This window comes from Azospirillum sp. UENF 211521, assembly GCF_058780535.1.
Window position 1 is genome coordinate 1574745 of the sequence record NZ_JBSNCF010000001.1, and the last position, 55560, is coordinate 1630304.

General features: G+C 69.9%; 51 protein-coding genes, 1 tRNA gene and 1 riboswitch (2 of these 53 running past the window's edge). Of the genes, 22 read left to right on the forward strand and 30 right to left on the reverse strand.

Annotated elements, in window-relative coordinates; genetic code table 11:
* Positions 1-410, reverse strand: the 5' portion of a protein-coding gene (locus ACWPN5_RS07390; RefSeq protein ID WP_145687442.1) for a TetR/AcrR family transcriptional regulator. The gene continues 307 nt to the left of window position 1, outside the view; the window shows 410 of its 717 coding nt (coding positions 1-410); the start codon lies at positions 408-410; its stop codon lies off the left edge, out of view.
* Positions 411-567: 157 nt separating this feature from the next.
* Here ACWPN5_RS07390 and ACWPN5_RS07395 point away from each other — a divergent pair, with 157 nt between their 5' ends.
* The 4 genes from ACWPN5_RS07395 to ACWPN5_RS07410 all read left to right on the forward strand — a co-directional run bounded on the left by ACWPN5_RS07395 (position 568) and on the right by ACWPN5_RS07410 (position 5201).
* A complete protein-coding gene (locus tag ACWPN5_RS07395) occupies positions 568-1011 on the forward strand; it encodes a hypothetical protein (protein ID WP_247888389.1) in 444 nt (147 codons plus the stop codon).
* Between the two features lie 71 nt (positions 1012-1082).
* Positions 1083-2594 carry a multicopper oxidase family protein gene (locus ACWPN5_RS07400; protein WP_492295058.1) on the forward strand — a complete coding sequence of 504 codons (1512 nt, stop codon included), beginning with the start codon at positions 1083-1085 and terminating at the stop codon, positions 2592-2594.
* A 224-nt stretch (positions 2595-2818) separates the two neighbouring features.
* Positions 2819-3850: a polysaccharide pyruvyl transferase family protein gene (locus ACWPN5_RS07405; protein WP_492295059.1), complete on the forward strand. Its 1032-nt coding sequence runs from the start codon at positions 2819-2821 to the stop codon at positions 3848-3850.
* A 73-nt stretch (positions 3851-3923) separates the two neighbouring features.
* Entirely contained in the window at positions 3924-5201 is a 1278-nt protein-coding gene (locus ACWPN5_RS07410; protein WP_492295060.1) for a hypothetical protein, read from the forward strand.
* On the opposite strand, the gene ACWPN5_RS07415 is transcribed toward ACWPN5_RS07410, so the two are convergent.
* The 11 genes from ACWPN5_RS07415 to ACWPN5_RS07465 form a co-directional block, all read right to left on the reverse strand.
* Positions 5164-5970 carry an ABC transporter permease gene (locus ACWPN5_RS07415; protein WP_492295061.1) on the reverse strand — a complete coding sequence of 269 codons (807 nt, stop codon included), beginning with the start codon at positions 5968-5970 and terminating at the stop codon, positions 5164-5166. The two genes, ACWPN5_RS07410 and ACWPN5_RS07415, sit on opposite strands and share 38 nt — an antisense overlap.
* A gap of 3 nt (positions 5971-5973) precedes the next feature.
* Entirely contained in the window at positions 5974-6741 is a 768-nt protein-coding gene (gene modA / locus ACWPN5_RS07420; RefSeq protein WP_492295062.1) for a molybdate ABC transporter substrate-binding protein, read from the reverse strand.
* 317 nt (positions 6742-7058) lie between these two features.
* The gene (locus ACWPN5_RS07425; RefSeq protein WP_492295063.1) at positions 7059-8564 is read right to left on the reverse strand and encodes a tagaturonate reductase; all 1506 of its coding nucleotides are present in this window, start codon (positions 8562-8564) and stop codon (positions 7059-7061) included.
* Positions 8565-8606: 42 nt separating this feature from the next.
* On the reverse strand, positions 8607-9680 hold the full coding sequence (locus ACWPN5_RS07430; RefSeq protein WP_145687427.1) for an aldose epimerase family protein: 1074 nt from the start codon (positions 9678-9680) through the stop codon (positions 8607-8609).
* Positions 9681-9906: 226 nt separating this feature from the next.
* A complete protein-coding gene (locus tag ACWPN5_RS07435; RefSeq protein ID WP_145687424.1) occupies positions 9907-10707 on the reverse strand; it encodes a MetQ/NlpA family ABC transporter substrate-binding protein in 801 nt (266 codons plus the stop codon).
* Positions 10708-10717: 10 nt separating this feature from the next.
* Positions 10718-11386, reverse strand: a complete 669-nt coding sequence (locus ACWPN5_RS07440; protein WP_109072323.1) for a methionine ABC transporter permease — start codon at positions 11384-11386, stop codon at positions 10718-10720.
* Positions 11352-12416 carry a methionine ABC transporter ATP-binding protein gene (locus tag ACWPN5_RS07445; RefSeq protein WP_492295064.1) on the reverse strand — a complete coding sequence of 355 codons (1065 nt, stop codon included), beginning with the start codon at positions 12414-12416 and terminating at the stop codon, positions 11352-11354. Before ACWPN5_RS07445 ends, ACWPN5_RS07440 begins: the two co-directional genes overlap by 35 nt.
* A complete protein-coding gene (locus ACWPN5_RS07450) occupies positions 12413-14083 on the reverse strand; it encodes an acyl-CoA synthetase (RefSeq protein WP_492295065.1) in 1671 nt (556 codons plus the stop codon). Before ACWPN5_RS07450 ends, ACWPN5_RS07445 begins: the two co-directional genes overlap by 4 nt.
* A gap of 171 nt (positions 14084-14254) precedes the next feature.
* Positions 14255-15034 (reverse strand): MetQ/NlpA family ABC transporter substrate-binding protein, encoded by a 780-nt coding sequence (locus ACWPN5_RS07455; protein ID WP_492295066.1) that lies wholly within the window; start codon positions 15032-15034, stop codon positions 14255-14257.
* Between the two features lie 73 nt (positions 15035-15107).
* Positions 15108-15308: a hypothetical protein gene (locus ACWPN5_RS07460; RefSeq protein WP_014198188.1), complete on the reverse strand. Its 201-nt coding sequence runs from the start codon at positions 15306-15308 to the stop codon at positions 15108-15110.
* Positions 15309-15720: 412 nt separating this feature from the next.
* A complete protein-coding gene (locus ACWPN5_RS07465; RefSeq protein WP_492295067.1) occupies positions 15721-16860 on the reverse strand; it encodes a c-type cytochrome in 1140 nt (379 codons plus the stop codon).
* Between the two features lie 219 nt (positions 16861-17079).
* Here ACWPN5_RS07465 and coxB point away from each other — a divergent pair, with 219 nt between their 5' ends.
* Genes coxB through ACWPN5_RS07480 form a run of 3 tightly spaced genes read left to right on the forward strand, consistent with a single transcriptional unit; the run spans position 17080 to position 20932 of the window.
* Positions 17080-18036 (forward strand): cytochrome c oxidase subunit II, encoded by a 957-nt coding sequence (gene coxB / locus ACWPN5_RS07470; RefSeq protein WP_492295068.1) that lies wholly within the window; start codon positions 17080-17082, stop codon positions 18034-18036.
* Positions 18033-20564: a cytochrome c oxidase subunit I gene (gene ctaD, locus ACWPN5_RS07475; protein ID WP_492295069.1), complete on the forward strand. Its 2532-nt coding sequence runs from the start codon at positions 18033-18035 to the stop codon at positions 20562-20564. Before coxB ends, ctaD begins: the two co-directional genes overlap by 4 nt.
* 8 nt (positions 20565-20572) lie before the next feature.
* Entirely contained in the window at positions 20573-20932 is a 360-nt protein-coding gene (locus ACWPN5_RS07480) for a hypothetical protein (RefSeq protein ID WP_145687410.1), read from the forward strand.
* 10 nt (positions 20933-20942) lie between these two features.
* Here ACWPN5_RS07480 and ACWPN5_RS07485 read toward each other — a convergent pair whose 3' ends face one another.
* Positions 20943-21806, reverse strand: a complete 864-nt coding sequence (locus tag ACWPN5_RS07485) for a DUF2189 domain-containing protein (protein ID WP_200479820.1) — start codon at positions 21804-21806, stop codon at positions 20943-20945.
* Between the two features lie 246 nt (positions 21807-22052).
* Between ACWPN5_RS07485 and ACWPN5_RS07490 the strand changes: the two genes are divergently transcribed.
* Both ACWPN5_RS07490 and ACWPN5_RS07495 read left to right on the forward strand, forming a co-directional pair.
* Positions 22053-22346, forward strand: coding sequence for an acylphosphatase (locus tag ACWPN5_RS07490; RefSeq protein WP_200479821.1), 294 nt, complete (start codon positions 22053-22055; stop codon positions 22344-22346).
* Positions 22347-22535: 189 nt separating this feature from the next.
* The gene (locus ACWPN5_RS07495; protein ID WP_492295070.1) at positions 22536-23051 is read left to right on the forward strand and encodes a hypothetical protein; all 516 of its coding nucleotides are present in this window, start codon (positions 22536-22538) and stop codon (positions 23049-23051) included.
* 3 nt (positions 23052-23054) lie between these two features.
* Here ACWPN5_RS07495 and lipB read toward each other — a convergent pair whose 3' ends face one another.
* Positions 23055-23783: a lipoyl(octanoyl) transferase LipB gene (gene lipB, locus ACWPN5_RS07500; RefSeq protein WP_492295071.1), complete on the reverse strand. Its 729-nt coding sequence runs from the start codon at positions 23781-23783 to the stop codon at positions 23055-23057.
* Between the two features lie 125 nt (positions 23784-23908).
* Between lipB and ACWPN5_RS07505 the strand changes: the two genes are divergently transcribed.
* Positions 23909-23995, forward strand: a tRNA-Leu gene (locus ACWPN5_RS07505).
* Positions 23996-24101: 106 nt separating this feature from the next.
* Here ACWPN5_RS07505 and ACWPN5_RS07510 read toward each other — a convergent pair.
* On the reverse strand, positions 24102-24404 hold the full coding sequence (locus ACWPN5_RS07510; protein ID WP_145678031.1) for an STAS domain-containing protein: 303 nt from the start codon (positions 24402-24404) through the stop codon (positions 24102-24104).
* A 297-nt stretch (positions 24405-24701) separates the two neighbouring features.
* On the opposite strand from ACWPN5_RS07510, the gene mgtE reads away from it, so the two are divergent.
* The 7 genes from mgtE to ACWPN5_RS07545 all read left to right on the forward strand — a co-directional run bounded on the left by mgtE (position 24702) and on the right by ACWPN5_RS07545 (position 30451).
* Complete coding sequence (mgtE, locus tag ACWPN5_RS07515; RefSeq protein WP_492295072.1) at positions 24702-26141, forward strand: magnesium transporter; 1440 nt, start codon at positions 24702-24704, stop codon at positions 26139-26141.
* Positions 26142-26187: 46 nt separating this feature from the next.
* Positions 26188-26291, forward strand: a riboswitch (TPP riboswitch).
* Entirely contained in the window at positions 26283-27461 is a 1179-nt protein-coding gene (thiO, locus tag ACWPN5_RS07520; RefSeq protein ID WP_492295073.1) for a glycine oxidase ThiO, read from the forward strand. It overlaps the preceding riboswitch by 9 nt.
* Complete coding sequence (gene thiS / locus ACWPN5_RS07525) at positions 27458-27667, forward strand: sulfur carrier protein ThiS (RefSeq protein ID WP_145687394.1); 210 nt, start codon at positions 27458-27460, stop codon at positions 27665-27667. Before thiO ends, thiS begins: the two co-directional genes overlap by 4 nt.
* A 219-nt stretch (positions 27668-27886) precedes the next feature.
* Entirely contained in the window at positions 27887-28657 is a 771-nt protein-coding gene (locus ACWPN5_RS07530; protein WP_145687392.1) for a thiazole synthase, read from the forward strand.
* Positions 28658-28721: 64 nt separating this feature from the next.
* Positions 28722-29165: a PaaI family thioesterase gene (locus ACWPN5_RS07535; protein ID WP_145687390.1), complete on the forward strand. Its 444-nt coding sequence runs from the start codon at positions 28722-28724 to the stop codon at positions 29163-29165.
* Between the two features lie 67 nt (positions 29166-29232).
* On the forward strand, positions 29233-29706 hold the full coding sequence (locus ACWPN5_RS07540) for a hypothetical protein (RefSeq protein ID WP_145687388.1): 474 nt from the start codon (positions 29233-29235) through the stop codon (positions 29704-29706).
* A 46-nt stretch (positions 29707-29752) separates the two neighbouring features.
* Complete coding sequence (locus tag ACWPN5_RS07545; RefSeq protein WP_492295074.1) at positions 29753-30451, forward strand: NnrU family protein; 699 nt, start codon at positions 29753-29755, stop codon at positions 30449-30451.
* A gap of 16 nt (positions 30452-30467) precedes the next feature.
* Here ACWPN5_RS07545 and ACWPN5_RS07550 read toward each other — a convergent pair whose 3' ends face one another.
* Positions 30468-31928 carry a hypothetical protein gene (locus ACWPN5_RS07550; protein ID WP_492295075.1) on the reverse strand — a complete coding sequence of 487 codons (1461 nt, stop codon included), beginning with the start codon at positions 31926-31928 and terminating at the stop codon, positions 30468-30470.
* Between the two features lie 907 nt (positions 31929-32835).
* Here ACWPN5_RS07550 and ACWPN5_RS07555 point away from each other — a divergent pair.
* Positions 32836-33249, forward strand: a complete 414-nt coding sequence (locus ACWPN5_RS07555) for a Rid family hydrolase (RefSeq protein WP_145687382.1) — start codon at positions 32836-32838, stop codon at positions 33247-33249.
* Positions 33250-33277: 28 nt separating this feature from the next.
* Here the strand turns inward: ACWPN5_RS07555 and ACWPN5_RS07560 are convergent, their stop codons facing one another.
* Positions 33278-33463: a hypothetical protein gene (locus tag ACWPN5_RS07560; protein ID WP_492295076.1), complete on the reverse strand. Its 186-nt coding sequence runs from the start codon at positions 33461-33463 to the stop codon at positions 33278-33280.
* Between the two features lie 230 nt (positions 33464-33693).
* Here ACWPN5_RS07560 and ACWPN5_RS07565 point away from each other — a divergent pair, with 230 nt between their 5' ends.
* From ACWPN5_RS07565 to ACWPN5_RS07575, 3 genes are all read left to right on the forward strand, one after another.
* A complete protein-coding gene (locus ACWPN5_RS07565) occupies positions 33694-34407 on the forward strand; it encodes a response regulator (protein WP_094304167.1) in 714 nt (237 codons plus the stop codon).
* 130 nt (positions 34408-34537) lie between these two features.
* Positions 34538-35140: a 2-hydroxychromene-2-carboxylate isomerase gene (locus ACWPN5_RS07570; RefSeq protein WP_492295077.1), complete on the forward strand. Its 603-nt coding sequence runs from the start codon at positions 34538-34540 to the stop codon at positions 35138-35140.
* Positions 35141-35245: 105 nt separating this feature from the next.
* Positions 35246-36238, forward strand: a complete 993-nt coding sequence (locus tag ACWPN5_RS07575; protein ID WP_492295078.1) for a potassium channel family protein — start codon at positions 35246-35248, stop codon at positions 36236-36238.
* 6 nt (positions 36239-36244) lie between these two features.
* Here the strand turns inward: ACWPN5_RS07575 and ccoG (ACWPN5_RS07580) are convergent, their stop codons facing one another.
* The 5 genes from ccoG (ACWPN5_RS07580) to ACWPN5_RS07600 form a co-directional block, all read right to left on the reverse strand.
* Positions 36245-37759 carry a cytochrome c oxidase accessory protein CcoG gene (ccoG, locus tag ACWPN5_RS07580; RefSeq protein WP_492295079.1) on the reverse strand — a complete coding sequence of 505 codons (1515 nt, stop codon included), beginning with the start codon at positions 37757-37759 and terminating at the stop codon, positions 36245-36247.
* 189 nt (positions 37760-37948) lie between these two features.
* On the reverse strand, positions 37949-39409 hold the full coding sequence (locus ACWPN5_RS07585) for an aminotransferase-like domain-containing protein (RefSeq protein ID WP_492295080.1): 1461 nt from the start codon (positions 39407-39409) through the stop codon (positions 37949-37951).
* A gap of 134 nt (positions 39410-39543) precedes the next feature.
* Entirely contained in the window at positions 39544-39798 is a 255-nt protein-coding gene (locus ACWPN5_RS07590; RefSeq protein WP_186466140.1) for a hypothetical protein, read from the reverse strand.
* Between the two features lie 308 nt (positions 39799-40106).
* Positions 40107-42926 (reverse strand): phosphoenolpyruvate carboxylase, encoded by a 2820-nt coding sequence (ppc, locus tag ACWPN5_RS07595; protein WP_492295081.1) that lies wholly within the window; start codon positions 42924-42926, stop codon positions 40107-40109.
* 309 nt (positions 42927-43235) lie between these two features.
* Positions 43236-44120 carry an SMP-30/gluconolactonase/LRE family protein gene (locus ACWPN5_RS07600; RefSeq protein WP_145687371.1) on the reverse strand — a complete coding sequence of 295 codons (885 nt, stop codon included), beginning with the start codon at positions 44118-44120 and terminating at the stop codon, positions 43236-43238.
* A gap of 228 nt (positions 44121-44348) precedes the next feature.
* Here ACWPN5_RS07600 and fbaA point away from each other — a divergent pair, with 228 nt between their 5' ends.
* Entirely contained in the window at positions 44349-45428 is a 1080-nt protein-coding gene (fbaA, locus tag ACWPN5_RS07605) for a class II fructose-bisphosphate aldolase (protein WP_145687369.1), read from the forward strand.
* A 44-nt stretch (positions 45429-45472) separates the two neighbouring features.
* Here fbaA and ACWPN5_RS07610 read toward each other — a convergent pair whose 3' ends face one another.
* From ACWPN5_RS07610 to ACWPN5_RS07645, 8 genes are all read right to left on the reverse strand, one after another.
* A complete protein-coding gene (locus tag ACWPN5_RS07610; protein ID WP_492295082.1) occupies positions 45473-46315 on the reverse strand; it encodes a GH12 family glycosyl hydrolase domain-containing protein in 843 nt (280 codons plus the stop codon).
* 77 nt (positions 46316-46392) lie between these two features.
* Positions 46393-47247, reverse strand: coding sequence for a glycosyltransferase (locus ACWPN5_RS07615; RefSeq protein WP_492295083.1), 855 nt, complete (start codon positions 47245-47247; stop codon positions 46393-46395).
* A 282-nt stretch (positions 47248-47529) separates the two neighbouring features.
* On the reverse strand, positions 47530-49008 hold the full coding sequence (gene ccoG, locus ACWPN5_RS07620) for a cytochrome c oxidase accessory protein CcoG (protein WP_492296365.1): 1479 nt from the start codon (positions 49006-49008) through the stop codon (positions 47530-47532).
* 175 nt (positions 49009-49183) lie between these two features.
* Complete coding sequence (locus ACWPN5_RS07625) at positions 49184-51724, reverse strand: sensor histidine kinase (RefSeq protein ID WP_492295084.1); 2541 nt, start codon at positions 51722-51724, stop codon at positions 49184-49186.
* The gene (locus ACWPN5_RS07630) at positions 51711-52385 is read right to left on the reverse strand and encodes a response regulator transcription factor (RefSeq protein ID WP_014200002.1); all 675 of its coding nucleotides are present in this window, start codon (positions 52383-52385) and stop codon (positions 51711-51713) included. Before ACWPN5_RS07630 ends, ACWPN5_RS07625 begins: the two co-directional genes overlap by 14 nt.
* Positions 52386-52444: 59 nt before the next feature.
* Entirely contained in the window at positions 52445-53323 is an 879-nt protein-coding gene (locus tag ACWPN5_RS07635; protein ID WP_492295085.1) for a universal stress protein, read from the reverse strand.
* Between the two features lie 13 nt (positions 53324-53336).
* A complete protein-coding gene (locus ACWPN5_RS07640) occupies positions 53337-54008 on the reverse strand; it encodes a TerC family protein (RefSeq protein ID WP_145687351.1) in 672 nt (223 codons plus the stop codon).
* A gap of 27 nt (positions 54009-54035) precedes the next feature.
* Positions 54036-55560 carry the 3' portion of a tripartite tricarboxylate transporter permease gene (locus ACWPN5_RS07645; protein WP_492295086.1) on the reverse strand. Its footprint extends 8 nt past the window's final position, so only the last 1525 of its 1533 coding nucleotides appear in the window; its start codon lies beyond the right edge, outside the window; its stop codon occupies positions 54036-54038.

The window sequence follows — 55560 nt, forward strand, 5'->3', positions numbered from 1 at the left end:
GGCGGCGCGATGTGCTCCGACATCCAGCGGCGCACCATGTGGGCGAACTCACCATCCTCCAGCAGGCTCATGAAATAGAGCCGGTAGCGGGGGAGCATGGTGTCGCGGTCGCTGGGCAGCTCGCTGACATAGCAGCTCACCATCGCCTGGACGTAGGCGGCGAGCGTCTCGGTGCTGGGCGGCATCGCCAGCAGCTTCGCGAGATCCTCGTCGCCGTCCACGCAGGAGCGGAAGATCGCCTCGTAGAGAGCGGCCTTGCTGGGGAAATGCTTGAAGATCAGAGCCTCCGACACACCGGCGGCCTGCGCGATCTCCTTGGTCGTGGTGGCGGCGAATCCCTTGCGCGCAAACAGCGGAAGGGCCGCGTCGATGATCGCCGCGCGCCGGGCCGAGTTGTCCAGCCGTCCCATGATTAACCTTATAGCATAAGTGAGCACTAACTCACTTTGTTCGGACTGGGGATACCACGGCGCGTCCGGGCTGTCCAGACCGGTCGTTGGAGCGGCGTGCGGGCGCGAATTAGCGCTTGACCTTCCCGCCGCTGGAAGGTGGAGACTGTGCGGTGTGATGCCGATGCAGCAACGGGAAACGGCGATGGCGCGGGGTGGATGCCCCCTTGGCGGGATGGCGCCGATCGGGCGGCTGGTGGCGGGGCTGCTCCTGCTCGCCGCGCTGGCGCTGTTCGCGCCGTCCGCCGCGCAGGCGCACGTTCATGCCGGCGCCCATGCTGGCCCCCATGCTCAAGGCCATGCCGCATCCTCGGCGCCGACGCCGGCCGTTGGGGTCTGGGTGGCCGATGCCGACCATGCGCCCCCGGCGGACGAGGCCTGCGCCGGCCGGAAAGGGCTGTCTTGTGGCGGGACTTGCCCGATGATGCTGTCGGGCATCGCCACCACAGCGGTTTTTCCGGCGCCGCCGCTCCGCGCGTCCGCGCGCTTCCGGCCGACCGGCCTGTTGCCGGAGGGAATCGGCCCGCCGCCCGCCCTCAGACCACCGCGCATGGCCGTTTGAGCGGACTTCATGCCCGAGCCGCGCCTTCGCGCGCCCTGGGCCGGCATTCCCCGAAAACGGATCATCGCATCATGACGAGTCTTCAGACCCGCCGCCGTTTCCTGGCGTCCGCGGCTTCGGCCGCCGCGCTGGGCGGCCTCTCCACCCTGATTCCCGCCGTCGCGCGGCAGGCACGGGCCGCGGCGCCCCTCCGCCTCGCCGTCGAGCGGCGCGTTCTTGAGGTGATGGGCAAACCCGCCTCCGTCTTCGGCATCCGCCAGCCGGACGGCACCTCCGGCCTGTTCCTCGATCCGGGGCAGCGTTTCCTGGTCGATCTGGCGAACCGGGCCGGGGAGGACACGGTCATCCACTGGCACGGCATGACCCCGCCCTACGCCCAGGACGGCGTGGCCGACGCGAACCGCCCGCTGATCCGCGACGGCGCCAGCCAGGGCTACGATTTCGAGCCGCGGCCGGGCACGCACTGGATGCATTCGCACCACGGCCTTCAGGAGCAGCTTTTGATGGCGGCCCCGTTGATCGTCCGCACCGCCGACGACCAGCGCGCGGACGCGCAGGAGGTCACCGTGCTGCTGCACGATTTCACCTTCAAGGACCCCGCCGAGGTGCTCGCCGGGCTGACTGGTGGCATGAATCACGGCGGCGGGCATGGAAGCGGCCACGGCGGCCATGGCAGCGGGCATGGCGGGGCCATGCCGATGATGGACCACTCGAACATGAAGGGGATGGGAGACATGAAGGGCATGGGCGGCATGACCATGGCCGCCATGGACCTCAACGACGTGGAGTACGACGCCTACCTCGCCAACGACCGCACGCTCGACGACCCGGAGGTGGTGAGTGTGGAGCGCGGCGGGCGGGTCCGGCTGCGGCTGATCAACGGGGCGACCTCGACGGCCTTCCACATCGACCTCGGCGCCCTCGACGGAACGGTGGTCGCGGCGGACGGCAACCCGGTGCAGCCGGTGAGCGGGCGGCGCTTCGGCATGGTCATGGGCCAGCGGCTGGACATCCTCGTCCAGCTTCCCGCCGAAGGCGGCGCCTTCCCCATCCTGGCGCAGCGGGAAGGGGAGCGCCAGCGCACCGGCATCGTCCTCGCCACCCCCGGCGCCGCGGTGGGCAGGACCGCCGGCCTTGCGGACGCCGCGGCCGGGCCGGTGGACCTGTCGCTGGAGCGGCGGCTGACGGCGCTCGACCCGCTGTCGGAGCGTCCGGTGGGGGCGGCCTTCACCATCCGGCTGACCGGCGGCATGGCCCCCTATGTCTGGACCATCGACGACCGCCCCTTCGGCGAGCACCGGCCGCTGACCGTCCGCAAGGGGCAGCGGGTCAGCATCACCATGGTCAACGAAAGCCCGATGGCCCACCCGATGCACCTGCACGGCCAGCATTTCCAGGTGACCGCGCTCAACGGGACGGCGCTGGCCGGGGCGGTGCGCGACACGGTGCTGGTGCCGATGAACGGGTCCGCCACCATCGCCTTCGACGCCGACAATCCCGGACGCTGGCCGCTGCACTGTCACAACCTTCTGCACATGGCGACGGGCATGATGACCGAATTGGTGTGCGAACAAACCATATGAACACGAAGTTTCCGGCGCGGCCCGACCGCGCCGGAACGGGTACCGCAAAAGCTCTGCGTCGATTCGGATGGATGAAACCGGCAAATTCAGGCGCATTCCTTTGGGAGCGAACTTTCACGCATCACTCCCATTCACATTGGACCGGGGCGTGTCACTTCTCTTCCATCTGCGGGGCCGGCAACCAATGTTCCGGGACCAATCTTCTGCGGGGGCGGCCATTGGCCATGGATACGTGGTGTTATGACGGCGGTGCCGGGGGGCGCGCGGCCGCCGGGTCTGGTGGTGGAGGAGCTGCCGCCGGTGCGGCGGACCTCTGGCTGGACCCGGACCTTGGGGCCCTGGAGGCGCTGTCGCTGCGGGTGCGGGATCTGGTGCTTCCGCATCTGGGCAGCGGGCCGGCCGTCTATGCGGACATCCCGGTCCATCTGAACGTCGGGGATCTGCTGATCAACCAGGGGGCGGAGACGCTGTTCGCCGACGGCGGCGTGGAGATCCGCGAGCGGGTGACGCTGGGCAACGCCCGGCGCCTGCTGCGCCGCCAGCGCGACGGGCAGGCGGCGATCCTGCTGCACGGCGGCGGCAATTTCGGCGACCTCTACCCCCATCACGAGACGTTCCGGCAGAAGGTGCTGGAGAGCTTCCCGTCCAGCCGCGTCGTGCTGCTGCCGCAGACCGTCTACTACCGCGACCGCGACCGGCTGCGCCACGACATGAAGCGCTGGGCGGCCCACCGCAATCTGGTCTTCATGGCGCGCGACGCGCCGTCGCTCGATCTGGTGCGGCCCTTTCTCGGGGAGCGGGCGATCCAGGTGCCGGACCTTGCCCATTACCTGACGCGCTACCCGACGCGGCTGACGCCGGTGCGCCCGGCCCACGACACCACCCTGCTCGTCATGGCCCGGCGCGACCAGGAATGCGCGGGGCGCCACTGGCTGCGCCAGGACTCGCCGGTCTTCGACTGGGAGGACCTGTGCGGTCCGGAGGACTTCGCCGGCTTTGCCCTGGCCGCCCGGCTGATCCGGTTGGACGACGCGGTGCCGCTGCCCGCCGACCCGCTGCGCGGCTGGTACCCCATCCGCGACCGGCTGGTCCGCAAGGCCGTGGCCCATTTCGGCGCGGCCAACGCCGTGGTCACCAACCGCCTGCACGGGATGCTGCTCGCCCTGATGATGGGGTTGCCGGTGCAGGTGCGCGACAACTCCTACGGCAAGCTGACCAACTACATCGACAGCTGGCTCGCCGATTGGAAACGCTGAGACCTCCGGGAACGTTTGCGCCCCGTATCCGTCTGTCATCCCGGAACACGGGCTGAAGAGGGCGTCGGCGGGCATGGCGGGCAACGGGGGGCTGCACATCGGGGTCGAGGAAACGGCGAGCGGCGGGCTGGTCCGCCGCACCGTCCTGCTGTCCGAGGACGGCACCCGCCGCCGGCACCGCGTCGTCTACGAATTCGAGGAGCCGGCCGGGACCGCGGCGGACCGGCCGATGGACGGGACGGTGATGGCCGTCCTGTTTCACGCCATGGAGCGGGGCCTTCCTGTCCATGTGCACGGGCCGCTGACCCGAACGGCGCTGCACAACATCGACGCGCTCCAGGGGGTGTGGCGACGCTGGCGTCCCGACCGCTACCGGACCGTCGAGATCATCCCGGAGAGGGTCGTCGACCGCAACGCGCCCAAGCCGGGGCGCCGGGCCATCGCCGCCTATTCCAGCGGGCTCGACAGCACCTTCACCATCCTGCGCCACCGGCTGCTCCTGCCGCCGGAGCGCCGCCACACCGTTGGCGCCCTGCTGATGGTGCATGGTTTCGACGTGGAACTGGACCGGGCCGAGGATTTCGAGCGGCTGGTCGAGCGCACCCGGCCCTTCCGCGATCTGGTCGGGCTGGAGCTGCGCGTGGTGCGCACCAACAGCAAGGAGCTGCATCTCCAGAACTGGCAGGACTCCCACGCGGCGGAGCTGGCGGCCTGCCTGCACCTCCACGAAGCGGAGTTCGAGTTCGGGCTGATCGGGAGCACCAAGCCGTACGACGCGCTGGTCATCCCCTACGGCACCACGCCGATCGCCGACCATCTGCTGTCCGGTGACGGCTTTTCCATCGTCCATGACGGCGCCGCCTATTCCCGGACGGAGAAGGCGGCGGCGGTCGCCGCTTACCCGGAGGCGGTGGGTTCCCTGCGCGTCTGCTGGGAGGGGGCGCAGCAGTTCCGGAACTGCGGCGTCTGCGAGAAGTGCGTGCGCACCCGAATGAACTTCGCCGCCGCCGGTGTGCTCGCCCCGGACTGCTTCGACGGGCCGCTGGACCCGAGCCGCATCGCCGGCATTCCCGTGCGCAACGAGCCGCAGGCGGCGGAACTCCGCTCCATCCTCGACTACGCCCGCCAGCACGAGGTCGAGGGGGAATGGCTGGAGCGGCTGAAGGAGCGGGTGCACGCCATCCAACCGGACTTCGGGCAACCCGATCCCGGTCGTCCCGAGCCCTCTCCCGTCCGGGCAATGAAGGGCGCCGCCGCGTCGCTGCGGCAGGCGGCGGTGGGACTGCTCGACGCCATGGAGCTGAAGCAGCCGCTCAAGCGGGTCCGCAACCGGCTGCGGACCCGCGGCTGACCCTGTCGTTCCGCTGCGCACCGAGCAGCCGCATCGCCACCAGCATCAGCAGAGCCGTCGCCAGAAGCAGGATGGCGCAAGCCACGGCGATGCCGGTCTCCCCGGTCGCGATGTTGAGGAAGACGGCCATGGGCAGCGTCTCGGTCTTCAGGCGCGTGGCCCCGGCGACCATCAGCGTGGCGCCGAACTCGCCCAGCGCCCGCGCCCAGGCCAGCACGGCGCCCGCCGCGACCCCCCGGGCGGCCAGCGGCAGCTCCACCCGCCAGAACACGGTCCACGGGGTGGCGCCCAGCGACTGCGCCGCGACGGCGTAGCCGGGGGCGACGGACCGGAAGGCCGCCGTTGCGGTGCGCACCACCACGGCGGTGGACACGAAGGCCAGGGCCAGCACCACGCCCGCGGGGGAGAACAGCAACTCCATCCCCAGCGCGGGAACCGGCCCGTTGCGCCCGAGCAGGAACAGCAGCCCCAGCCCGGCGACCAGCGGCGGCATGACCAGCGGCACGTCGAGCAGCGTGTCGAGCAGCACCTTCCCCGGAAAGCGCCGCCGCGCCATCAGGTAAGCCGCCGGCAGGCCGAGGGCCAGCGCGATCCCCAGCGCCGCGACCGAGGTCAGCGCCGACAGCCGCAGCGCGAACAGGGTCTCCGCCGCGGTCAGGGCGGTCCATAGATCGTCCAGGGGCAGGCGGGCGAGCAGGGCGCCCAACACGCCCGCGATCGTCAGCGCGACGATGGCGAGCGGCAGGGCCAGCAGGACGGTGAAGCCCATCCGTCACATCTTCGGGGCGGGCGGGAAGCCGAAGCGCTGGAAGGTGGCGAGGCCGGCGTCCGAGGCCAGGAAGTCGGCGAAGCGCTTGGCGGCGTCCGGCGCGGCGCTGGTCTTCAGCACGGCGACGGGGGCGTATTCGGCCTCGTACCAGTCCGGCGGGATGGCGAGGACGGACAGCTTGCCGGGATTCTGCGCGGCCTCCGACGCGCCGATGATGGCGGCGTCGACGTTGCCGTCCAGCACATAGAGAGCGAGCTGCTTCACGGTCGCGGCGCGGACGGTGACGTTGCGGCGGATCGCCTCGCCCTGGCCGGACTTGTCCAGGATGTCCTCCGCCGTGCGGCCCAGCGCCATCGCCTGCGGGTCGCCGAGCCCGACGCGGACGCCCGGCTTGGCGAGGTCGGCGAAACCGCGGATCGCCTCGGCCTTGCCCGGCGCCACGGCCAGCACGGGGCCGTGCACCACCAGCACCGTCAGGTCGGCGACGGCGTCCAGCTCCTTCAGCTTGTCGGTGTAGAAGGTCGTGCCGGGGATGAACAGGTCGCCGGCCTTCGTCTCGGTGAAGCGGGCGAGAAGCTGGCCCGACCCGCCATACTCGGCCGTCACGGTGATCCCGGTCTCCTTGCGGAAGTCCTCGATCAGCGCCTCGACCGGCGGGCGGAGGCCGGCGCCGACATAGGCATGGAGGTCCTGGGCGGCGACCGCAGCGGTCTGGGTGGCGGTCTGGAGGGCCAGCAGCCCGAAGGCAAGGGCGAGGGCTTTCAAACGCATGGGCACGGTTCCTTCGGTTCGTTGCGGAATGGTGACTCGCCCGACGCTGTATCGATTCGGATACTGCGCTGGCGGGACGCTGTCAACAGGCCGTTGTACGCGAAGGTATATAGCGGTTGTGGATATGGGACGTTCCCCTCTCCCCCTGGGGAGAGGGTTAAGGGTGAGGGGGTTGCGCTCATGCCGGACGTACCGCCACGCGCATCCCCCTCACCGGCCCTCCGGGCCACCCTCTCCCCGCCTTCGGCGGACCGAAGGTCCGCCTGTCGCGTCAGCGCAAACTTCGTTTGCGCGTGAGCGGAGGGGAGAGGGTTAAATCAGCTCACCAACGCTTCCAAAGCGCCGCGCATGCCGCGCTCCTCGATCACCGCCAGATGAACGGCGGTGCGGTGGGCCAGACCGGGGATGCGGGTCAGGTCCTCGCCCCACAGCGCGGCGTTGGACAGCACGGCGTCCACCAGCGCCGCCGGGTCGCCGCCATGGGCGGCCCAGGCGCCGGACAGCGCCGCCAGCACCGCCGCGTCGTCGCGGATCGGGTAGGGGCCGGCGTCGCGGTTGCCGGTGCAGGCGCCGTCCGCCGTCCGCGTGCCCTTGTAGAAGCGCAGCAGGGCGGCCAGCGAGAAGGACAGGCCGTCCGGCGCCTCGCCATGGGCGGCGGCGTAGTCCTTCAGGCTGGGCAGCACGCGCACCTGCCACTTCGACACCGAGTTCAGCGAAATCGCGATCAGCTCGTGCCGGATGTAGGGGTTGCCGAAGCGCTCCATGATGGTGCGGGCGTAATCCTGGCGCTCGGGGTCCGGCAGGGGCACGAAGGGGACGATTTCCCCGAACATCACCGTGTTCAGGTAGGCGGACAGGGTGGCGTCGTCCATCATGCCCTTCACCGTGTCCACCCCCGCTACGAAGGCGGCGAGCGCGCCGGCGGTGTGGGCGCCGTTCAGGATGCGCACCTTGCGCGTGCGGTAGGGCTGCAGGTCGTCGGTCCAGACCACGTTCAACCCGGCCCTGTGCAGCGGGAACTCCTCGGCCAGGGCCGCCGGGCCTTCGATGACCCAGACGTGGAAGGGCTCGCCGGCCACGGCCAGCGGGTCCTCATAGCCCCATGCGGCGGCGAGCGCCGCGGCCTCGTCGCGCGGGTAGCCGGGGACGATGCGGTCGACCAGCGTGTTCAGGAAGTGGTTGTGCGCCTCGACCCAGGTGGTGAAGCCGGATTCCAGGCCCCAGCGTTTGGCGTGGGCCAGGACGATCCGCTTCAGCTTGGCGCCGTTGGCCTCGATCAGCTCGCAGGGCAGCAGGACGAGGCCGCTCTCCGGCGTGCCGCCCAGCGCGGTGAAGCGGGCGTGCAGCAGCGCCGCGACCTTGGCCGGGAAGCTCTGCTGGCTGGCGCCGGGGGTGTAGGGTTCCGCCACGTCGGCGATGCCGGCCTCCGTCGTGTTGGACACCAGGAAGCGCAGCGCCGGGGACGTGGCGAGGGCCAGCATGCGGTCCCACTCCGCATAGGGGTTCAGCGCCTCGGACACACAGCTCACCACCCGGCGGGATTCGACCGCCGCGCCCCGCTCGATGCCGCGCAGCAGGACGGTGTAGAGCCCCTCCTGCGCGGTCAGCGGGCCGGCGACGCCCTGGTCCAGCGGCTGGGCGACGGCGACCCCGGCGCTCATCAGCCCGGCGCCGTTGGCGACGTCCACCATCCAATCGACGAAGCCGCGCAGGAAGTTGCCGTCGCCGATCTGAAGGACGGTGACGGGCAGCCGCGGGGCGCCCGCCGTGTGCGCCACATCGAAGGCGCCGGCGGCGAGCGGGTCACGGGAGAGAAGAGGCATGACGGAGGGTCCTTTGAAAATCGGAAGGCGCTGGCGGGGCGTTCAGGCGATGCCGAAGCGGTAGACGATGCGGCCCGCGTACCATTGGCCGGGGGCCAGCGCGGTGGAGGGGAAGGACGGGATGTTGACGGCGTTGGGGAAGTGCGACGGCTCCAGGCAGAAGGCGCTGTGCCGGGTGTAGAGCGTCCCGCCCTTGCCCAGGTCGCGCGGCGTCTGGCCATCGAGGAAATTGCCGGTGTAGACCTGCAGGCCGGGTTCGGTGGAGAGGACCTCCAGCACCCGTCCGCTGCCCGGATGGAGGACGCGGGCGTGCAGCCCCAGCGCGCCCTCCGGCTTGTCCACCGCGTAATGCAGGTCGTAGCCCTTGCCGAGCGCCAGCATCGGATGGTCGGCGCCGATCCGCGCGCCGAAGGCGGCGGGGCTGCGGAAGTCGAGTGGGGTGCCGGTCACGTCCACCAGCTCCCCGGTGGGGACGGCGGTGGCATCAAGCGCCAGATAGCGGCCGCCGTTGACCGTCGCCACATGGTCGAGGATGGAGGACCCGGCGTCGCCCGACAGGTTGAAGAAGCTGTGGTCGGTGAAGTTCGCCACGGTCGCCTTGTCCGCCGCCACGGCGGTCCAGGCGATGGTCAGGGCGTTGTCCTCGTCCAGCGCATAGACCAGCCGGACGGGCAGGGTGCCGGGAAAGCCCTCCTCCCCGTCCTGGAAGACGTGGGTCAGCTCCAGGCTCGTCTCGTCCAGTTGCCGGGCGGCGAAGGTGCGGAAGCGCGAGCCGCGCTGGCCGCCGTGCAGCGTGTTGGGCGGCGCGTTGACGGCGGTGCGGTGCTCCACCCCGCCCAGCGTGAAGCGTCCGCCGCCGATGCGCCCGCAATAGCGCCCGATGAAGGAGCCCATGGAGGGCTGGCCGGCCATCGTCTGCTCCAGCGTCTCGTAGCCCTGCACCACGTCGCCGAGGGCGCCGTCGCGGTCGGGCGCCAGGATCTGGACGATCTTGCAGCCGTAATTGGTGATGCGCACGGCCATGCCCCGGCGGTTGCGCAGGGTGAACAGGTCGGTCGGCGTGCCGTCGATGGTGGCGCGGAAATCCTCGCGCCGGAGGTCGGCATAAGGCGTCATGGCGTGGGTGCCCCTTGGACCGGAGGATGCCGGAAGGATATTGGATATATTAATATATCAGTTATGAGGGCGAAAGGGGGAACCGGAGCCCATGACCAAAGCGGGCGTTTTTGCCGCAGGCGGAGCGCTTGAGCGCGATGAGGAGCACGCCAAAACGGAAAAGCCCCGGTCCGTTGACCGGACCAGGGCTTCTCCAGGACGTTGGAAGGGCTGTCCTACCCGGCGGTTACCAGGCCGGGACCACCGCGCCCTTGAAGCGGTCGAGGATGAACTGCTTCACCTCGTCGCTCTGGTACACCTTGACCAGCGTGGCGACCCACGGCTTGTCCTGGTCGGCCTTGCGGACGGCGATGACGTTGGCGTAGGGGCTCTCGCTGGCCTCGCGGGCGATGGCGTCCTTGTTAGGGTCCAGGCCGGATTCCATGGCGAAGTTGGTGTTGATGACCGCCACGGTCACGTCGTCCAGCGAGCGCGGAAGCTGGGCGGCGTCCAGCTCCAGGATCTGCAGCTTCTTCGGGTTGTCGGAAATGTCGAGCGGCGACGCCTTCAGGCCGGCGCTCTCCTTCACCTTCAGCAGCCCCTTGGCCTGGAGCAGCAGCAGGGCGCGGCCACCGTTGGTCGGGTCGTTGGGGATGGAGACCTTGGCGCCGTCGGGCAGCTCGTCCAGGCTCTTCACCTTCTTCGAGTAGACGCCCATCGGGAAGATCACCGTCTTGGCGACGCTGACCAGCTCATAGCCGCGGTCCTTCACCTGGTTGTCCAGGTAGGGCTGGTGCTGGAAGGAGTTGGCGTTCAGGTCGCCCTGGGCCAGCGCCTGGTTCGGGATGACGTAGTCGGAGAACTCCAGAACCGTCAGGTCGAGGCCCTCCTTGGCGGCCAGCGGCTTGACCTTCTCGAAGATCTGGCCGTGCGGGCCGGGGGTGACGCCGATCTTCAGGGCTTCGGCCGACGCGCCGACGGCGGTCGCCAGGGTCGCGATGCCGGCCACCAGACCAAAGGCCGCGCCGAGCACACGGGTACGGACCATCTCCAACTCCTCAGGACTTCAGGTTGCGTTTGTTGACGCGGCGGGCGATCCAGTCGCCCGTCGATTGAACGATCTGCACCAGCACGATCAGCACGACGACCACGGCCAGCATCACCTCCGGCAGGAAGCGCTGGTAGCCGTAGCGGATGCCGAGGTCGCCCAGGCCGCCGCCGCCCACGGCACCCACCATGGCCGAATAGCCGATCAGGCTGACCACCGACAGGGTCAGGCCCAGCGCGATGGCGGGCATCGCCTCCGGCAGCAGGACCTTGCGGATGATCTGGAAGGGCGTGGCGCCCATGGATTGCGCCGCCTCGATCAGGCCGCGGTCGACCTCGCGCACGGCGCCCTCGACGATGCGGGCGATGAAGGGCACGGCGGCGACCGTCAGCGGCACAATGGCCGCGGCGGTGCCGATGGAGGTGCCGGCGATCAGGCGGGTGAAGGGGATGATCGCCACCACCAGGATGATGAAGGGGGTGGAGCGCGTCATGTTCACCAGCACGCCGGCGATCCGGTTGAAGGCAAGATTCTGCAGCAGCTCCCCCCGGCCGGTGACGGCCAGGAGCACGCCCAGCGGAAGGCCCAGCGCCGTGCCCAGGAGGCCCGACACCGCCACCATGTAGAGCGTGTCGAGAAGCGCCTTAAACAGCAGCGCGTAGATTTCCGGGGACAGCATGACCGAGCACCTCGACACCGAGCTTGTTGACGTTCAGGAGGCTGATGGCCGCCTCGATGGACTGCGGGTTGCCGATGGCCTCCACCACCAGCGTTCCGAAGGGCGCGCCCTGGATCTCGTCGATCTGGCCGTGCCAGATGTTCAGGTCCAGGTTCAGCTTGCGGCTGATCGCGCTGATCACCGGGGAGGTCGCGCGTTCGCCGGTGAAGGTGATGCGCAGCACCATGTTCGACCCCGGCACCGGCGTCGGCGACAGGCGGGCGCGCAGACTGTCCGGGATGCCGCGGTTGATGACCGGATCGACGAAGGTCTTCGTCGTCTCGTGCTTGGGGTGCGCGAAGATGTCGAAGACCGGCCCCTGCTCGATGATCCGCCCGTTCTCCATCACCGCCACCTTGTGGCAGATCTCCTTGATGACGGCGATCTCGTGGGTGATCAGGACGATGGTCAGCCCCAGCCGCTTGTTGATGTCGGCCAGCAGGTGGAGGATCTGGGTCGTCGTCTCCGGATCGAGGGCGGAGGTCGCCTCGTCCGACAGCAGCACCTTGGGCTTGCTGGCCAGCGCGCGGGCGATGCCGACGCGCTGCTTCTGCCCGCCCGACAGCTCCGCCGGGTAGCGGTCGCGCTTGTCGGTGAGGCCGACGAGGTCGAGCAGCGGCTCCACCGTCTCGCGGATCTGCGCCTTCGCCACCCCGGCCAGTTCCAGCGGCAGGGCGACGTTGTCGAACACCGTGCGCGAGGACAGCAGGTTGAAGTGCTGGAAGATCATGCCGATGCTGTGCCGCGCCTCGCGCAGATCGCGCGGCGACAGGGCGGTGACGTCCACCCCGTCGACCAGCACGCGGCCCGAGGTCGGCTTCTCCAGCAGGTTCACGGTGCGCAGCAGCGTGGATTTGCCGGCGCCCGACCGGCCGATGATGCCGTAGATCTCGCCGCGCCCGATGGTCAGGTCGATGTCGGCGAGCGCCTGGACCGGCTGGCCGGTGCCGCGGGACGGGTAGGTTTTCTGAAGCTGTTCGAAGGTTATCATACGCTCTTGGCCTCCCGACGCGCGCCCAGATCGCGGGCCGCGTCGCGCAGGACGGTCTTCTGGATTTTACCGGTCGATGTCTTCGGCAGATCGCTGAACACAACGGTGCGCGGCACCTTGTAGTGCGCAATGCGGTCCCGGCACCATTGAATTATGTCGGACTCAGAGGGGCGCGCCGCGCCGGGCTTCACCGTCACGAAGGCGCAGGGGCTCTCCCCCCAACGGTCGTCGGGGCGGGCGACCACGGCGGCCTCCAGAACGGCGGGATGCCGGTACAACGCTTCCTCCACCTCCAGGGACGAGATGTTCTCGCCGCCGGATATGATGATGTCCTTGCTGCGGTCCTTCACCTCGATATAGCCGTCGGGATGCAGCACGCCCAGATCCCCGGTGCGGAACCAGCCGTCCTTCAGCGCCTCCTTCGTCGCCGCGGGGTTCTTCAGATAGCCCTTCATCACCGTGTTGCCGCGCAGCGCGATCTCGCCGATGGTCTCGGCGTCGGCGGGAACCGGCCGGCCGGTCTCGCGGTCGAGCACGGTGGCGTCCTCCACCGCGACGTGGTTCACCCCTTGCCGCGCGAATTGCAGGGCCAGCCCGTCGGCGTCGAGATCCTCCCATCCCTCCTGCGGGGCGCAGACGGTGGCCGGGCCGTAGCATTCGGTCAGCCCGTACATGTGCACCACCTCGAAGCCCAGCGCCGCCATGCCGGCCAGGACCGCGGAGGGCGGGGCGGCGCCGCCGGTGCCCACGATGACCCGGCGGGGGGCGGGGCGCCGCACCGGTGCCGGGGCGTGGATCAGCATGTTCAGGACGATCGGCGCGCCGCACAGATGGGTGACGCCCAGCTCCGCGATGGCGTCGAAGATCGCCGCCGGCTCCACCCGGCGCAGGCAGACATGGGTGCCGCCCGCGGCGGTGACCGCCCAGCTGTAGGTCCAGCCGTTGCAATGGAACATCGGCAGCGTCCACAGGAAGACGCTCTCCGGCCGGACGTTCAGGGTAAAGGCGTTGCCCAGCGCGTTCAGATAAGCGCCGCGGTGGTGGTAGACGACGCCCTTGGGATTGCCGGTGGTGCCGCTGGTGTAGTTCAGCGCGATGGCCTGCCACTCGTCGTCCGGCCCGCGCCAGGGGGCGGGGTCGGCGGCGGCGAGGAAGTCCTCATACTCCACGGCCCCCAGCGACGGCGTGTCGGGCGCCTGCTCGTCGGCGATCTCCACCAGCGTGACGGGGCGCTCCGTCCGGGTGAGCGCCGCCTTGGCGACCGGCGACAGCTCGCGGTCCACGATCAGCAGCTTCGTCTCGCTGTGGTCCAGGATGAAGGCGATGGCCGCGGCGTCCAGCCGGGTGTTCAGCGCGTTCAGGACCGCGCCGGCCAGCGGCACCGCGTAATGGGCCTCCAGCAGCGCCGGGACGTTGGGCGCCAGCACCGACACCGTGTCGCCGCGCCTCACCCCGGCCCGCAGCAGTGCCCCGGCGAAGCGCCGCACCCGGTCGTGGAACTGCGCGTAGGTGATGGTCCGGCAGCCATGGACGATGGCCGGCTTGTCCGGATAGACCTTCGCCGCGCGTTTCAGGAAGCTGAGCGGGCTGAGCGGGACGTGGTTCGTGGGGTCGGGGGCGAGACCGCGGTCGAAGATCGAGGCGGTGCGGCTGAACGGGCCGGTCATGACGGAGCTTCCTGAAAAGAATCACTTTCGCAATTCCCTCTCCCCTCCGGGGAGAGGGGCAGGGTGAGGGGGTTGCGCGTGGCGCCACGTCCGGCAAAAGCACAACCCCCTCACCGGCCCTCCGGGCCACCCTCTCCCCGGAGGGGAGAGGGTTATGACAACCGGCGGCGCTCACCAAGTTGGGATGATGGTGCCGTTGAAGCGCGTGTTGATGAAGTCGCGCACCTCGGCGGAGCGGTACAGCTCGATGAAGCGCTTGATCGCCGGGTCTTCCGCGCGGTCCTTGCGGACGGCCCAGACGAGGTGCCATTTCGACTGGTCGTCCTCCAGAACCAGGGCGGTCTTCGGGCTCAGGCCCGCCAGGACCGCGTAGTTCAGCGTGATGACCGAGGCGTCCACGTCGTCCAGCGACCGCGGAAGCTGGGCGGCGTCCAGCTCGACCAGCTTGATCTTCTTCGGGTTGGACGCGATGTCGGCGATGGAGGTGTTCAGGCCCGCCCCGTCCTTCAGCCCGATCACCCCGGCCTTGGCCAGCAGGAACAGCGCGCGGGCGCCGTTGGTCGGGTCGTTGGGGATGGAGACGCTGGCCCCCTCCTTCAGGTCGGCCAGCGACTGGACCTTCTTCGCGTAGATGCCCATGGGCACGACGATGCTCTTGGCGACCGGCACGATGTCGTAGCCGCGCTGCTTGATCTGATTGTCGAGGAAGGGCTGGTGCTGGAAGTTGTTGGCGTCGATGTCGCCGGACTGGAGGGCGGCGTTGGGCATGTTCCAGTCAGTGAACTCGATGACCTCCGCCTTCAGGCCCTCCTTGGCGGCGATCTTCGCCGTGTAGTCCAGGATCTCGCCATAGGGGCCGGCGGACACGCCGAGCTTCAGGGCCGCGGCGCCGGCGCCGGTGGAAACGGTGAGAAGGGCGGCGGTGACAATGGACGTCAGAAAGGCTTTCACGGAACGGGTCCTTTATCGGCGGTGTGGAATATTGGGATCGGGCGCGGGATCGGTGTGAAATGTGGGCGCGCGATCAGCGCCGCCGCACGCCGGAGCGCCGGGCCGCCAACTGTTTGGCGGCACGCTCGGCCTGTCCGACGTTGCGGAAGGTCTTGCGGTCCAGGTCCTTGAAGGACCAGTCGGACACGAAGAAGGTGAAGCCGCCCTGGCCGGCGACGACGATGCCGGCGGACCGGCCCTGGACCTCAATGGCGTAGGCGTTGGACGTGCTCATGACGGTGTTCTCCCTCGGCCCGCGGCGCTGCGGCGCGCGGGTTTCATACGGATCGGATGCTGGACGGGACGGCTTGGCGCGCTGAGGTCAGCGGCGACACGAGGCGTTGCGCATTCGGCAACACAGGCCCGTCACGGTGCCGGTCCGATCGGATGGGGAGGGGTTGGTCATCATGGTCATTCCGGTCACTCCTTTCAGAGTTCCACGACCGGTATCGTGGCGCTTTAGCGTTTGGTGACGCGGCGCAAGCTGGCGATCAAATTGCCGCGGGGCGCCCCCCTTGGGCGTCCGGCTTTTTATCTACAATGTGAGTGGTCATTCGGTCAAGGCAGAAAGTGAATTGGTTTTGTGAAAATACACATATAGCTATTTATTCTTGTTAATTAGTCGCCGCTGCCATGATGGCCGGGCCTCACCGCTGGCCGTCTTCGCGCGCCGTCTCCCGCGGTCGGCTCTGTGCGTAGTGCAGCGACAGGGCGCGGATCTGTTCGTCCGTCAGGTTGCGCACGGCGGCACCCATGATCCGGGACAGCGGCGTGTCGCCGTGCGCGTCCCTCTGCCAGAGGCGGAGCTGGTCGGCGATGTAGCTCGCATGCTGCCCGTCGAGGCGGGGGTAGCGCGGGTCGCGGTCCGCGCCGTGGCAGCCGGAGCAGGCCGGCACCCCGGTGTCGCGGTCGCCGGACTCGGCCAGCCGGGCGCCCAGTTCCAGCAGGGCCGGATCGGCGTCGGCGGGCGGGGGCGGGTAGGGCGCCGTCTGCCCCGCATAATGGTCGGCGAGGCCGCGCAGGATCGGCTCGTCCAGCCCGGCGGCCACCGGCTGCATGATGCCGCTGTGCCGCCCGCCCTCGGCGTAGGCCTTCAGCGCGTGGAAGAGATACGCGGCGTTCTGGCCCGACAGGCGGGGGAAGGCGGCGGCGCTGTCTCCGGGGCCGCCCCCGGCGCCGTCATAGCCGTGGCAGCGCGCGCAGTTGTCCAGCACCTCGCGGGCGGAGCCGTCCAGCATCGCCAGATCGCTCAGCGCCGAGCGGTCGCCGTCCGGCTGCGTCTCCCCGAAGGCCAGACGGCGGTATTCCTCGGCGCTCATGCCGTCGAGCCGGCGCAGGAAGGCGGCCACCGCCCAGGGCTCGTCGTCGCGCGCCTGCGCCGGCCAGGCGGGCATGCCGGCGTATTTGATGCCGTTGTAGGTGATCCAGTAGAGCTGCTTGTCCGTCCAGTCCCCGGCATGGCCCGGCAGGAAGGGCGGGGCTGGCAGCATGTGGCGCGAGATCGGGTTGCGCCCGACGTCCGGCGCGCCGTGGCAGGGGGCGCAGCCGTCCTCGTAATGGCCGGCGCCGCGCCGGATCAGCACCGGGTCGTCCAGGTCGGGCGGATCACTCACGAAAGCGGCGTGCGTCTCGATGGAGCTGCGCATCGCCATGCTGAAGAACCAGTGGACCGGCGGCCAGTGTTCCTTGCTGGCGGCGATGCTGTAGAGCCCCGACCAGGCGAACAGGAAGCCCCCCACCGCTTGGGCGCCCAGAACCAGCCCGATGATCGTCAGAACTCTGCGCATGGATGGGACGCTCCGCCGGTTGTTGGTGTTCGTCCCCGAATGAATGCTCCCCCGCCGACCGAAGTTCCGGCGGAACCTGCGGCCTTGCCGTGAGTTTAGCCGTGCAACGACGACGCCCGCCGCCGCGGGCCAACGCCGCGAGGGGGGTGCATGGACCGCAGGTCTGGCCGCAGCGAGGGACGCAGACGGAGTTGGCGGGGAGCGGCCCTGGCCGGCGGAATGGGGCTCCTGGCGGCCTGCGAACGGGGGCCGCAATCCGCGCTCCACCCCGCCGGACGCAACGCCGAGGCAATTCTCGACCTGACGCTGATTCTCGTCGCCGGGGGCGGGTTCATCTTCCTTTTCGTCATGGCCCTGGCGGGGTACGCCGTCATCGCCCGGCCGGAGCGCTTTCCCGGAAGCCGCGCCTGGATCATCGGCGGCGGCCTCGTCTTTCCCATCGTCACGCTGACCGCGCTCCAGGTCTACGAGTTCGCCGTGGCTCGGCAATTGTCGGACACCGGTGGGGTGGAGCCGCTGCGCATCGAGGTCACCGGTTACATGTGGTGGTGGGAGGTCCGCTATCCCGACGTGAGGGTGGAAGGGGGTGAGGTTCTGCGCACCGCCAACCGCCTCGTCATCCCGGCCGGGCGGCCGGTGGAGGTGGTGGTGACCGCGGCGGACGTCATCCACAGCTTCTGGGTGCCCAGCCTGGGCGGCAAGATGGACATGATCCCCGGTCACGAGAACCGGCTGATCCTGGTCGGGGAGCGGCCCGGCACCTACCGCGGCCAGTGCGCCGAGTATTGCGGCGCCCAGCACGCGCTGATGGCCTTCGACGTGGTGGTGGAACCGCCCGACCGTTTCGAGAAGTGGCTGGCCGCCGAGCGCCGTCCCGCCGCCGAACCCGACGGGCCGCAGCGTGTCGCCGGGCGCGACGCCTTCCTGCGCGCCGGCTGCGGGTCCTGCCACACGGTGCGCGGGACGCCGGCCAACGGGGCGGCCGGGCCGGACCTGACCCATGTCGGCGGGCGCGGCGCGCTGGCCGCCGGGACGCTGCCCAACACGCCGGAGGCCCTGGCCGGCTGGATCGCCGGGGCGCAGCACATCAAGCCGGAGAACCGCATGCCGTCCTTCCCGATCCTGGACGGCGACGATCTGCACGCCATCGCCGTCTGGCTGGAGAGCCTGAAATGACCCCGCCGCTCGACGATGCCGCCCTGCCCAACCGCCTGCCGCGCCCGAAGGAGGAGCTGGAGGCGCTGAAGCGCGCCTGGAAGCCGACCTCCGGCCTCGGCCTGCTGAAGGAGGTGAACAACAACATCATCGGGGTGATGTACATCGCCACGGCGCTGCTGTTCTTCGTCATCTCGGGCACGCTGGCGCTGGTCATGCGGACGCAGCTCGCCGTGCCGGAGAACGACGTGCTGGGGCACAGCCTCTACAACCAGTTCTTCACCGTGCACGGCACGGGCATGATGTTCCTGTTCGCCGTGCCCATCGTCGAGGCCATCGGCGTCTTCCTGCTGCCCTCCATGCTGGCGGCGCGCGACCTGCCTTTTCCGCGGCTGTCGGCCTTCGCCTTCTGGGCCTATCTGTTCGGCGGGCTGGCCTTCTTCTGCTCGCTGATCTTCGAGGTGGCGCCGGACGGCGGCTGGTTCATGTACCCGCCGCTGACCAGCATGAAGTTCTCGCCCGGCATCAACGCCGATTTCTGGCTGCTCGGCATCGGCTTCATCGAAATCTCGGCCATCGCTGGCGCCATCGAGATCATCGTCGGCATCCTGCGCACCCGCCCGCCCGGCATGACGCTGGACAAGATCCCGGTCTACTGCTGGTCGATGCTGGTCATGGCCGGGATGATCGTCTTCGCCTTCCCGGCGGTGATCATCGCGACCGCGCTGCTGGAGATCGAGCGCGCCTTCGACTGGCCCTTCTTCATCGCGGAGCGGGGCGGCGACCCGCTGCTCTGGCAGCACCTGTTCTGGTTCTTCGGGCATCCGGAGGTCTACATCATCTTCCTGCCGGCGGCGGGGCTGGTGTCGATGATGGTGCCGGCGCTGGCGCAGCGGCCGCTGGTCGGCCACGACTGGGTGGTGGTGGCGCTGGTCGGCACGGGCTTCTTCAGCTTTGGCCTGTGGGTGCACCACATGTTCGCCACCGGCATCCCGCCGCTGAGCCTGAGCTTCTTCTCCGCCGCCAGCATGGCCGTGTCGGTGCCCGCCGGAATCCAGGTCTTCGCCTGGATCGCCACGCTGGGCAAGGGGCGGCTGCAATGGACGGTGGCGACGTGGTTCCTGCTGGGCTTCCTGTTCATCTTCGTGGCCGGCGGCCTGACCGGCGTGATGGTGGCGGTCATCCCCTTCGACTGGCAGGCCCATGACAGCTACTTCGTGGTGGCGCACCTGCATTACGTGCTGATCGGCGGCATGGTCTTCCCGGTCTTCGCCGGGCTGTATCACTGGTGGCCGACGATGAAGGGCACCATGCTGTCGGAGCGGCTGGGGCGCTGGGCCTTCTGGATGATGTTCATCGGCTTCAACGTCGCCTTCTTCCCCATGCATGTCAGCGGCCTGATGGGCATGCCGCGGCGCGTCTACACCTACCCGGGGGATCTCGGCTGGAACGTCCTGAACATGGTCTCGACCGTCGGGGCCTTCGTGATGGCCTTCGGCGTCCTGCTGGTGCTGATCGACATGGCGCGCGACGCCTTCGGCCGGGGCCGCCCGGCGCCGGAGAATCCGTGGAAGGCGGGAACACTGGAATGGATTCCGAACGACAATTACGCGACGCGCAGCATCCCGCACGTCCGCTCGCTCTACCCGCTGTGGGACAACCCCAACCTGTCGCGCGAGGTGCAGGAGGGTGCCCATTACCTGCCCGGCGCCCCGACCCGGCGGCGCGAGACCATCGTGACCAGCCCGATCGAGGCCCGTCCCCAGTATCTGATGCCGATGCCCGGCCCGCACTGGAGCCACTTCCTCGCCGGGCTGTTCACCGCCGCCCATTTCATCTGTCTGGCGGTGCAGCTCTACTGGGTGTCGCTGGTGCCGGGGGTGCTGGCCATCGCCTCGGTCTTCTGGTGGGTGTGGAGCCTGGACAAGGGCGCCGATCACCCGCCGCAGGACGTCGGCGGCGGCTGGCGGGTGCCGGTCTATCTCCAGGGGTCGGAGAACCATTCCTGGTGGGGGACGGCGGTCCTGCTGCTGGTGGACGGGACGGCCTTCGCCTGCCTGTGCTTCACCTACGTCTTCCTGTGGACGGTCAGCCCGGACGTCTGGCCGGTGGGCACGGACGCCCTGCCGGGGCTGGGGTGGCTGTTCGGCGAGGCGGGGCTGTGGGTCGTGGCGGCGGGGGCGATGCTGCTGGCGAGCCGCGCCGTGTCCCTCAACCGCTCCTGGGCGATGCGGGGCGCCCTGCTCGCCGGTCTCCTGCTGATGCTGGCCGCCGCGGTGGCCGAGCCCTACAACCGCATCGGCAGCGGCCTCGTGGCGTCGGAGAGCGCCTATGGCGCCATCGTCTACATGCTGGCCTCCTGGCAGGTCTTCCACGTCGTGATCCTGGTCCTGATGACCGGCTTCACGCTGGCCCGCTCCTTCGCCGGGCGGCTGCACGCGCGGCGCCGCGTTACCTTCGACAATGTGATGCTGGTGTGGCTCTACACCTGCGGGCAGGGGATCGTGTCCCTCCTGCTGGTGCATCTGTTTCCGCGTCTGGCCGTGTGAGGTGGACCATGGAAAGGACGGCGTTCACTGCGACCTTCACCGGAATGATGTCGGCCTTCCTGATCTGGGCGGTCCATTTCGCCGCGGTCTACGGCATCAACGGGCTGATCTGCGCCCGCGAGTGGGACGGGGTGGAACTGTACGGCCACCCCGTCGCGGTGGTGCTGATCCTCGGCGCCACGGCGGTCGCCCTGCTGCTGGCCGCGGGCGTGCTGGCGGCGGCGCTGTGGGGCGCCGCGCCGGGCCGGCGGACCAGCGAGGACCCGCGCCGTTTCATCCGCCTGTTCACCGGACTCGCCGCCGCGGGATCGCTGGTTGCCATCCTGTGGAACGGGCTTCCCGCCCTGCAGGTGCCGGCCTGCGGTTAGCCCAACCGCCTCATTCCGGAATCAGGCGCCGGTAGAGGTGCCACGTGGCGTGGCCGAGCACCGGCATGACGATCACCAGCCCGACGAAGGCGGGCAGCGAGCCGAGCAGCAGCCCTCCCGCCACGATCAGGCCCCAGAGCGCCATGGGCTCCGGATTCTTCAGCGTCGCGCGGACGGAGGTGCGGATGGCCGTCGCCACCCCGACCCGGCGGTCCATGAGGAGCGGGAAGCTGACCACGCTGATCGCCAGCGCCAGGACGGCGAACAGGAAGCCGACCCCGACTCCCAGCACGATCATCGCCCAGCCGGCACGGGTGGTGAACAAAGCGTGGGCGAAGGCGCTCCAGCCCTCCGGCGCCAGCGGGGCGAGGGTCGCCATGTAGATGAGCTGCGCCGCCACCAGCCACAGCAGGAACACCGCGGTCAGGATCGCCCCCATCGCCAGGATCGCGCCGAAGGCCGGGGAGCGCGCCACCGCGAAGGCGTCCGCCCAGGACACGCGGTCGCCCCGCTCGCGCCGGCGGCTCATCTCGTAAAGGCCGACCGCGGCGAAGGGGCCGATCAGCACGAAGCCGGAGGCCAGCGGGAACAGCAGGTGCAGCGCGTCCCCGTCGAGCAGCAGCTCGGCCAGCAGCAGCCCAACCAGCGGGTAGATCAGGGCGATGAACAGGACGTCGGTCCGGCAGGCCATGAAATCATGGAGCCCCCTCCGCAGCGCGTCGCGCAGGTCGTCGCCGCGGATGCGCCGCACGGTCGGCTCCAGCGCCGCCCGTTCCCGCGCCGGCGGGGCGATGGCGTGGCCCGCTTCGGCCAGGCCGTGGGACCAGGATTTGAAATGGGCCGCTCCCCATTCCGCAGGGTTTCGGATGGTCATGTCCGTTCCTCCCGAACCGTTCGTTCAGGGGGTGCGAGCCCGCCCGTGCCCGGTCGCGGCCTTCGCTGTCGCGGCCCGGCGGTCACAGGAGATCCCGCGCCCCGCCATGCAAGGGATGATACGCCGACGAATGGTTGGCGGCACTGTTCATTGGGGGAGGGGAGGGCGCAGGGCGGCGGTGGGTTTTCCGGAACCGGAGCCTGTCCTATTGTCCTTCGCCTCATGGAAACGACACCGGGGATGGGAATGGCGGACGAGGAAACCCGCAAGGCCGTGCTGGCCCGCGTTCATGGCAAGGTGCAGGGGGTGTGGTACCGCGGCTGGACCGTGGACACGGCCAATCGGCTGGGGCTGGCCGGCTGGGTGCGCAACCGCGGCGACGGCACGGTGGAGGCGCTGTTCGCCGGCCCGGCGGAGGCCGTGGACCGGATGCTGGAGGCCTGCCGTCGCGGCCCCTCCGCCGCCATCGTCAGCGACATCGCCGTCGAGCCGGCCCGCGATCCCGGTCCGGGCGTGTTCGAGCAACGCCCGACGCTGTGACGGCGGGGGATGGTTAGCGTTCTGTTAGTCCGGCGGGGATAGGCTGTCGGGTGTGGATGAGGGGTCGGATCGCCTTGCCCCCACCCCGGCCCTCACCCGCGGCGCAGGGGAGGGAGATATTCGCGGAGCGGCGGCAGTCCCCTCCCCTGCGCGGCGGGGGAGGGTTAGGGAGGGGGCACGCGGATCGGGATGAGCGGCAAAAGGCCAAAATCTGCGCTTCTGCACCGCGCCACTCTGAGCCTCCTGCTCCTCAGCGTGCTGGCGACCGGAGCCGCCTGGGCCAAGGGGCCGCTCGACCGGACGGAGCCGGGGCACATGCCGCCGGTGCCGCCCGGCGGCTACGACCTGCCGTTGTCGCCGCCGGTGGTCCAGTTCCCGCTGCCGCCGCAATGGGTCACGATCCGCTCCACCCAGGACTGGCGGCACGCCGGAACCTTCGAGAAGGAACTGAGCAAGTCCTGCGCCTCCCGCCAGTTCCGGGAGCAAATGCCCATGCGCTACCGCGCCATTTTCAAAGGCGAGGTCCTGGGCGTCGCCTTCGGCCACGGCCTGAACCTGCACGACCCGAAGAAGCAGGCGAACCGCAAGCTGATCTATCTGTTCCGCAACGGCGACAGCACCGGCTGCACCATCGTGTCGATCACCAACGAGGATCTGCGCGTCCTCAACGACGCGCAGGCCAGCGGGGCGCAGCCGAAGCGGTAGAGGTCACTCCTCTGCGGCGGCGCCGCCGAAGACCTCCGCGAAGCTGGCGATCAGGGCGGCGTCCACATCCTCCATGGCGACGAGATGGCCGAGCGCCACGATGGAGGTCACGCCATGCTCGCTGATGCCGCAGGGGACGATGCCGGCGAAGTGGGACAGGTCCGGTTCGACGTTCAGGGCGACGCCGTGGAAGCTGACCCAGCGGCGCACCCGCACGCCGATGGCGGCGATCTTGTCCTCCTGGCCGGGGGCGCCGCCGTACGGCTGCTTGTCCACCCAGATGCCGACGCGACCCTCCCGCCGTTCGCCGCGGATGTTGAAGGCGGCCAGCGTGCGGATCAGCCACTCCTCCAGATCCTGGACGAAGGCGCGGATGTCGGCGCCGCGCGTCTTCAGGTCCAGCATCACATAGGCCACGCGCTGCCCCGGCCCGTGGTAGGTGAACTGCCCGCCGCGCCCGGCCTGATAGACGGGGAAGCGGCCCGGCTCCAGCAGATCCTCCTCCCGCGCGCTGGTGCCGGCGGTGTAGAGGGGCGGGTGCTCCAGCAGCCAGACCAGCTCTGGCGCGGTGCCGGCGCGGATGGCCTCGACGCGCGCTTCCATCTCGGCCAGCGCGTCGGGGTAGGGGACGGGCGTGTCGCTGATGCGCCATTCCACCGTCCGCACCGGGGTGGGAACGGCTTCGTCACGGGCATCGGGAGCGGGCGGAACGGGGGCGGTGAGGTCGGTCATGTCGACGTTATGAACTTTCTTTGGCAAAAACGCGAGACGCCGCTTGATCGGTTGTCGGGGATCTGCTATTCCCCCGCTCCACCCGATGACGGGAGTGATCCCGACGTCGGTTCTACCAGCCTTGTGCGGTCGTGGCGGAATTGGTAGACGCGCAGCGTTGAGGTCGCTGTGGCAGAGATGCCGTGGAAGTTCGAGTCTTCTCGACCGCACCATCCCCCCGAAACGGGGGATTTGGCAAACAAACGAAAAGCCCGCCGGTCCATCGGACCACAGCGGGCTTTTTCGTTTTCGGCCCATTTCTTTCCGGGCCGTTGTTCCTCAGCGGAACTCCACATACTGGTCGAGCGCCACGCGCCGCATCGTCTGCACGATGTAGGGCTGCGCGTTGTGTACCGTCACCAGCCCCTTGGCGTCGCGGCAGCGGTTGGCGAGGACGAACAGCATGCCGATCGCCGCGGAGTCGAGAAAGGTCATGTAGCGCAGGTCCAGCCGCACGTCGGGCCGCGCGCCGATGTCCCAGTCCGCCAGCAGGTCGTGGAACTTGCGGCTGTCGTCGTAGGTGAAACGCCCCGACAGCATGATCCCCTCCTGACCGTCGATGTCGGTGTAGGCGTACTCCATCGTCACATCCGCTGGCCGGTGGTGTCGGTTCTTCTCGGGCTGCGCGAGGTGAAAAGCCCCGCGCCCATTATGGGTGCACGAATTGTGAAGCCCGCGCAAGCAATTGCGCGCGGGGCCGGAGGGCTTGGAACGGTCCGCCGGGCTGGACAAAACGGTGGCACACCTATATTCGGTGGTCGCCCCGGCGGGAACCCGCGAGGGCTCCCCACCAACCCGCAAACGCCGGTGCGCCATGGTCGGCCGATCGCAGGGCCATGCCGTCACGCCGCATTGCCATCGTGAAGGGAGGGTGCCGCCATGCACACCGACCGCCAGGAACCGGATCGTATCCAGGACGATGTGCCGCACCCGGCCGAACGCCCCGACCCGCCCCGCGAGGACGGCGAGGAGGAGCGCGCCTACGGTGTGGAGCCGGAGTTTGTCGAGGAGGTCGTCGAACGGCTGCACGCCGGGCGGCGCGACGAGCTGCGGGCCGAGCTGGACACGCTTCATCCCGCCGACATCGCCGACCTGATCGAGCAGCTCGGCCACGACGACCGCGAGGCGCTGATCGGCGTCCTGCGCCCCGACTTCGACGGCGAGGTGCTGAGCTACCTCAACCACGATCTGCGCGAAGAGATCGTCGAGCTGTTCGAGCCGAAGGAACTGGCCGCCGCCGTCGCGGAGCTGGACACCGACGACGCCGTCGACGTCATCGAGGACCTGGACGAGGACACCCGGCGCGAGGTGCTGGAGAATCTGCCGGCCGCCGACCGCGCGCTGGTCCAGGAGAACCTGACCTACGACGAATACACCGCCGGCCGCCTGATGCAGCGCGATCTGGTGGCGGTGCCGCAGTTCTGGACGGTCGGCAAGACCATTGACTATGTCCGCGCCGCCACCGACGAGCTGCCGGAGGATTTCTACGACATCTTCGTCGTCGATCCGATGCACCGGGTGGTCGGGGCGGTGCCGCTGTCGCGCCTGCTGCGCCAGAAGCGGTCGGTCCGCATCGCCGATCTGGTGACGGAGGAGGTGGACACCATCCCCGCCACCATGGACCAGGAGGAGGTGGCGAACCTGTTCCGCCAATACGCCTTGGTCTCCGCCCCGGTGGTGGACGCCGGCGGGCGGCTGATCGGCGTCATCACCGTCGACGACGTGGTCCACATCATCGACGAGGAGGCCGAGGACGACATCGGCAAGCTTGGCGGCGTCGGCGACACCTCCATCTACCGCTCGGTTCTGGAAACCTCGCGCTCGCGCATTTCCTGGCTGGGGCTGAACCTGTTCACCGCCTTCGCGGCGGCGGGCGTCATCTCGCTGTTCGAGGCGACCATCGAGCAGATCGTGGCGCTGGCCGTGCTGATGCCGATCACCGCCTCGATGGGCGGCAACGCCGGGACCCAGACCCTGACCGTGGCGGTGCGCGCCCTGGCGACGCGCGAGCTCTCGTCCTCCAACGCCCCCCGCGTGGTGGGCAAGGAGGTTCTGGTCGGTCTGCTCAACGGCGCCGTTTTCGCCACGCTGGTGGGGGCCATCGCCGCGACGTGGTTCGAGCCGATGATCGGCCTCGTGATCGGCTGCGCCATGGTCATCAACCTGTTCGTCGCCGGGCTGTGCGGGGTGCTGATTCCCATCGGGCTGGACCGGCTGGGCGTCGATCCCGCGGTGGCGAGTTCGGTCTTCCTGACCACCATGACCGACGTCATCGGATTTCTGTCCTTCCTGGGGTTGGCGTCGCTTTTGTTGTTGTGACCAACGAAAAGGGGCTTGCCAAAGGCGGCTCTCTTCCGGATGATCCGGGCATTGGCTGGGGTGCCGTGCGGGATGCGCTCGCGCGGCTGAGATCACACCCATCGAACCTGTCTGGATAATGCCAGCGAAGGGAGCCGCCGCATGGTATCCGCGCCCTTATCTGATTCCGCTCTTTCCGCTTCTGGAAGGCCCACCGTCGCCGTGGTCGGCGCCGGGGTGATCGGCCTGTCCATCGCCTGGAGGCTGGCCGCCGCCGGCTGCCGGGTGGAGGTCTTCGACCGTGGCGCTGCCGGCCGGGGCGCCAGCCACGCCGCGGGCGGCATGCTCGCCGCCTGCGTGGAGACCGAACCTGGCGAAGAGAGCCTTCTGCCGCTGACCCGCGCCTCGCAGGACCTGTGGCCCGCCTTCGCGGCGGAGCTGGAGGCCGCCTCCGGCATGGCGGTGGACCTGCGCGACGAAGGCACGATGGTCATCGCGCTGAACGCCGACGACGCCGCCAAGGTGCGCTTCCTGCACGACTTCCAGACCAAGCTCGGCCTGCCGGTGGAATGGCTGAGCGGGGCGGAGGTGCGGCGGCGCGAGCCCTATCTCCAGCCGGGCGTGGCCGGTGCGCTGTTCTGCGCCGGCGACCATCAGGTGGACAACCGCAAGGTCGCCGCCGCCCTGCATGCCGCCGCTTTGCGGGCCGGTGCCGTGGTGCACGAGTATGCAGAGATCGGCCGCATCGAGGTCCGTGGTGGTCGCGCCGTTGGCGTCCAGGTCGGCGACCGGCTGTTCGAGGCCGACCATGTGGTCCTGGCCGCCGGGGCGTGGTCGGGCTGGATCGACGGGCTGTCCCCGGCGGTGCGGCCGCCGGTGCGCCCGGTGAAGGGCCAGATGCTCTGCCTGCGCATGGACGCCCGGTTGCCGCTGCTGCGCCATGTGGTGTGGACGCCCGGCACCTACCTGATCCCGCGGCTGGACGGGCGGCTGCTGGTCGGCGCCACGACGGAGGAGCGCGGGTTCGACGACCGGCTGACCGCCGGGGGCCAGTTCGCCCTGCTGGAGGGGGCGTGGCGCGCCCTGCCGGGCATCGCCGAACTGCCCATCGAGGAGGCATGGGCCGGCTTCCGCCCCGGCACCCGCGACGACGCCCCGATCCTCGGCCTCTCGGAGGTGGAGGGGCTGGTCTACGCCACCGGGCACCACCGCAACGGCATCCTGCTGACCCCGGTCACCGCGGATTCGGTGGCGCGGCTGGTCCTGACCGGGGAAAGCGATCCGGTGATCCTCCCCTTCGCGCTCGACCGCTTCGCCCAGCCCAGGGGAGCCGCGGCATGAGCGCCCGCATCCGCGTCAACGGGCGGGAGGAGGAGCTGAACGTTCCGACCGTCGCCGCCCTGCTGGCCGACCGCGGTATCGCCGCGGGGACTCGCGGGGTCGCCGTCGCTCTCAATGGCGCCGTCCTGCCGTCCCGCCGCTGGGATGAGACGGCCCTGTCCGCGGGCGACGCCCTGGAGATCATCCGGCCCGTGCAGGGCGGCTGAACCTCTCGCCCGCCACGTCCCTTGATCGTTTTTCCCGCAAAGGCGGCGCCCAATCCCTCTCCCGTCCCGGGAGAGGGTGCCCGCGCAGCGGGCGGGTGAGGGTCGTGCAAGGATCAAGGCGCTGATCCTCGGCGGCACCCTCACCCTTCCCGCGCTTCGCGCGGGCCCCTCCCCTCTCCCGAGGCGGGAGAGGGGATATCAATCATCGAGGAAACACCCATGAACGACACGCTCACCATAGCGGGCCGCGAGTTCCGCTCGCGCCTGTTTCTCGGCACCGCCGGTTATCCGAACCAGCAGGTCATGCTCGACGCGCTGGAGGCCAGCGGCAGCGAACTGGTCACGCTGGCCATCCGCCGCATCAGCCTGGACGGCTATTCGGAAAGCCTCGTCGACGTCATCGGCGACCGCGCGGGGCTGCTGCCCAACACCGCCGGCTGCCTGACCGCCAAGGAGGCGGTGCTGACCGCGCAACTCGCCCGCGAGGCGCTGGGTGTGGACTGGATCAAGCTGGAGGTCATCGGCGACCGCGAACTGCTCTACCCCGATGTGGAAGAACTGCTGCGCGCGACCGAGGAGTTGGTGGGTGACGGTTTCACCGTTCTGCCCTACTGCAACGACGATCCGGTGACCTGCCGCAAGCTCGCCGACCTGGGTGCTGCGGCGGTGATGCCGCTGGGCGCCTTCATCGGCTCGGGGCTGGGCATCCGCAACCCGCACGCCATCGAGACGATCTGCGCGCGCAGCCCGGTGCCGGTGGTCCTAGACGCCGGGATCGGTACGGCGTCGGATGCCGCCCTGGCGATGGAGCTGGGCTGCGCCGCCGTCCTGCTGAACACCGCAGTGTCGAAGGCGCGCGATCCGGTGCGCATGGCGGCGGCGATGCGCGACGCGGTGGCGGCGGGGCGGGCGGCCCGTCTGGCCGGGCGCATGCCGAAACGCGCCTTCGCGGAGGCGTCGAGCCCGCAGCTCGGCTTGATCGGAACGTAAGGCTGGCGCAGGGTAGGGGCCGTCCGATTTCAACCCCCCGAACACGATCAGAGGGACCCGAGACGTGCCCAAGACCTTCGAACCGCGCGATCCGGACTGGGAGGCGCGCTGCCGCGCCGGCTTCGAGCGCCAGCCGATCTGCAAGACGCTGGGGATCGAGCTGACGCGGCTGGAGCCCGGCTTCTGCGAGATGCGCCTGCCGTTCCGCACCGACCTGACGCAGCAGCACGGCTTTTTCCACGCGGGCATGGTCAGCACGCTGGCCGACAACGCCGGGGGCTACGCCGGCTACACGCTGATGCCGGCGGGCAGCGAGGTCCTGGCGGTGGAGTTCAAGGTCAACCTGATGGCGCCGGCCAAGGGCGAGGTGATGATCGCCCGCGCCCGCGTGTTGAAGCCGGGCCGCACCCTGACCGTCACCAGCGTCGAGATTTCGATGCTCGACGGCGGGGTGGAGAAGGACTGCGCCATCATGCAGCAGACCCTGTTCTGCCAAGCCACCGCCTGACCCGCCCATCCCCTTCCATCCGATCCCCTTCCATCCGATCCCCTTCCATCCGATCCAGGAGGTTCGCATGCCGCTGTCGCGTCTTTTCGGTGCCGCGTTGATCGCGGGCGCCGCCACCATTGCGCTTGCCCAGCCGGCCCTTGCTCAGAAGAAGGAGCCGCCGGCCTGCGGCGCCGTGTCCTTCCGCGCCATCGCTCCCGGAGCGCCGGACGGCGAAACCGACGCCGGCCTCTACAAGTCCCGATTCGGCAAGATCGAGGTGAAGGCCGAGGTGAAGGGCGGGCAGGCTACCAACTATTACATGGTGCTGAACGGCAAGCGCATCGACGCGTCGGCCAACCCGCCCAAGGCCGCTGATTCCTGCCTGAAGTCCAAGAGCGTCAAGCTGCCTTACCAGAAGCAGGCGGCGGGTGCCTGCACCGGCAACCGCTTCCGCGTGGTCATCGACCGCTCCGGCAAGCAACCGGTGGCCCTGTTCTTCGGCCTGCACGGCGACGATTGGGCCTATTGCAGCGGCACGACGCTGGACAAGGGCGCCTGACGAGGGCGCTTTACGAGGGGTGTAGGACGCGACCGGGAGACCGCTGATGACCGGGACCATCGCCCATCTGTCCGCCGCGGGGCTGTTCCTGCTGCTGACGCATTTTGGCATTTCCAGCACGCCGCTGCGCGCGGCGCTGGTCGGACGGCTGGGCGAGAAGCCCTATCTCGGCCTCTATTCGCTGGTCTCGGCGCTGGCCTTCTGGTGGCTGGTGGCGGCCTACAACGCGGCGCCCCATGTGCCGCTGTGGCCGCCCGCCGGCGGGTTGGCCTGGGTGCCGATCCTGCTGGTGCCGGTCGCCCTGTTTCTGCTCGTCGCCGGCCTCTCCACCCCGAACCCGACCTCGGTCGGGCAGGAGAGGCTGCTGACCGGCGACCGCGAGCCGGTCCGCGGCATCCTGCGGGTGACGCGCAACCCGTTCCTGTGGGGAGTCGGGCTGTGGGCGGTCGCCCATATGGTGCCGAACGGCGATCTGGCCTCGCTGATCCTGTTCGGCACGCTCGCCCTGCTGGCGCTGGGCGGCAGCATCCTGATCGACGCGAAGCTGGCGCGGCGGTTGGGGGCCGATTGGGACCGCTACGCCGCGCGCACCTCCAACCTGCCCTTCGCGGCGATCCTGGCCGGGCGCCAAAGCCTCGTCTGGAAGGAGATCGGCTGGTGGCGCCCGGCGGTGGCTCTGCTGGTCTATGGCGGTCTGCTGCACCTGCACCGGACGCTGTTCGGCGTGTCTCCGCTGCCCTGGTGACGCTCCGCCTTTACGCTCAGAAGGTCATGCCGCGCACCTGATCGCGCAGCGTGTTGCGGGCGGTGTCGGCCTCCTTGCGGGCGGTGGACAGCTCGCGGGACAGACCGTCCAGGCGGGTTTCCTGCTCGCCCATCTTGGCGATGGTCCGCTTGAACAGGTCGCTGTCGCGCGGCAGCGTGGCGAGGTTCTGGCGCAGCCGCTCCTGCTCCTTGCCGATCTCAGCCTGTTCGCGCTCCAACTCGCCGACGCGGCGCTCCTTGTCGGCGACGGCGCCGCGCAGCGTCGCGACCTTTGCCAGGGCCTCGCGCGCCGCGGCCGGCAGCTCCGTGGAGGAGGCGTAGGCCCGCACCTGCTCCGGCGACATTTCCGAGATGCCGAAGCGCTCGATCCGCGGGCGCTCCAGAGCGACCGCCAGGGTCACCGTCTGGCCGGCGGGCACTGCCACGGGCAGGCGGTAGGCGTCGGCCGTCAGGTCGGGAGCGGCCCCGCCGGTGGCCCCACCCGAAGGCGGCACCAGCTCCCAGCCGGAACGCCGCGGGTGCTCGACGATGACGGTGCGGTCCTCGCCCGCCGCGCCGGCGATCCGGTAGGTGGTGGTCTGGCGGTCGGTCACGGTCAGCTGCAGCACCCCGTCGGCCAGGGTGGCGCGGGACAGGGTGCGGCTCGGCTGCTCGGAGCGGTCCACCGTCACCGCCTGATCCACCGCGAAGCTGAGGATCCGGCTTTCGCCCGCCGGAAGGGTGGCCAACCGCGCGTCGCCCACATAGGCGGCGGCTCCGCCGATCCGCTCATAGAGCGTCAGCACGCCCGGCGGCAGGCCGGTCTCGCCCGAATCGCCGTTGCTGAGGCGCAGCGCGGCCAGCGGGTGGCGCGGCTGGGTGTTGGGCTGGTAGAGCGACAGCCGCTCCGCCGGGATGGCGCGGGCGGTGATCGGCATCATCATCGTGCCGCCGTTGGCCAAGGTCACCGGCTGCGGGTAGCGGAACAGCACCTGGGCCGTCGCCTCCGTGCTCTCGGCGGGGGTGGTCTCCGCCGCGCGCTGCGGCATCGCCCCGGCGTAGGGCGCGTTCATCACCGGAGCGGGCGGGGGCGGGGCGGCCATGGCGGTCGGGGCGCCGGACTCGGTGGCGGCGCGCGAGCGGATGGCCGAATCCTGCGCCTTCGCCATCACGTCGGCGGCCACAGCCCCCTCGTCGGGCGGCGGAAGGACGCGGCCCAGAACCTCCACCGGCACCTCCGGCCGGTTCACGAAGTAAGCCGAGTAGAGCGCCTGTCGGAAGGTCACCGGGTTGCCCGACGCCACCGACAGCTCCACCCCCTTCCAGTCGTCGCCACTGAGATTCTCCAGCACGGCCCAGCCCTGCAGATCGCCGGTGCCGCCCTCGGCCCCCTTCGCCGATCCGGGCGCCGATTCGGGCAGGGTCAGGCGGTAGGTTGCCTTCCACAGCGGGGCGGCGACCACATAGGCGACGCGCACGGTGCGCTCCGCGCCCGCGTCCGTCTGCGGCGCGGTGGTGCGGATGGTCAGGCGCCGCCGCTCCTTGCCCGCGGCCCCGGCGACGGCGGCCAGCGCCGAGTTCGAGCTGCGCCTGCACCCGCGGGTCGGCGAAGCGCAGGGAATCGGTCTCCTCCAGGACGAGCTGGCGCAGCCCCTCCGCGGTCATCAGGCTGACGCGGTTGCGGGTGACGGTGCCGCCGCCGTTGGGAAGCTGGGTGTATTCCTCGGTCACCGAGAGCAGCCGGCCCGACACCGCGCGGGAACCGCTGGTCTGAACCTCCGCCCCCTTCATGGCGTTCAGGAGCGCGGTGGGGGAGGCGAGATCCTGCGGTGTGAAGGGCAGTTCGCGGAAGGCGGTCTCCAGCGGTTCCTGGCCCGGCAAGTCCACCGTGCCGATTCCGCCGCGGTCGTCGTAGACCACGATGCTCTTCAGGACGTCGTCCACCTGGTCGCGGCGCACCTCCAGGGTCAGCGCGGCGTCGCCGGAGACGCGCGCCTCATGCTCGAAATAGCCGACGCCGCCGGTGGACAGCAGCACCCGCTTCAGCGCCAGCGCTCCCGGCGGCTGGTTCGCCGCCAGGGCGGGGGCGGCCAGCAGCGGCACGGCGAGGGTGAAGAGGGCGGCTTTCGTGATCCCGGACATGCGGGTTTCTCCCGTTATGGACGATTGGGCGTTCTTGGCCTGACGGACTGGGCCCGGCTTCCTGGCCCGGCTTACGCTTGGATTTGGGAAAGATTGGGGCGGGCGGAAAGGCGCAAACCGCGCCGACATGCCGCGGAACCGCCAACGGTCAGGCTTTGTGCGGATTCGGCGCCCTGTGACATAAAGGTGCCAAATCGGCTTTGCTGATTATAAAGAACGCCAACGACAAGGGATGGAAGCGCCATGGATCGTGGCGGGAGCGGAGCCGGCGGCCCGGCCGGCGGGGTGCCCGATGGCCGGTGGGAAGTCCGCGCGCGGGCTCTGGTGACCGACGGGGCGGGCGCTCCGGACCGGCGGTGGGTGTTCGTGTCGGGCACCTCCGGCTTCGATGCGGAGCGCCGGACGATGGCCGTCGATGTGGAGGAGCAGGCGCGCCAGACCCTGCGCAACATCCGCCGGACGCTGCGGCGGTCGGAAGCGGATTTGCCGGATGTGGTGCGGATGCGGGTCTATCTGGCGGACGCCGCCGATTTCCCGCGGGTTCAGCCGATCCTGGCGGAGGCGTTCGGCGACCGTCCGCCCATCGGCAGGACCATGGTCTGCCCGCTGGCCGACCCGCAGGCGCGGATCGAGATCGAGGTCACCGCGCGCTGCTGAGGGGCGCCTGTCCCCGGCGCATGGCGGTTCACAGCTCGCCGACCAGCGTGCGCGCCAATTCGATGTGGCGGCGGGCTTCGGTCAGCAGCGCGCGGTGCTGGGCCAGCGCTTCGCGGATCGGCAGGCGGTTGTTGTAGACGCGCACCTCGTTCAGCAGCCGGTCGGCGCGGTCGAGATGGGCCATCCGTTCCAGGCACTGGTCGAGCACGAGCATCTTAATTCCCCTCTGGTGCGGGCTTTTGCCTTCCGCCTCGCGGCTGAGAGGAATAAACCAACCTGTGATGACCGCGTGATTTCAGGAAATCGGCTTTTTCGTTTCGACCGCACGGTAGGATGTTTCAGCCAATTCACCCATCGGTCGTGCGGCGAGTGCCTGTTACGGGCTTGTAACCGATTGCGTGCACCTACGGCGGTGAGCTATGAAGAGAGCGGGAGGTAACGGCCATGCATATTCTCGCGGTCGATGATGACGAGCCGGTGCGCGAACTTCTGGAGTCCTATCTGGCTTCGGAAGGCTACCGTGTGACCACCGCACCGGACACGGCCGCGGCGAAAAAGGCGTTGGAGAGCGATCCCGTCGATCTGGTGGTCTGCGACCTCCGGCTTCCCGACGGCGACGGGCTGGGGCTGGTCCGCCAGATCCGCACCGAGTCGCACATCCCCGTCATCATCCTGTCGTCGAAGGACCAGGACGTGGACCGCATCGTCGGGCTGGAGCTGGGCGCCGACGACTACCTGACCAAGCCGTTCAACCCGCGCGAGCTTCTGGCCCGCATCAAGGCCGTGCTGCGCCGCGTCTCCGGCGAGGGGCGCCCGCCGCGCAGCCCCGACGACCTGCGCGCCGTCGTGCAGTTCGCCAACTGGGAACTGGACCTGACCGCCCAGCGCCTGCGCAGCCAGGACGGGCGCGAGGTGGAACTGACCAAGGCCGAGTTCGGCCTGCTCGCCGCCTTCGTGAAGCGTCCGCAGCGCGTGCTGACCCGCGACCAGCTTCTGGACCTGACCCGCGCCGACGGGGCGGAGGTGTTCGACCGCTCCATCGACGTGCTGATCCTGCGGCTGCGCCGCAAGATCGAGGCGAACCCGAAGGAACCGCGCATCATCAAGACCGAGCGCGGCGCCGGCTATGTCTTCGACGCCAAGGTGAAGACGGTCTGACGCGGCGAAGGCCGTCTGACCACCCGGCGGGTCATCTGGGGATCGGCCGGGGATCAGCCGGTCGGCGGCTGGACGGAACCTTCGGCGCGCGCTAGCCTTTCCGGAAAAGCAGAACCGGGAGGATGCGCGGATGGCCGACCCCATCGATTTCTACTTCGACTTCGCCTCGCCCTACGGCTATTTCGCCAGCCGCCGCATCGAGGAGCTGGCCGCGGCGCATGGCCGCACCGTCACGTGGCGCCCGATCCTGCTCGGCGCCATCTTCAAGGTGACGGGGATGAAGCCGAACCTCCAGCAGCCGTTGCGCGGCGAGTATCTGGTCCATGACGTGGGCCGGATCGCCCGGCTGACCAACGCGCCCTTCACCTACCCCAATTCGGCCCCCGCCAACAGCGTCGCGGCGTCGCGCGCCTTCTACTGGCTGACCGACGAGCATCCCGAGCAGGCGAAGCTGCTGGCCCGTACCCTCTACCATGCCCATTGGGGGGAGGGGCGCGACATCGGCCCCGCCGAGACGGTGGTGGAGATCGCCGGCACGCTCGGCCACGACCGGGCGGCGGTGACCGCGGCCCTCCAGGACCAGACCGTCAAGGACCGCCTGCGCGCCGAGAACGACGCGGCGGTGGACCGCGGCGTCTTCGGCTCCCCCTTCGTCATCGTCGATGACGAGCCCTTCTGGGGCTGGGACCGTCTGGACATGGTGGAGCGCTGGCTGTCCACCGGCGGCTGGTAAGGCCCGCCGCACAGCAAGGCCCGTTGGGGGAGGGCGGTTGAAAGTCCTGCCATCGGGACCGGCGGTGGCGCTATAAGGTGGGCACCACCGACAACCGGTTCGCGCATGGACCAGATCCTCCCCGACCGCCGCTCCAGCAAGGCCGCCGGCCCCGCCCATACGTCCCGGCCGCGCGCCCGCCGGTCCTGGCTGACCGGCGCGGTGCTGACCGCGCTGATGCAGGGAATGATCGCCCTGTCCATCCGCTCGGTGTCGGGCGATCTCGCCTTCGCCCTGCTGGGGTCGGTCGGCCTCGTCGTCGGGGCCTTCCACTATCTGTTTCCGGGGAGCCAGTTCTTCAGCCTGGCGCTGGCGAACTTCATCGGCGTCTACGCCTGCGTCTTCGTCTTCTTCCTGGAAAGCAACTTCCACAGCATCCCGTCGCACATCCAGGCCGCCGCCTTCGCGATCCCGCTGATCGCCTTCCTGGGGGGCGCGTGGTGGCGGGCCGACACGATCCGCAGCATCGTGATGTCGCGGCGCCTGCGCGACGGCGGGCATTTCGACCGCATCTTCCTGTGGATGGCCCCGGTCTGGGGTATCGGCGCGCTGACCTTCCTGCTGCCGGGGCGGGAAGTCCCGCCGGAGACGCTGACGGCGATCTTCCTGCTGTCGATGTCCGCGATCGGAATTGTCGTCGCGCTGGTCGCCCGCGACATCGCCGTCTTCCTGCTCGACGCCGGGCTGCTGTTCGAGGGCTTCTTCCAGCAGGCGGCCCGGCTGGTGTTGCCGGCCTTCGCCTTCCTGACCTTCTATTCCCTGTGCATCATCATGTTCGGCGCCTTCTACACCATCCTCGACCGCTTCATGGTGGAGCCGAACTTCATCATCGACGGCGTGCGCCGTGACCTGACCTTTCCGGAAGGGCTGTACTTCTCGCTGGTCACCTTCGCCACGGTCGGCTACGGCGACATCCACCCGGTGACGGGGGCGGTGCGGCTGATCTGCGGGATCGAGATCGTGATGGGCGTCCTGCTCCTGCTGTTCGGCTTCAGCGCCATCATCGGCCACGCGCCGCCCCGGGACCGCCGCGACCGCGATCGCGACGGTCCCCTCTGAACCGCGTCACGGAGCCAGGAACACCGTCTCGGCGTGATGGACCGTGCCGTCCGACAGACGGGTCAGGGTGAGGGTCAGCGGCATGGAGCCGGCCACCGCGGCCCCCGCCGGGGCACGGACATGGACGCGGTGGGTCTGCACCGTGTCGGGCTCGGCGCCCAGCACCGGCGCCGCGCCGTCGGCCCCCGCACCGCCGGCCGCCGTCACCGTGGCGCCGCGGGGGCCGGAGACGGTCAGGCGGTAGCCCTGCGGAGCGCGGGTCATGTTGGAGATCTTGACCGTGTAGCTGTTCTGGATCGCGCCGTCGGACAGGGTGACGTAGAGCGGCGCCCGGTCGCGCAGGACGGAGACGTCCACCGTCGGCTCCAGCAGCACGCCCAGCGTCATCATCCCGCCGACCACCAGCATCACCAGCGAGTAGATGATGGTGCGCGGGCGGACCAGCCGGTAGGGCTCCGGCTTGCGGGCCACCGCCTTGGCCTCCTGGGCGGACTGGGTGTCGTAGCGGATCAGCCCGCCGGGGCGCCCGATGCGGCCCATCACGTCGTCGCAGGCGTCGATGCACAGGCCGCAGCTGATGCAGTCCATCTGGAGGCCGTCGCGGATGTCGATGCCGGTCGGGCAGACCTGGACGCAGGCCCTGCAGTCAATGCAGTCGCCCAACCCTTCGGCGGAGCGCTCCGCCCAGCTCTGCTCCTTGCGCAGCGGCGCCCGGCCGTCGCCGCGCCAGTCCTGATAGGTGACGGTGAGGCTTTCGTCGTCGAGCAGGGCGGCCTGGATGCGCGGCCAGGGGCAGACATAGACACACATCTGCTCGCGCATGAAGCCGGCCATGGCGTAGGTGCAGGCGGTCATGAACAGGATCCAGCCGGTCGCCACCGGCCCCGGCTGGAAGCGCAGCAGGTCCGTGACGTAGCCCGGCGCGTCCACGAAGTAGAAGAGGGCCGAGGCCCCGGTCGCCAGGGCGATCAGCAGCCAGACCGCGTGCTTGGCCGTCTTCTTGGCCAGCCAGCCGGCGTCGCGCGGACCTTTGTCCAGCCGGATGCGGGCACCGCGGTCGCCCTCGATCCATTCCTCCACCTTGACGTAGAGGTCCGTCCACACCGTCTGCGGGCAGGTGTAGCCGCACCAGACGCGGCCGGCGAGTGCGGTCGCCAGGAACAGGCCGACCGCCGCCAGGATCATCGCGCCCGTCAGGTAATAGATGTGCTGCGGCCAGAGTTCGAGGGCGAACAGGTAGAAGCGCTGGCTGTCCAGGTCGAACAGGATTGCCTGGTTGGGCAGGCCGGCCCCGCGATCCCAGCGCAGCCAGGGCAGCAGCATGAACAGCGCCAGCAGGCCCACCATCAGCGCCGACTTGATGCGGCGGAACCGGCCGCGCGCCGCCTTCGGATAGATCTTCTGGTGCGAAGCGTAGAACGGAGCCGGGGTCGAGGAAGCCGGGCTGGACGGGGCCGTAGGAGAGTGGGCCGGAGCGGAGGGCGGCGGGGGAAGGCTGGACGAGCGGGCGAGATTCTGCATGGCGTGCCTCTGCGCAAACATCCGCACCACCCGAGCGGTGGCTTGCGGCATGGCGCCGACTGTATGCCTTCAATCGCCAACTCCGCAAGCGCGATTGAATGCATTCAATAAAGGCTGTGTATGGAAATCCTTGATTCTTCGGGCCCCCATCCCAGCAATGCGACACTCTGAAGCAGGCTTTGATGGCCTTCAGATGATGACACCCGCGGTGGCGGGGGGCAGGACCAGGGCGTCGGCCAGGATCTCCAGCGCGCGGCGGGTCTCGTCGCGGTCGAGCGGGGCGCCCAGGCAGAAGCGCAGGGCCGCGGGCACGTCCGGCGTGGTGGCGAAGGCCTCCGCGGCCACCGCCGAGATGCCCCGGCTGCGCAGATGGGCGGTGAACTCCCCGCCGGCCCAGCCGTCCGGCAGGGTGAGCCAGAGGTGGAAGGCCTCGCGCTTGGTGACGATCCGCTCCGCCGGCAGGAGCGATTCGGCGAGCGCCCGGCGGGCCATGGCCTCCGCCCGGATGGCGTCGCGCACGGCTTCGGCGGTGCCGTCGGCGATCCACAGCCGGGCGATGGCGGCGGACAGCGGGGCGGCGATCAGCGTGGTCGCCCGCTGCGCCACCGCCACCCGGCGGGCCTGCCGGGCGTCGGGCGCCGCCACATAGGCGATGCGCAGCGCCGGGGACACGCATTTGGCAAGCCCGGCGACGTGGTAGGCCAGCTCCGGCGCGAAGGCGGCGAGCGGCGGCGGCGCCGATTCCGGCAACGGGCCGTAGATGTCGTCCTCGATCACCGGAACGCCGTGCTCGCGCAACGCCGCGACGACCGCCCGCCGCCGCTCCTCCGGCATGGTCGCGGTGGTCGGGTTGTGGAAAGTCGGGATGCAGTAGAGCGCCTTGGGCCGGTGCTCGGCCAGCGCGGCGCGCAGCGCGTCGGGGTCGATGCCGTCCGCGTCCATCGGGACGCCGACCACCCGCAGCCCGAGCTGGGCCGCGGCGGCGCGGAAGCCGGGATAGGTCAGCGCCTCCGCGCAGACCGTATCGCCGGGGCGGGCCAGGGCGGAGAGCAGGGCGAGCAGGGCGGCCTGCGTGCCGGGCGCCACCAGCACCCGCTCCGCCGTCAGGCCGGGCAGGCGGTGGCGCAGCCAGCGCACCGCCGCTTCGCGGTCGTCCGGGCTGTCGGCCCCGTCCGGGTAACGCAGCAGGTCCGGCAAGCCCAGAGCCGCCGTGGCCGCGGCGACTCCGCGGGTCATGCGGGCGGTGAGGGCGGCGGAGTCCTCCGGCTGCGGCGGCTGGTTCATCGCCATGCTGACGGCCAGCGGCACGGTGCCCGCGGTGGTGTGCGGCTCCGCGGCGAAGGGCGGGGGAACATGGCTGGTCTTGCGCACGAAGGTGCCCTGCCCGACCCGCGCGTCGACCAGCCCGCGGTGGCGCGCCTCCCCATAGGCGCGGCTGACGGTGGTGAAGTCGATGCCCAGCCGGTCGGCCAGGATCCGCTGCGGCGGCAGCCGGTCGCCGGGCCTCAGCCGCCCCGCCCCGATGTCCGCCGCGATGGCGTCCGCGATGGCGATGTAGACGGGCCGGCTGCGGTCCTCCAGGGACGGCGCCCAATCGACGGCCTGGGCGGCGGGGAGGGAGGAGGTTTGGGGGGTGGAAAACGGTGGCATGGCGATCCTTGCAGGGAGACGGGGCACTCCCTTCCAGACATTACACCCCGCATTGTATGGATTGTCAATGTGCGCGACACGGCAACGCGCCCGCCGAGTCCAGCGCCGCATTGGTGCGGACGGCCTTGATCAGGTCACGCGTCAACGTTCGGTGCGGGCGTGGAGCGGAAGGCCGCGCCGGTTGCGGCGCCCTTCCGTGTGAGGCGCTCCGGTTCGTAAACCATGCCGGCCGCCTCCTCGCCCATCACACGGATGGCCTTGCGGAGCATGAGGCGGGTTTCGACGATGTCGGAGTCGTGGCGCTCGCGGCGGTTCATCACGAAGCGGCAGCCCTCCGACAGCGGGGCAAACGTGCCGTCCGGTCTGGAGTCGCGCGGCATCGGATGCATGGGACCTCCTTTCCTCCCATCACGATAACAGGCTCCACAGCCAAAGCGTGCACAGAAAAAAGGCCACCGGGGTGGTCCCCGATGGCCTTCGAGTCTAGGGAGGAAACGTCCAGGACGTCGCACCAGCCGCCGCAACGGCGGCCCACAACGCTTGAACACAAGAAGAAACATACTAGTATATTACTACGAACGCAAGTGCGAAATCGGGGATGACAACCCTTCTCCCCGCGCATTTTCGGTGGCGCCCTCCCGATGCGCCACACCACACCATCCCGCCGGAGCGACGGGATGGCGCGGTGCTCGCGGGATCAGCCGCTGTTGCGCAGGCCGGCGGCGACGCCGTTGATCGACATCAGGATGCCGCGGCGCACCCGCTCGTCGCTGCTGCCGGCGCGGTGGCGCCGCAGAAGCTCGACCTGGACGTGGTTCAGCGGGTCCATGTAGGGGAAGCGGTTGCGGATCGAGCGTGCCAGCAGCGGGTTCTCGCCCAGCAACTCGTCATGCCCGGCGATGGCCAGCAGATGGCGGCGGGTGCGCTGCCACTCCTCGCGGATGCGGCCGAAGATGCGCTCGCGCAGCTCGACGTCCTCCACCAGCTCCGCGTAGCGCGAGGCGATGGCGAGGTCGCTCTTGGCCAGCACCATGTCCATGTTGGACAGCAGCGACTTGAAGAAGGGCCAGGCGCGGTTCATGCGCTGGAGCAGGGCGAGCCCGTCCGGCTCCTCCTTCAGCCACGCCTCCACGGCGCTGCCGAAGCCGTACCAGCCCGGCAGCATCAAACGGCACTGCGCCCAGGAGAAGACCCAGGGAATGGCGCGCAGGTCCTCGATGCGGTCCGACTTGGTGCGCGAGGCCGGGCGGCTGCCGATGTTCAGCGTGGCGATTTCCGAGATCGGCGTCGCCGTGCGGAAATACTGGGTGAAGCCCGGCGTCTCGTAGACCAGCCCGCGGTAGGCGCCGAAGGCCAGCTCCGACAGCCGCTCCATCGCCGCGTAGAAGGATTCGGCCGGCTCGACGCGGTTCTCCAGGTCGAGCAGGGTGGCCTCCAGCGTCGCCGCGGTCAGGACCTCCAGGTTGCGCTGCCCGACCTCGGGGCGGCCGTACTTCGAGGCGATGACCTCGCCCTGCTCGGTGATGCGGATCTGGCCGGACACCGCGCCGGTCGGCTGGGCCAGGATCGCCTGATAGCTGGGGCCGCCGCCGCGGCCGACCGAGCCGCCGCGGCCGTGGAACAGCCGCATGCGCACGCCGTGCCGGTCGAACAGCTTCGCCAGCTCGATCTCCGCCTTGTAAAGCTCCCAGCCGGAGGTCAGGAAGCCGCCGTCCTTGTTGCTGTCCGAATAGCCGAGCATCACCTCCTGCTCGTCCCCGCGCGAGGTGACCAGGGCGCGGTAGGCGGGCAGGGTGAACAGCCGCTCCATCGTCGCCGGGGCCTGCCGGAGATCCTCGATGGTCTCGAACAGCGGGACGATGTTGAGGCCGAGCGCCGGCTCGCCGCCCGCCTCCGGGCGCAGCAGGCCGGATTCCTTGAGAAGCAGCGCCACCTCCAGCAGGTCGGACGCGCCGTCCGTCTTGGAGATGATGCTGTTCGGCAGGGCGGCGGGTCCGTAGGTCTCGCGCAGCTGGCGGGTGGCGAAGAAGATCGCCAGCTCGCCCGCCGTCTCCTCCGAATAGGCGTGGTAGGGCGAGTGGAGCGGGCGCGGGCTCTGGATTTCCTCGGCCAGCAGGGCGATGCGCTCGTCCTCCGACAGGGCGGCGTAGTCGGCGCAGCGCCCGGCGACGGCCAGCAGCTCCGCCACCGTGCGCTGGTGGACGTCGGAGTTCTGGCGCAGGTCGATGGGCGCCAGATGGAAGCCGAAGGTCTTCACCGCGATGATCAGGCGGCGCAGCCGCCCGGCGGCCAGACGGCCCGCCCCGTGGGCCTTCAGCGAGGCGGCCAGCACCTCCAGGTCGGCCAGCAGCTCGGCGCTGGTGGCATAGGGATCGCCCTTGCCGACCGCGTTGCGCAGCGCCTCATGCTGGTCGAGCGTGCGCGAGGTCGCCGCCAGACGGGCGTAGATGCCGGTCAGGGCGCGGCGGAACGGTTCGTCGGCGCGGTGCGGCGAATGGTCGGGCGAGCGCTTGGCCAGGTCCTCCAGCTCCGGAGAGGTGCCGAGCAGCAGCTCGGACAGCGGCAGTTCGCCGCCCAGCTCGTGGATCTCGGTCAGATAGTGGTCGAGCGCGGCGGTCGATTGCAGGCGCATCGCCTCCCGCAGGATCGGTGCCGTGACGAAGGGGTTGCCGTCGCGGTCGCCGCCGATCCAGGAACCGATGCGGAAATAGGGCGGCAGCGACCACTCCCGCTCGGGGAAGCGCTTGGCCAGCAGATCCTCGAAGCGGCAGAACAGCTTCGGCAGCTCGGAGAAGAAGGTGTCGGTGTAGTAGGAGATGCCGTTCTTCACCTCGTCGATCACGGCGAGGCGCTGAGGGCGCAGCATGCGGGTGCGCCACAGGGTCAGGATGGCCTCCTGCAGCGCGTCCATGTTGGCCTCCGCCTCCTCCGGCGTCAGGCGGGACCGGTCGCGGGTGTCGAGCAGGGACGCCACCTTGTGCTCCAGCGCCAGGATGCTCTTGCGCTGGACCTCGGTCGGGTGGGCGGTCAGCACCGGGCTGACCTGGGCGATGTCCAGCATGCCGGCCAGCCGGTCCGGGTCGACGCCGGCGGCCTCCAGCCGCTCCAGCGCGTAGGGCAGGGTGCCTTCGCGCGCCGGCGAGCCGGCGATGGCGTGGTCGCGGGTGCGCCGGATGTGGTGCTGGTCCTCGGCGATGTTGGCGAGGTGCAGGAAGTAGGAGAAGGCGCGCACCACCGACATCATCGTGTCGCGCGGCAGGCCGTTCAGGATCTCGGCCATCTCGCGGCGGGCGGAGTCGTCGTCGTCGCGGTTGAAGCGCACCGAGGCCTGGCGCACGCTCTCGATGACGCCGTAGACGCCGTCGCCCTCCTGCTCGCGCACCGTGTCGCCGAGCAGGCGGCCGAGCAGGCGGATGTCCTCGCGCAGCGGGAAATCCTTGTCGTCGATGCCGGTCTCGGTGCCGGTATCGATGGTGTTGGCCGGAGCGTCGGGACGGAGGGCGGCGTCGGTGGTCATCGTGGGTCGCTCCGGCTGTGCGAAGGTGGAACCGTCGAAAGGATCGGCGTGCAACTGTAAAGCAGTTTGCTGCACCCGCTAAAGCCCTTTTTCCCTTGTGGGAGAACGGCTTCGGCACGGTTGCGGACGCCGCCGCCCGGGGGCGCCGGTTGCGCTGCGGCGTACGCACAGATCTATCACTTGGCGGAAGGGCCCGCCACGATGGCGCGCGATCCTTCCGCCATGCGGTGACGGCTGCTGGTCAGCGCCGCATTTATACTAGTATATCAAATCCGCTGGCAAGGCTCGAGCCTGGGACCGGCGGCGTGTTCAGGGCACGCCGAACCGACCCGCCGGCAGCCCGGCGACTCCGGGCGTGCAGGCGAACAGCCCGCCGGCCAGCGGTTCCCCGGCCGGCGCGTCCTGGCTGGTGGCAGCGGCGGTGGTGATGAACAGCCGGTCCAGCCCCGGCCCGCCGAAGGCGCAGGAGGTCACGTTGGACACCGGCAGCCGCACCACCCGGTCCAGCGTCCCATCGGGCCGGAAGCGGCTGACCCGCCCGCCGCTCCAGTGGGCGACCCAGAGATAGCCCTCGGCGTCGCAGGTCATGCCGTCGGGATAACCATCGTCCTCGCCGAAGCGGATGTGGGCGCGCTTGTCGGACAGTGAACCGTCCCCGGCCAGGGTGAAGGCGAAGATGGTCCGGGACGGGCTGTCGGTGTGGTAGAGCGTCCGGCCGTCCGGGGACAGGGCCGGGCCGTTGCTGACCGTGTAGCCCTCGTCCACCCGCGCCACGGAACCGTCATCCGGCCCGACGCGGTAGAGGGCGCCGGAGGCTTCCTGTTCCGCGTCGTCCATGCTGCCCACCCACAGCCGGCCCGCCGCGTCGGCCATGGCGTCGTTCAGCCGGTTGCCGGGCCTGTCCTCCTCCAGCCGCAGCAACTCGGCTCCGACCGAGAGCCGGTCGCCGTCGAGCGTCAGGCCGACCAGCCGGCGGGAGCGCAGCCCGGCGACGAAGCCGGCGCCGTCCGCCCGCTCGACCAGCCAGCAGGCGGCCTCCTCCAGCGGCCAGGAGCGCCCCTGGCCGTCGGCGGGGGTATAGCGCAGCAGGCGCGACCCGCGGATGTCCACGGCGAACAGGGCGGCGCGCGAGGGCGACCAGACCGGCCCCTCGCCGAGCTGCGCGCCCGCCTCCCAGACACAGTGAGCGTCCATGGTCCGGTCTCCTTGCTGTTGCTGTCCCGCGCGGTGCCGCGGGTCTTTTCGTCACAGGTCCAGGGTGGCTTTCGCGGCAAGTCTTTTGCAGCGTTCCGGCGCGGGAAGTGGCAAAAAGAGCGCGTGGCGTTCGCCGGTCCCATGCCCATATGGGGCTTGGCCGAACGATCGAACCGACGTTTGAACCAAAGTTTCAAGGCAGTATTTTTCCGAGGGAGGAATTCACCCATGTCTGCCCCGACCCGACTGAAGCCCGGCGTCGTGACCGGAGAGGACTACCGCGCGCTGATCGCCGCCTGCCAGGACGGCGGTTACGCTCTGCCGGCGGTCAACGTGGTCGGCACCAACGGCATCAACGCCGTCCTCGAGGCGGCGGCGAAGAACCGCTCCGACGTGATCGTGCAGCTCTCCAACGGCGGCGCCCGCTTCTACGCCGGCGAGGGCATGAAGGACGCGCTCCAGGCGCGCATCCTCGGCGCCGTGTCGGCGGCCCAGCACGTCCATCTGCTGGCCGAGCAGTATGGCGTCTGCGTCGTCCTGCACACCGACCACGCCAACAAGGGCCTGATCCCCTGGGTCGAGGGCATGATCGACCACGGCGAGGAGCATTTCCGCCGCACCGGCCGCCCGCTGTTCAGCTCGCACATGCTCGACCTGTCGGAGGAGTCGCTGGACTTCAACCTGTCGGAATGCGCCCGCGTCCTCAAGCGCCTCGCCCCGCTGGGCATGAGCCTGGAGATCGAACTGGGCGTGACCGGCGGCGAGGAGGACGGCATCGGGTCGGAGGACCTGGACGCCGCCAACAACGCCCACCTCTACACCCAGCCGGAAGACGTGCTGCGCGCCTATGAGGAGCTGTCGCCCATCGGCCACTTCTCGGTCGCGGCCTCCTTCGGCAACGTGCACGGCGTCTACGCCCCGGGCAACGTCAAGCTGCGTCCGGAGATTCTCGGCGCCTCGCAGGCGCTGGTGGCGGAGCGTCACGGCGGCGGCGCCAAGCCGCTGGCCCTGGTGTTCCACGGCGGTTCGGGGTCGGAGAAGGAGAAGATCGCCCAGGCGGTCGGCTTCGGCGTGTTCAAGATGAACATCGACACCGACACCCAGTTCGCCTTCGCCGAGTCCATCGGCGGCTTCGTGCTGGAGAACGAGGCGGCCTTCCGCCATCAGATCGACCCGCAGTCGGGCAAGCCGCTGAAGAAGCTGTACGACCCGCGCAAGTGGCTGCGCCTGGGCGAGCAGGGCATGGTCCGCCGCCTGGACGAGGCCTTCGCCGATCTGGGCGCTTCCGGCAAGTCGCTGGCCGGCTGATCCGTCGGGGATTGGGGGTGGGGGGCCGTCATGGCCGCCCCCCCCTACGCCGACGGCACCACCCCGATCACCGGCTCCGGCGGCGTCGTGACCGCCGCCGGAGCCGGGGTTGGAGTCAGAACCGGCGTCGGTGGCGCCGCGAAATCCACGGCCAGCTGATCGACCATCATCGATCCGGCGCCCGCCGCGACCTCGGCGCCGAACTGGAAACCCAGAATCCAGTCCGTCTCGCTGACGATGCCACGGGTCTGAAGCTCGTCCAGCAGCCCGTCCAGGTCCAGCGTTCCGGCCAGCCGGTCGTCGCCGTATTGCAGGACCGTGTATTCCCAGTCGATCGGGTTGCCGTCGACCCCGCCGCTGAACACCGGCTTGTTCCACAGCGTGGCGTCCCCCTGCGCGTCGGTCAGCGTCGCGACCGGCTCCCCGGCGGGGGTGAAATAGCCGCTGTGCAACCACACCATCACCTCGTCGGTCACCCCCTCGATCCCCTTGTTCGGGTCGTCGCCGATCCACAGGCTGACGGCGACGTTGTAGAGGTTGGTCGCACCGGTCAGGCCGACCTTGTAGGTCACGTCGAAATTCGGCAGGTCGGCGATCCGCGCCGGCAGGACCGTGCTGGTGGACGGCGCGCCGTTCCACGGATTGATGCCGTGGGTCAGCTCCGGGTAGGCCCGCACCGGGTAATTCTCGTAGGTCAGGGCGCGCCGGCTGTCGTAGGGCCAGTTCCAGCTGATCACCGTCCCGTTCGGGAAGGTCGCCTCATCGATGGCGATGGACTGGGTGAAGTCCTTGCCGTTGCGGTCGCCGCCCGGATTCCAGACGTTGCTGCTGGCCGCCCAGCCGCCCGCCTCCAGGCGGTCGGCGCTTCCCGTCAGCGTCGTGGTCATGGTGGGTCCCCGCTCCGTCCTGTTCTGTCCGGCGTCGGGGCTTCAACACGGGCGGGCGGCGATGATCGCGGTGGCGGTCAGCCCCCCAGGGACAGCCGGCGGTCAATGTCGCGGGCGAGCCGATCCATGGGGCTCGTCGGCTCGATAACGTCGCGCCACTTGTTGTGCCAATGGAAGCAGAAGGCGCCGGGGAAGAAGCTGTCGAGGTCGAAGGCGACCGGCGACGCCGTCATGAAGTCCTTGAAGTGCAGCACCGGGTTGTCCATCCACCCGGCGTCGAACCAGGGGCAGGGCAGCACGAGGATATCCAACGGCGTGTCGTAGACAAGGCCGGCCTGCTGAAAGCCCCAGCCGCGGCCCCGGTCCCGGATGAACGCGATGTTGCCCTTCATTGCCTCCGACCGCGGCGTCGGGGAGATGTAGAGCGCGCCGTTGGGATAGCTCTGCCGCTCCCACCGGTAAGCCAGGATCTTGCCGGGAAACTGGTTCAGGAGGGGTGTGACGCTCCGCAGGAACAGGCAGTCGAGATCGAACCACACGCCGCCGTGTTTGTAGAGCAGGATGTAGCGGACGATGTCGGAATAGAAGGACGCGTCGAGCGACCGCCCGAAATCATAGCCTTCAAGAAAGGTCCCGCGGCATTCGTCGCGCTCGGAAAAGGCGCGGATTTCGGCGTATTTTCCGATTTCGCTCTGGTACTCGTTCTCGACGCCGTTTTGCGTCCACAGGATGATTTTATTCGCGCGGCCACGGACGTTGAACAGAAAGCAGCTCTTTACCGAGATGAGGTGCTTCTCGTTCAGCGCTCCGTCCCAATAAGCGTGGAAGGTGAGCGGCTCGGCGGGCGGCGTCTCGTCCTTGATGAGCTTGGCGACTTCGAGCGAGAGAAGTTCGTCGGAGAAGTCCTCCGGCGCGAAGCGCAGCACTTCCATCGATGGACCCTTCACGACGCCGTTCGCGGGGGAGGTTCCCGGCGAACGCCGTTATGCACCAGGTCCGGCGCTCCAGGCAACCGGCCCCCCGGGCGGAAGGAGGGCGCCCGGGGGACCGGACACCCGCCTCGCCGCCGAAGCGGTCACTTGCCCTTGCGGGTCAGCAGGAAGGCGAAGACGCCGATGGTCACGACGAACACGCTGAGGGCGCCGACCAGGGCGATGTAGGTGGTGGTGTCGAAGTTCATGGCACGCTCTCCTTGGTGGACGAGGAAGAGGGGATCAGGGACCGAGGAAGACGGTCTCGTGCTGGACGGTCAGCCCGTCCGGCTGGCGGGTGACGACGAAGGCCGTTGGGGTCGAGGGCTGGCGCAGCGCCTCCTTCGGCACGCGGACCAGCACGCGGTGGGTCGCCACGCTGTCGGGATCGGCCTGGACCAGGACGGAGCCCTCCGCCGCCTGGCCCTCGCCGCCGGCCACCGACAGGACGGCGCCAGGAAGCCCGCTGAAGGACAGGCGGTAGGTCTGGGCCTCCCGCGTCATGTTCAGCACCTTGACCGTGTAGGCGTTCTGGACGTCGCCGTTGGACAGGGTGACGAACAGCGGCGCGCGGTCGCGCAGGATGTTCACGTCCACCTTCGGTTTCAGCACCAGCCCGGCGGCCATCATCCCGCCGACGACGGTCAGCAGCAGCGCGTAGATGATGGTGCGCGGGCGGATCGGCTTGAAGGCCGGCTTGCCGCCGTTGGCCCGCGCGATCTGGGCGTTCAGGGAATCGAAGCGGACCAGATCGCCGGGCCGCCCGATCCTCCCCATCACGTCGTTGCAGGCGTCCACGCACAGGCCGCAGCCGATGCAGGCGAGCTGAGGGCCGTTGCGGATGTCCACCCCGGTCGGGCAGACATGGACGCAGGCCCCGCAATCGATGCAGTCGCCCAGCCCCGCCGCCCTGCGCTCCTCCCAGCTTTGCGAGCGCTTCAGGTGGCCGCGGCCCTCGCCGCGCCAGTCCTCATAGGTGACGGTCAGGCTCTCCTCGTCCTGCATCGCCGCCTGGAAGCGCGGCCAGGGGCACATGTAGATGCACACCTGCTCGCGCGCGTGGCCGGCCAGCAGATAGGTGGTCGCGGTGAACAGCCCGATGAACAGCAGCACGCTTGAGGACGCCTCGAACCGCAGCATCTCCAGCGCCAGGGTCGGGGCGTCGTTGAAGTAGAAGACCCAGGCGCCGCCGGTCAGCAGCGCGATCAGCAGCCACGCGGCGTGCTTGGCCGCCTTCCTGCCCAGCTTGGCCGGCGACCAGGGGGCGTTGTCGAGGCGGATGCGGTCGCCGCGGTCGCCCTCGATCCGGCGCTCCACCCACAGGAACAGGTCGCTCCACACCGTCTGCGGGCAGGCGTAGCCGCACCAGACGCGGCCGGCCAGTGCGGTCGCCAGGAACAGGCCGATGGCCCCCAGGATCAGCGCGCCGGTCAGGTAATAGACCTGCTGCGGCCACAGCTCGATGAAGAAGAAGTACAGGCGGCGGCCCGGCATGTCCACCAGCACCGCCTGGTCCGGCGCGTTGGGGCCGCGGTCCCAGCGAATCCAGGGGGTGACGTAGTAAAGGCCGAGCAGACCGATCAGCGTCAGCCATTTCAGCCGGCGGAAGGCGCCGGCGACCGACTTCGGGTAGATCTTGTTGTGCTTGGCGTAGAGGCCGCCCTTGCGCGCGGGGTCCGCGGGGCGGGAGGCGGTTTGCGGTTCGGTGGCGGAAACGCTCATCATGCTCGTCCGTGGTTCGGCCCGCGGACATGGATGCGGAGGGGGCAGGGCAGGGGCGGGCCGTCCCCCCAGGCTAGGGAGTCGGCGCGGCGCCGCCTTTGCGAATCCGCAAACGGATGGGGCCGGGGCGTCGATTCTTATGGGCGGACGCGGCGGGTGCGGGATCTGCTCCGGCTCAGGGCAGCAAGATCGCCGACTGCCATTGCTGGAGGAAGCGCTCCCGCTTCAGCCGGTCGAGGAAGACCAGGAGGGCCGGGCTGAGGGCGATGGGGTGCAGCGGTGCCGCCGTGCTGGAGCGCAGGCCCGACGCCGACGCCTCCCGCTTGATGCCGGAGGAGATGGCGTAGAGGGCGGAGCGGTCGGCCACCACCTCCTGCCCGCGCGGCGACAGCAGATAGTCGATGAATTCCCCGGCGAGCTGCGGGCGGGGCGCCGTCCGGGGGATCACCGCGACGCGGGAGATGACCAGCGTGTAGTCCTCCGGCACCACGATGCCGATGGGCGCCCCGGCGGCGGCCCGCGCCCGCGCGTAGGAGCCGAGGACGTTGTAGGCGATCAGCACCTCCCCCCGTTCCACCATGTCGAGGATGTCGCCGGAGCAGCAGGCCAGCCGCGCCTGGGCGTTGCCCATCATCGCGACGAGCTGCCAGTACTGGCCGAACAGCTGGGCGTCGTGGGCGGCCAGCAGATAGCCGATGCCGCTGGTGGCGGTGTCGTAGGTGGCGACGCGCCGGCCGAAGCGCACCGGGTCGTCGCGCAGCAGCCGGATCAGCGCCGGGCGCGTGCGCGGCACCTCCGTGTCCGGCAGAAGGTCGCGGTTGTAGGCGATCACCGCCGGCTCGAAGGTGAAGCCGAAGGCCTCGTCCCGCCAGTTCGCCCAGTCCGGCAGGGCGTCCGTCAGGGCGGAGCGGTGGGGCTGGGTGTAACCGTCGTTGACCAGCTTCACCTGCAGGTCGGAGGCGGAGCTGATGAGCAGGTCGGGCGTCTCCGCCGTCACACCATTGGTCGGCGCCCCCTTGGCCGGCGCGGCCACCGCCTCGGCGTAGAGGTCGGCGGTGTCCATGTCCTTGTACTCGATGGTGACGTCGGGGCGGAGCTGCTGGAAGTCGAGGACCAGCGGCTCGATGGCCTGCCGGTCGGTGGCGGAATGGATGCGCAGCCGCTCCCGTTCGCCGCCGGGGGCCGGGTAGGTGAGCAATTGCGCCGCCTGCGCGGACGGCGCCCAGGGGGACCACAGCAGGGCGCAGAGGACCAGCAGGGGAAGCAGCGCCCGCGCGGCGCCTCCTCCGCCCGCCGGGGCGCCGCCGCCCGCCTCCGGGAAGTCGATGCGCGCGACCAGCCCGCCGCCGGGGCGGTCGAGCAGCGCGAAGGCCGCCCCGTGCGCCTCCACCACCGAGGTGACGATGGCGAGGCCGAGCCCGCTGCCCGCCACCCCGGCGGCGGAGCTGCCGCGCCCGAACCGCTCCAGCACGCGGCGCTTCTCGGCGTCCGGCACGCCGGGGCCGCGATCGGCGATCTCCATGCGCAGGCCGCGCCCGGCCGGCCGCGGGGTCAGCGTCAGGTCGATGGGGCCGGACGGGCCGGCGTACTTCACCGCGTTGTCCAGCAAATTGGTCAGCGCCTCGCGCAGGCTGATGGCGTCGCCGGGGACGGTGGCCGGCTCCGCCGCGCGGTCGATGTCCAGGCGGATCGCCGTGTCGCCGGCCACCGCGCGGGCGCGCTGGAACACCTGCTCCAGCAGGGCGCCGAGATCGACGTCCTCCGGCTTCAACGCCTCGCTGCGGTGGATCACCATGGCGTGGTTGAGGAGCTGGCTGGTGAGCTGGCTGGCCTCCACCGCGTTGCGGTGCACGCGCTGGGCGATGCGGTGGAGCGCGTCGGGATCATCCTCGTCGATGGCGAGTTCGGCCTGCAGGCGCAGGCTGGCCAGCGGCGTGCGGATCTGGTGGGCGGCGTCGGCCAGGAAGGTCTGCATGGTGTCGAGGTTGGATTGGAGCCGGGCCATGAGCTGGTTGATCGCCTGGACGAGCTGGGAGACCTCCTGCGGCGGCGGCATGGCGATGGGGGAGAAGTCGTGGGGCTGCCGCTCGCGGATCATCCGCTCCAGCGACCCCAGCGGGGCCAGCGCCTGCCGCACCCCGAACCAGATCAGCCCGCCCGCCGCGACGACGGTGAAGGCGATGGGCAGGAAGGCGTTCGCCAGGATGTCGCGGGCCAATGCCCCGCGCTCCTCCCGCGTCTGGGCGACGGCGATGGTGACCCAGCCGCCAAGCTCCGGCTGCGTGGCGAAGCGCTTCAGGACGGCGACGCGCACCGGCATGCCGCGGAAGCTGGCGTTCTCGAACCGCGTGGCGGACTCGCCGCCGGCCGCGCCGGCGACCCCAGTCTTGGCGGGAGCCACCGGCAGGTCATGGTAGCCGGTGACCAGTTCGCCGTCCGGGGCGGTGATCCGGTAGAACACGCGGTCGCGCCGCGCCTGGGCCAGGATGCCCAGCGAGGAGTAGGGCAGGTCGACGGAGAAGCGACCGTCCTCCACCCGCACCGTGTCGGAGATCGACAGGGCCGACGCCATCAGCAGCCGGTCGAAGGCGGCGTCGGCGGCGCGCTGGGCGTAGGCGCTGATGAACAGGAACAGCCCGGCGGTCAGGACGGCCAGCACGCCGAGCAGCCGGATGAACAGCCGCCGCCGCAGCGAGAATCCCTCAGCCTTCGGCACACACTTCCGCCACATACCCCAGCCCCCGAACCGTCCGGATCTCCACCGACGCGCCCTCCAGCTTGCGCCGGAGGCGGGAGACATACAACTCGATGGCGTTCAGCGCGGTCGGCTGGTCGAGGCTGAACAGCCGGTCCATCAGGTCCTCCTTGGACAGGACGGTGTTCAGGTTGCTGAGGAACAGCTCCAGCAGGCGGAACTCGCGGCCCCCCAGATCGACGGGCCGGCCGTCGACCAGCACCTTCTTGGCCGCCGCGTCGAAGACCAGATTGCCGAACTGCGTACGCGAGGAGGCGAGCCCGTGAGAGCGGCGCAGCAGGGCGCGGCAGCGGGCCTCCAGCTCCCGCAGGTCGAAGGGCTTCACGATGAAGTCGTCGGCGCCGAGGTCGAGCAGGTCGACCCGGACATTCACTTGGGAGCGGGCGGTCATCACCAGCACCGGCGTGGCGTCGCGGCGCTGGCGCAGGCGGTTCAGCAGCGTCTGCCCGTCCACCCCCGGCAGCATGATGTCGAGCAGGACGAGCTGGTAGGCCTCCTGGCGCAGCAGCTCCTCCGCCTCGTCGCCGGTCGGCGCCCAGTCGACGGCGTAGCCCAGCTTGCGCAGCCGGTGGACGATGGCGTCGGCCAGATCCTCGGTGTCCTCGACGACGAGTATGCGCATGGTCCGTCTCCGGCCTTCATGCCCCCTCCCAGAGGAGAGAGGGGGCACGAATCCATGTATCAGTGCGCCATGAAGATGGGAAGGATGGGCGGCTCGCGCAGCACGTCGAGCGTCACGCCGCCCCACACCCGTTCGCGGACACGGCTGTGGCCGTAGGCGCCCATCACCTGCAGGTCGCAGCCGGCCTCCGCCGCCGTCTCCTGCAAGGCCCGCCCGACCGCGCGGCCCGACGCGGAGACCCGGCGGATCGACGCCGCCACGCCGTGCAGGGCGAGGTAGGCCGACAGGCGGTCGGGATCGGACGCCCGTCCGGGGTCGGCGACCTCGGCCGACAGGATGACCGCCTTGCCGGCGCGTTGCAGAAGCGGCAGAGCCGCGGCGACCGCCCGCGCGGCGGCCGCCCCGCCGTCCCAGGCCACCGCGACCGCGGAGCCGACCGACGCCGGTTCGGCCGCCGGAGCCAGCAGCAGCGGGCGGCCGGAGCCGAACAGGGTCGCCTCGATGGCCGGACCCATGGCGTTGGTGCCATCGGAGGTCTGGGCGATCACCACCAGATCGGCGAGCCGCGCCTCCTCCGCCAGCGTCTCGGCCAGCGGGCCGGTCGCCTGCTGCCAGGAGGCGGTCGGACCCTCCGCCCCCGCGACGCCGCCGGTCAGGCTGTCCGCCTCGGCGGCGGCGAAGCGGCTGCGGAACTCCTCGAACAGTGCGTGGGCGGAATCGACCACCCGAGCCTGATCCTCCTGCCCGATGCGGATGAGCTGCTCGACCAGCGCCTTGGGGATCGCGGCGCTTTCGACGGAGGTGCGGATTTCGACCTGCGGCATGACGCTCAACCCCTCCACATGGGCGCGGAAGCGGTCGGCGAGCAGAAAGGCCGTGGCGATGGCGCGGCGGTCCAGCGGCCGCCCGGTCAGGGGAACGAGAACCTTCTTGATCATCGGATTCGCTCCGTCACGATAGCCAGGAGGTGTGCATGAGGACTTCGTTGCTGCCGCGCCAGATCATGTCGAGCGCCACATAGGTGATGATGGCGAGGCCGACCCAGCCGATCCAACGGTGCTTGTGCAGGACATGCGCGATCATGTTGGCGGCGGCGCCCATCAGCACGACGGACAGCAGCAGGCCGATGACCAGGATGGTCGGGTGGTCCTTGGCCGCACCGGCCACCGCCAGAACGTTGTCGAGCGACATCGACACGTCGGCCACGACGATCTGCCAGATGGCCGCACCCACCGTGACGCCCCCGACCGCGGCACCAGCGGCGGTGTTTCCCGCCACGCCCACCGGCGCGTCGGGGGCGTCCATCGCCTCGTCGGGCGCCACCTCGTCCGAGCCGTGGGAACGCAACTCGCGGAACATCTTCCAGCAGACCCAGAGCAGCAGCACGCCGCCGGCGAGCGTCAGCCCGATGATGGCGAGGAGCTGGGTGGTGATCAGCGCGAAGAAGATGCGCAGGACGATGGCCGCACCGATGCCCCAGAAGATCACCTTGCGGCGCTGGGCCAGCGGCACCGCGGCGGCGGCCATGCCGACCACGATGGCGTTGTCGCCGGCGAGAACGAGGTCGATGGCGACCACCTGCCCGAGGGCGGCGAGCTGCGACCAGAGATCAACGCTTTCCATGGAGAAGTCCTTCGCGGGATGGCGGTCTTACGTCGCGGGATGGCTGCCGGACGGGGAGGCTCCGTCGCTCTTGCCCGCGCCGTTGCTCCGGAAGCGCAGGATCATCGGGCCGATCACCAGCAGGGCGGCGATGATCAGCAGGGCCGCCGAGATCGGGTGGGTCAGGAAGACCGACGGGTCGCCCTGGCTGATGGCCAGCGCCCGGCGGAATTGCTGTTCGGCCAGCGGACCCAGGATCAGCCCGACCACGCAGGGCGCCACCGGCACGTTCAGCACGCGCATCCCGAAGCCGGCCAGCCCGATCACCCACAGGATGACCAGATCGATGACGTTGTTGTTCAGCGTGTAGGAGCCGAGCGACGAGAAGACCAGAATGCCGGCATACAGCCAGGGCCGCGGAATCAGCAGCAGCTTCACCCAGAAGCCGACCAGCGGCAGGTTCAGCACCAGCAGCAGCACGTTGCCGATGTAGAGGCTGGCGATCATGCCCCAGACCAGCTCGGGGTTGTTGTCGAACAGCGTCGGGCCGGGCTGCAGGCCGTACTGCTGGAAGGCGGCCAGCATGATGGCGGCGGTCGCCGAGGTCGGCAGGCCGAGCGAGAGCAGCGGCGCCAGCACGCCGGCGGCCGACGCGTTGTTGGCGGCCTCCGGACCGGCGACGGCCTCGATGGCGCCCTTGCCGAACTCCTCCGGCTTCTTCGCCAGACGCTTCTCGACCAGATAGGACAGGAAGGTCGGGATCTCGCTGCCGCCGGCCGGCAGGGTGCCGATGGGGAAGCCCAGCAGCGTGCCGCGCAGCCACGGCTTCCACGAGCGCGACCAGTCCTCGCGGCTCATCCATTTGGAGCCCTTGAGCGCGTAGATCTCCTCCGTCTCGAAGCGGTGGCGGGAGGCGACGTAGAGCGTCTCGCCGACCGCGAACAGGCCGACCGCGACGACCACCGTGTCGATGCCGTCGAGCAACTCCGGCACGCCGAAGGCCAGCCGCGCCTGACCGGTCTGCATGTCGATGCCGACCAGCCCCAGCGCCAGCCCGAGGAACAGGCTCGCCAGACCGCGCGCCAGCGAGCTGCCCAGCACGGCGGTCACGGTGGTCAGCGCCAGCACCATCAGCGCGAAATACTCGGCCGGGCCGAACAGCAGGGCCATCTTGACCATCAGCGGGGCGACGAAGGTCAGCGCCGCGGTGGCGATGGTGCCGGCGATGAAGGAGCCGATGGCGGCGGTCGCCAGCGCCTGGGCGCCGCGGCCCTGGCGGGCCATGGCGTGGCCGTCGATGGCGGTGACGATGCTGCCGGACTCGCCCGGCGCGTTCAGCAGGATCGAGGTCGTCGAGCCGCCGTACATCGCGCCGTAATAGATGCCGGCGAACATGATGAAGGCGGAGGTCGGCTCCAGCCCGTAGGTGACCGGCAGCAGCAGCGCCACGGTCAGCGCCGGGCCGATGCCGGGCAGCACGCCGACCGCGGTGCCGACCGTCACGCCGATCGCCGACCACAGCAGGTTGTAGGGGGTCAGCGCCACGAGGAAGCCGTGGCCCAGGGCGGCAAGG

Bases quoted from the DNA above. Each gene is read 5' to 3' on its own strand.
- ACWPN5_RS07395 (WP_247888389.1), top strand. From the start codon at position 568: ATGCCGATGCAGCAACGGGAAACGGCGATGGCGCGGGGTGGATGCCCC.
- ACWPN5_RS07400 (WP_492295058.1), top strand. From the start codon at position 1,083: ATGACGAGTCTTCAGACCCGCCGCCGTTTCCTGGCGTCCGCGGCTTCG.
- ACWPN5_RS07405 (WP_492295059.1), top strand. From the start codon at position 2,819: ATGGATACGTGGTGTTATGACGGCGGTGCCGGGGGGCGCGCGGCCGCC.
- ACWPN5_RS07410 (WP_492295060.1), top strand. From the start codon at position 3,924: ATGGCGGGCAACGGGGGGCTGCACATCGGGGTCGAGGAAACGGCGAGC.
- ACWPN5_RS07415 (WP_492295061.1), bottom strand. From the start codon at position 5,970: ATGGGCTTCACCGTCCTGCTGGCCCTGCCGCTCGCCATCGTCGCGCTG.
- modA (WP_492295062.1), bottom strand. From the start codon at position 6,741: ATGCGTTTGAAAGCCCTCGCCCTTGCCTTCGGGCTGCTGGCCCTCCAG.
- ACWPN5_RS07425 (WP_492295063.1), bottom strand. From the start codon at position 8,564: ATGCCTCTTCTCTCCCGTGACCCGCTCGCCGCCGGCGCCTTCGATGTG.
- ACWPN5_RS07430 (WP_145687427.1), bottom strand. From the start codon at position 9,680: ATGACGCCTTATGCCGACCTCCGGCGCGAGGATTTCCGCGCCACCATC.
- ACWPN5_RS07435 (WP_145687424.1), bottom strand. From the start codon at position 10,707: ATGGTCCGTACCCGTGTGCTCGGCGCGGCCTTTGGTCTGGTGGCCGGC.
- ACWPN5_RS07440 (WP_109072323.1), bottom strand. From the start codon at position 11,386: ATGCTGTCCCCGGAAATCTACGCGCTGCTGTTTAAGGCGCTTCTCGAC.
- ACWPN5_RS07445 (WP_492295064.1), bottom strand. From the start codon at position 12,416: ATGATAACCTTCGAACAGCTTCAGAAAACCTACCCGTCCCGCGGCACC.
- ACWPN5_RS07450 (WP_492295065.1), bottom strand. From the start codon at position 14,083: ATGACCGGCCCGTTCAGCCGCACCGCCTCGATCTTCGACCGCGGTCTC.
- ACWPN5_RS07460 (WP_014198188.1), bottom strand. From the start codon at position 15,308: ATGAGCACGTCCAACGCCTACGCCATTGAGGTCCAGGGCCGGTCCGCC.
- ACWPN5_RS07465 (WP_492295067.1), bottom strand. From the start codon at position 16,860: ATGCGCAGAGTTCTGACGATCATCGGGCTGGTTCTGGGCGCCCAAGCG.
- coxB (WP_492295068.1), top strand. From the start codon at position 17,080: ATGGGGCTCCTGGCGGCCTGCGAACGGGGGCCGCAATCCGCGCTCCAC.
- ctaD (WP_492295069.1), top strand. From the start codon at position 18,033: ATGACCCCGCCGCTCGACGATGCCGCCCTGCCCAACCGCCTGCCGCGC.
- ACWPN5_RS07480 (WP_145687410.1), top strand. From the start codon at position 20,573: ATGGAAAGGACGGCGTTCACTGCGACCTTCACCGGAATGATGTCGGCC.
- ACWPN5_RS07485 (WP_200479820.1), bottom strand. From the start codon at position 21,806: ATGACCATCCGAAACCCTGCGGAATGGGGAGCGGCCCATTTCAAATCC.
- ACWPN5_RS07490 (WP_200479821.1), top strand. From the start codon at position 22,053: ATGGCGGACGAGGAAACCCGCAAGGCCGTGCTGGCCCGCGTTCATGGC.
- ACWPN5_RS07495 (WP_492295070.1), top strand. From the start codon at position 22,536: ATGAGCGGCAAAAGGCCAAAATCTGCGCTTCTGCACCGCGCCACTCTG.
- lipB (WP_492295071.1), bottom strand. From the start codon at position 23,783: ATGACCGACCTCACCGCCCCCGTTCCGCCCGCTCCCGATGCCCGTGAC.
- ACWPN5_RS07510 (WP_145678031.1), bottom strand. From the start codon at position 24,404: ATGGAGTACGCCTACACCGACATCGACGGTCAGGAGGGGATCATGCTG.
- mgtE (WP_492295072.1), top strand. From the start codon at position 24,702: ATGCACACCGACCGCCAGGAACCGGATCGTATCCAGGACGATGTGCCG.
- thiO (WP_492295073.1), top strand. From the start codon at position 26,283: ATGGTATCCGCGCCCTTATCTGATTCCGCTCTTTCCGCTTCTGGAAGG.
- thiS (WP_145687394.1), top strand. From the start codon at position 27,458: ATGAGCGCCCGCATCCGCGTCAACGGGCGGGAGGAGGAGCTGAACGTT.
- ACWPN5_RS07530 (WP_145687392.1), top strand. From the start codon at position 27,887: ATGAACGACACGCTCACCATAGCGGGCCGCGAGTTCCGCTCGCGCCTG.
- ACWPN5_RS07540 (WP_145687388.1), top strand. From the start codon at position 29,233: ATGCCGCTGTCGCGTCTTTTCGGTGCCGCGTTGATCGCGGGCGCCGCC.
- ACWPN5_RS07545 (WP_492295074.1), top strand. From the start codon at position 29,753: ATGACCGGGACCATCGCCCATCTGTCCGCCGCGGGGCTGTTCCTGCTG.
- ACWPN5_RS07555 (WP_145687382.1), top strand. From the start codon at position 32,836: ATGGATCGTGGCGGGAGCGGAGCCGGCGGCCCGGCCGGCGGGGTGCCC.
- ACWPN5_RS07560 (WP_492295076.1), bottom strand. From the start codon at position 33,463: ATGCTCGTGCTCGACCAGTGCCTGGAACGGATGGCCCATCTCGACCGC.
- ACWPN5_RS07565 (WP_094304167.1), top strand. From the start codon at position 33,694: ATGCATATTCTCGCGGTCGATGATGACGAGCCGGTGCGCGAACTTCTG.
- ACWPN5_RS07570 (WP_492295077.1), top strand. From the start codon at position 34,538: ATGGCCGACCCCATCGATTTCTACTTCGACTTCGCCTCGCCCTACGGC.
- ACWPN5_RS07575 (WP_492295078.1), top strand. From the start codon at position 35,246: ATGGACCAGATCCTCCCCGACCGCCGCTCCAGCAAGGCCGCCGGCCCC.
- ccoG (WP_492295079.1), bottom strand. From the start codon at position 37,759: ATGCAGAATCTCGCCCGCTCGTCCAGCCTTCCCCCGCCGCCCTCCGCT.
- ACWPN5_RS07585 (WP_492295080.1), bottom strand. From the start codon at position 39,409: ATGCCACCGTTTTCCACCCCCCAAACCTCCTCCCTCCCCGCCGCCCAG.
- ACWPN5_RS07590 (WP_186466140.1), bottom strand. From the start codon at position 39,798: ATGCATCCGATGCCGCGCGACTCCAGACCGGACGGCACGTTTGCCCCG.
- ppc (WP_492295081.1), bottom strand. From the start codon at position 42,926: ATGACCACCGACGCCGCCCTCCGTCCCGACGCTCCGGCCAACACCATC.
- ACWPN5_RS07600 (WP_145687371.1), bottom strand. From the start codon at position 44,120: ATGGACGCTCACTGTGTCTGGGAGGCGGGCGCGCAGCTCGGCGAGGGG.
- fbaA (WP_145687369.1), top strand. From the start codon at position 44,349: ATGTCTGCCCCGACCCGACTGAAGCCCGGCGTCGTGACCGGAGAGGAC.
- ACWPN5_RS07610 (WP_492295082.1), bottom strand. From the start codon at position 46,315: ATGACCACGACGCTGACGGGAAGCGCCGACCGCCTGGAGGCGGGCGGC.
- ACWPN5_RS07615 (WP_492295083.1), bottom strand. From the start codon at position 47,247: ATGGAAGTGCTGCGCTTCGCGCCGGAGGACTTCTCCGACGAACTTCTC.
- ccoG (WP_492296365.1), bottom strand. From the start codon at position 49,008: ATGAGCGTTTCCGCCACCGAACCGCAAACCGCCTCCCGCCCCGCGGAC.
- ACWPN5_RS07630 (WP_014200002.1), bottom strand. From the start codon at position 52,385: ATGCGCATACTCGTCGTCGAGGACACCGAGGATCTGGCCGACGCCATC.
- ACWPN5_RS07635 (WP_492295085.1), bottom strand. From the start codon at position 53,323: ATGATCAAGAAGGTTCTCGTTCCCCTGACCGGGCGGCCGCTGGACCGC.
- ACWPN5_RS07640 (WP_145687351.1), bottom strand. From the start codon at position 54,008: ATGGAAAGCGTTGATCTCTGGTCGCAGCTCGCCGCCCTCGGGCAGGTG.